49 protein-coding genes and 1 tRNA gene (2 of these 50 only partly in view) are annotated in these 57,671 nt (G+C 68.4%); 33 read left to right on the top strand and 17 right to left on the bottom strand.

What is annotated here, in order from left to right; genetic code table 11:
• On the bottom strand, nt 1-693 hold the 5' portion of the coding sequence (glnA, locus tag E8P82_RS05390) for a type I glutamate--ammonia ligase (RefSeq protein ID WP_136453466.1). It extends 732 nt beyond the left edge of the window; 693 of the gene's 1,425 nt are visible here — the first part of the coding sequence; its start codon is at nt 691-693; the stop codon falls past the left edge of the window.
• A gap of 189 nt (nt 694-882) precedes the next feature.
• On the opposite strand from glnA, the gene E8P82_RS05385 reads away from it, so the two are divergent.
• Complete coding sequence (locus tag E8P82_RS05385; RefSeq protein WP_136453465.1) at nt 883-1,320, top strand: RDD family protein; 438 nt, start codon at nt 883-885, stop codon at nt 1,318-1,320.
• Between the two features lie 142 nt (nt 1,321-1,462).
• Here the strand turns inward: E8P82_RS05385 and E8P82_RS05380 are convergent, their stop codons facing one another.
• The 3 genes from E8P82_RS05380 to lipB all read right to left on the bottom strand — a co-directional run bounded on the left by E8P82_RS05380 (nt 1,463) and on the right by lipB (nt 3,998).
• The gene (locus E8P82_RS05380; protein WP_136453464.1) at nt 1,463-2,215 is read right to left on the bottom strand and encodes a DUF4191 domain-containing protein; all 753 of its coding nucleotides are present in this window, start codon (nt 2,213-2,215) and stop codon (nt 1,463-1,465) included.
• Between the two features lie 65 nt (nt 2,216-2,280).
• A complete protein-coding gene (gene lipA / locus E8P82_RS05375) occupies nt 2,281-3,282 on the bottom strand; it encodes a lipoyl synthase (RefSeq protein ID WP_136453463.1) in 1,002 nt (333 codons plus the stop codon).
• Entirely contained in the window at nt 3,279-3,998 is a 720-nt protein-coding gene (gene lipB / locus E8P82_RS05370; RefSeq protein ID WP_136453462.1) for a lipoyl(octanoyl) transferase LipB, read from the bottom strand. Before lipB ends, lipA begins: the two co-directional genes overlap by 4 nt.
• Before the next feature lie 144 nt (nt 3,999-4,142).
• Here lipB and E8P82_RS05365 point away from each other — a divergent pair, with 144 nt between their 5' ends.
• Nucleotides 4,143-5,954: a serine/threonine-protein kinase gene (locus E8P82_RS05365; RefSeq protein WP_136453461.1), complete on the top strand. Its 1,812-nt coding sequence runs from the start codon at nt 4,143-4,145 to the stop codon at nt 5,952-5,954.
• Between the two features lie 92 nt (nt 5,955-6,046).
• On the opposite strand, the gene E8P82_RS05360 is transcribed toward E8P82_RS05365, so the two are convergent.
• The 4 genes from E8P82_RS05360 to E8P82_RS05345 form a co-directional block, all read right to left on the bottom strand.
• Nucleotides 6,047-6,943 (bottom strand): TIGR01777 family oxidoreductase, encoded by an 897-nt coding sequence (locus E8P82_RS05360; protein ID WP_136453460.1) that lies wholly within the window; start codon nt 6,941-6,943, stop codon nt 6,047-6,049.
• A gap of 71 nt (nt 6,944-7,014) precedes the next feature.
• Nucleotides 7,015-8,865: a 2-oxoglutarate dehydrogenase, E2 component, dihydrolipoamide succinyltransferase gene (gene sucB / locus E8P82_RS05355; RefSeq protein WP_136453459.1), complete on the bottom strand. Its 1,851-nt coding sequence runs from the start codon at nt 8,863-8,865 to the stop codon at nt 7,015-7,017.
• 150 nt (nt 8,866-9,015) lie between these two features.
• Complete coding sequence (gene lpdA / locus E8P82_RS05350; RefSeq protein WP_136453458.1) at nt 9,016-10,398, bottom strand: dihydrolipoyl dehydrogenase; 1,383 nt, start codon at nt 10,396-10,398, stop codon at nt 9,016-9,018.
• Between the two features lie 174 nt (nt 10,399-10,572).
• A complete protein-coding gene (locus tag E8P82_RS05345) occupies nt 10,573-12,123 on the bottom strand; it encodes a leucyl aminopeptidase (protein WP_136453457.1) in 1,551 nt (516 codons plus the stop codon).
• Nucleotides 12,124-12,390: 267 nt separating this feature from the next.
• On the opposite strand from E8P82_RS05345, the gene E8P82_RS05340 reads away from it, so the two are divergent.
• From E8P82_RS05340 to E8P82_RS05325, 4 genes are all read left to right on the top strand, one after another.
• Entirely contained in the window at nt 12,391-13,401 is a 1,011-nt protein-coding gene (locus E8P82_RS05340) for a proteasome assembly chaperone family protein (protein ID WP_136453456.1), read from the top strand.
• Nucleotides 13,402-13,428: 27 nt separating this feature from the next.
• On the top strand, nt 13,429-14,769 hold the full coding sequence (locus tag E8P82_RS05335) for an MFS transporter (protein WP_136453455.1): 1,341 nt from the start codon (nt 13,429-13,431) through the stop codon (nt 14,767-14,769).
• A gap of 64 nt (nt 14,770-14,833) precedes the next feature.
• Nucleotides 14,834-16,144, top strand: a complete 1,311-nt coding sequence (locus E8P82_RS05330) for a DUF4192 domain-containing protein (RefSeq protein WP_136453454.1) — start codon at nt 14,834-14,836, stop codon at nt 16,142-16,144.
• A gap of 250 nt (nt 16,145-16,394) precedes the next feature.
• A complete protein-coding gene (locus E8P82_RS05325; protein ID WP_136453453.1) occupies nt 16,395-17,612 on the top strand; it encodes an RNA polymerase sigma factor in 1,218 nt (405 codons plus the stop codon).
• A gap of 182 nt (nt 17,613-17,794) precedes the next feature.
• On the opposite strand, the gene E8P82_RS05320 is transcribed toward E8P82_RS05325, so the two are convergent.
• On the bottom strand, nt 17,795-18,016 hold the full coding sequence (locus E8P82_RS05320) for a DUF7455 domain-containing protein (RefSeq protein WP_136453452.1): 222 nt from the start codon (nt 18,014-18,016) through the stop codon (nt 17,795-17,797).
• Between the two features lie 232 nt (nt 18,017-18,248).
• On the opposite strand from E8P82_RS05320, the gene E8P82_RS05315 reads away from it, so the two are divergent.
• Nucleotides 18,249-20,354, top strand: coding sequence for a DNA gyrase/topoisomerase IV subunit B (locus tag E8P82_RS05315; RefSeq protein WP_136453451.1), 2,106 nt, complete (start codon nt 18,249-18,251; stop codon nt 20,352-20,354).
• Nucleotides 20,355-20,440: 86 nt separating this feature from the next.
• Here the strand turns inward: E8P82_RS05315 and E8P82_RS05310 are convergent, their stop codons facing one another.
• Nucleotides 20,441-21,457, bottom strand: coding sequence for a M56 family metallopeptidase (locus E8P82_RS05310; protein ID WP_136453450.1), 1,017 nt, complete (start codon nt 21,455-21,457; stop codon nt 20,441-20,443).
• 7 nt (nt 21,458-21,464) lie between these two features.
• Nucleotides 21,465-21,833, bottom strand: a complete 369-nt coding sequence (locus E8P82_RS05305) for a BlaI/MecI/CopY family transcriptional regulator (protein WP_136453449.1) — start codon at nt 21,831-21,833, stop codon at nt 21,465-21,467.
• 219 nt (nt 21,834-22,052) lie between these two features.
• Between E8P82_RS05305 and E8P82_RS05300 the strand changes: the two genes are divergently transcribed.
• Entirely contained in the window at nt 22,053-23,123 is a 1,071-nt protein-coding gene (locus tag E8P82_RS05300) for a GNAT family N-acetyltransferase (protein WP_168796493.1), read from the top strand.
• Nucleotides 23,124-23,154: 31 nt separating this feature from the next.
• Here the strand turns inward: E8P82_RS05300 and E8P82_RS05295 are convergent, their stop codons facing one another.
• Nucleotides 23,155-25,722: a DNA gyrase/topoisomerase IV subunit A gene (locus tag E8P82_RS05295; protein WP_136453448.1), complete on the bottom strand. Its 2,568-nt coding sequence runs from the start codon at nt 25,720-25,722 to the stop codon at nt 23,155-23,157.
• Between the two features lie 123 nt (nt 25,723-25,845).
• Between E8P82_RS05295 and E8P82_RS05290 the strand changes: the two genes are divergently transcribed.
• Genes E8P82_RS05290 through E8P82_RS05275 form a run of 4 tightly spaced genes read left to right on the top strand, consistent with a single transcriptional unit; the run spans nt 25,846 to nt 31,269 of the window.
• Complete coding sequence (locus E8P82_RS05290; RefSeq protein WP_136453447.1) at nt 25,846-28,560, top strand: bifunctional acetate--CoA ligase family protein/GNAT family N-acetyltransferase; 2,715 nt, start codon at nt 25,846-25,848, stop codon at nt 28,558-28,560.
• A gap of 60 nt (nt 28,561-28,620) precedes the next feature.
• On the top strand, nt 28,621-29,298 hold the full coding sequence (locus E8P82_RS05285; RefSeq protein ID WP_136453446.1) for a DUF5998 family protein: 678 nt from the start codon (nt 28,621-28,623) through the stop codon (nt 29,296-29,298).
• Nucleotides 29,299-29,303: 5 nt separating this feature from the next.
• Nucleotides 29,304-30,518, top strand: a complete 1,215-nt coding sequence (locus E8P82_RS05280; RefSeq protein ID WP_136453445.1) for an alkaline phosphatase family protein — start codon at nt 29,304-29,306, stop codon at nt 30,516-30,518.
• Complete coding sequence (locus E8P82_RS05275) at nt 30,511-31,269, top strand: thymidine kinase (RefSeq protein ID WP_136453444.1); 759 nt, start codon at nt 30,511-30,513, stop codon at nt 31,267-31,269. The genes E8P82_RS05280 and E8P82_RS05275 overlap by 8 nt, the downstream gene beginning before the upstream one ends.
• Before the next feature lie 8 nt (nt 31,270-31,277).
• Here the strand turns inward: E8P82_RS05275 and sepH are convergent, their stop codons facing one another.
• Nucleotides 31,278-32,711 (bottom strand): septation protein SepH, encoded by a 1,434-nt coding sequence (sepH, locus tag E8P82_RS05270; protein ID WP_136453443.1) that lies wholly within the window; start codon nt 32,709-32,711, stop codon nt 31,278-31,280.
• Between the two features lie 274 nt (nt 32,712-32,985).
• Here sepH and E8P82_RS05265 point away from each other — a divergent pair, with 274 nt between their 5' ends.
• Complete coding sequence (locus E8P82_RS05265; RefSeq protein ID WP_246020984.1) at nt 32,986-33,228, top strand: DUF4193 family protein; 243 nt, start codon at nt 32,986-32,988, stop codon at nt 33,226-33,228.
• A 19-nt stretch (nt 33,229-33,247) separates the two neighbouring features.
• Here E8P82_RS05265 and E8P82_RS05260 read toward each other — a convergent pair whose 3' ends face one another.
• Entirely contained in the window at nt 33,248-33,724 is a 477-nt protein-coding gene (locus E8P82_RS05260; RefSeq protein ID WP_136453441.1) for a DUF3093 domain-containing protein, read from the bottom strand.
• 103 nt (nt 33,725-33,827) lie between these two features.
• Between E8P82_RS05260 and dut the strand changes: the two genes are divergently transcribed.
• The 4 genes from dut (at nt 33,828) to E8P82_RS05240 (ending at nt 36,487) form a co-directional block, all read left to right on the top strand.
• The gene (dut, locus tag E8P82_RS05255; RefSeq protein WP_246020970.1) at nt 33,828-34,352 is read left to right on the top strand and encodes a dUTP diphosphatase; all 525 of its coding nucleotides are present in this window, start codon (nt 33,828-33,830) and stop codon (nt 34,350-34,352) included.
• An 80-nt stretch (nt 34,353-34,432) separates the two neighbouring features.
• Nucleotides 34,433-35,254: a DUF3710 domain-containing protein gene (locus tag E8P82_RS05250; protein ID WP_136453439.1), complete on the top strand. Its 822-nt coding sequence runs from the start codon at nt 34,433-34,435 to the stop codon at nt 35,252-35,254.
• 2 nt (nt 35,255-35,256) lie between these two features.
• A complete protein-coding gene (locus E8P82_RS05245) occupies nt 35,257-35,655 on the top strand; it encodes a hypothetical protein (RefSeq protein WP_246020969.1) in 399 nt (132 codons plus the stop codon).
• Between the two features lies 1 nt (nt 35,656).
• Entirely contained in the window at nt 35,657-36,487 is an 831-nt protein-coding gene (locus E8P82_RS05240) for a DUF3159 domain-containing protein (protein ID WP_136453438.1), read from the top strand.
• Between the two features lie 12 nt (nt 36,488-36,499).
• Here E8P82_RS05240 and E8P82_RS05235 read toward each other — a convergent pair whose 3' ends face one another.
• The gene (locus tag E8P82_RS05235; protein WP_136453437.1) at nt 36,500-37,171 is read right to left on the bottom strand and encodes a potassium channel family protein; all 672 of its coding nucleotides are present in this window, start codon (nt 37,169-37,171) and stop codon (nt 36,500-36,502) included.
• On the bottom strand, nt 37,168-37,842 hold the full coding sequence (locus tag E8P82_RS05230) for a potassium channel family protein (protein ID WP_136453436.1): 675 nt from the start codon (nt 37,840-37,842) through the stop codon (nt 37,168-37,170). The genes E8P82_RS05235 and E8P82_RS05230 overlap by 4 nt, the downstream gene beginning before the upstream one ends.
• 125 nt (nt 37,843-37,967) lie before the next feature.
• Here E8P82_RS05230 and E8P82_RS05225 point away from each other — a divergent pair, with 125 nt between their 5' ends.
• The 16 genes from E8P82_RS05225 to E8P82_RS05150 all read left to right on the top strand — a co-directional run bounded on the left by E8P82_RS05225 (nt 37,968) and on the right by E8P82_RS05150 (nt 56,718).
• Nucleotides 37,968-39,944, top strand: a complete 1,977-nt coding sequence (locus E8P82_RS05225; protein WP_246020967.1) for an APC family permease — start codon at nt 37,968-37,970, stop codon at nt 39,942-39,944.
• A gap of 9 nt (nt 39,945-39,953) precedes the next feature.
• Entirely contained in the window at nt 39,954-41,294 is a 1,341-nt protein-coding gene (locus E8P82_RS05220) for a class I SAM-dependent RNA methyltransferase (RefSeq protein WP_136453434.1), read from the top strand.
• A 133-nt stretch (nt 41,295-41,427) separates the two neighbouring features.
• The gene (dxs, locus tag E8P82_RS05215) at nt 41,428-43,401 is read left to right on the top strand and encodes a 1-deoxy-D-xylulose-5-phosphate synthase (protein WP_136453433.1); all 1,974 of its coding nucleotides are present in this window, start codon (nt 41,428-41,430) and stop codon (nt 43,399-43,401) included.
• Between the two features lie 392 nt (nt 43,402-43,793).
• On the top strand, nt 43,794-46,970 hold the full coding sequence (locus tag E8P82_RS05210; RefSeq protein ID WP_425455998.1) for an Rne/Rng family ribonuclease: 3,177 nt from the start codon (nt 43,794-43,796) through the stop codon (nt 46,968-46,970).
• Between the two features lie 200 nt (nt 46,971-47,170).
• Nucleotides 47,171-47,479, top strand: a complete 309-nt coding sequence (gene rplU / locus E8P82_RS05205) for a 50S ribosomal protein L21 (protein WP_136453515.1) — start codon at nt 47,171-47,173, stop codon at nt 47,477-47,479.
• 58 nt (nt 47,480-47,537) lie between these two features.
• Entirely contained in the window at nt 47,538-47,798 is a 261-nt protein-coding gene (rpmA, locus tag E8P82_RS05200) for a 50S ribosomal protein L27 (protein ID WP_136453431.1), read from the top strand.
• A 115-nt stretch (nt 47,799-47,913) separates the two neighbouring features.
• Nucleotides 47,914-49,497 (top strand): GTPase ObgE, encoded by a 1,584-nt coding sequence (obgE, locus tag E8P82_RS05195; RefSeq protein WP_136453430.1) that lies wholly within the window; start codon nt 47,914-47,916, stop codon nt 49,495-49,497.
• Between the two features lie 9 nt (nt 49,498-49,506).
• Nucleotides 49,507-50,682: a glutamate 5-kinase gene (gene proB / locus E8P82_RS05190; protein ID WP_211096798.1), complete on the top strand. Its 1,176-nt coding sequence runs from the start codon at nt 49,507-49,509 to the stop codon at nt 50,680-50,682.
• A gap of 9 nt (nt 50,683-50,691) precedes the next feature.
• Entirely contained in the window at nt 50,692-51,981 is a 1,290-nt protein-coding gene (locus E8P82_RS05185) for a glutamate-5-semialdehyde dehydrogenase (protein ID WP_136453428.1), read from the top strand.
• A 97-nt stretch (nt 51,982-52,078) separates the two neighbouring features.
• Nucleotides 52,079-52,315 carry a hypothetical protein gene (locus E8P82_RS05180; RefSeq protein ID WP_136453427.1) on the top strand — a complete coding sequence of 79 codons (237 nt, stop codon included), beginning with the start codon at nt 52,079-52,081 and terminating at the stop codon, nt 52,313-52,315.
• A gap of 89 nt (nt 52,316-52,404) precedes the next feature.
• A complete protein-coding gene (gene nadD / locus E8P82_RS05175; RefSeq protein ID WP_281275771.1) occupies nt 52,405-53,070 on the top strand; it encodes a nicotinate-nucleotide adenylyltransferase in 666 nt (221 codons plus the stop codon).
• A gap of 139 nt (nt 53,071-53,209) precedes the next feature.
• Nucleotides 53,210-53,773: a hypothetical protein gene (locus tag E8P82_RS05170; protein ID WP_136453425.1), complete on the top strand. Its 564-nt coding sequence runs from the start codon at nt 53,210-53,212 to the stop codon at nt 53,771-53,773.
• 27 nt (nt 53,774-53,800) lie between these two features.
• The gene (gene rsfS / locus E8P82_RS05165) at nt 53,801-54,211 is read left to right on the top strand and encodes a ribosome silencing factor (protein WP_136453424.1); all 411 of its coding nucleotides are present in this window, start codon (nt 53,801-53,803) and stop codon (nt 54,209-54,211) included.
• Nucleotides 54,208-54,888, top strand: a complete 681-nt coding sequence (locus E8P82_RS05160) for a histidine phosphatase family protein (protein ID WP_136453423.1) — start codon at nt 54,208-54,210, stop codon at nt 54,886-54,888. Before rsfS ends, E8P82_RS05160 begins: the two co-directional genes overlap by 4 nt.
• A gap of 95 nt (nt 54,889-54,983) precedes the next feature.
• A tRNA-Ala gene (locus E8P82_RS05155) sits at nt 54,984-55,056 on the top strand.
• Nucleotides 55,057-55,371: 315 nt separating this feature from the next.
• Nucleotides 55,372-56,718 carry a hypothetical protein gene (locus tag E8P82_RS05150; RefSeq protein WP_136453422.1) on the top strand — a complete coding sequence of 449 codons (1,347 nt, stop codon included), beginning with the start codon at nt 55,372-55,374 and terminating at the stop codon, nt 56,716-56,718.
• Nucleotides 56,719-57,069: 351 nt separating this feature from the next.
• On the opposite strand, the gene E8P82_RS05145 is transcribed toward E8P82_RS05150, so the two are convergent.
• Nucleotides 57,070-57,671: the 3' end of a heavy metal translocating P-type ATPase gene (locus tag E8P82_RS05145; RefSeq protein ID WP_136453421.1), read on the bottom strand. Its footprint extends 1,399 nt past the window's final position; the window shows 602 of its 2,001 coding nt (coding positions 1,400-2,001); its start codon lies off the right edge, out of view; its stop codon occupies nt 57,070-57,072.

Raw genomic sequence — 57,671 nt, 5'->3', positions numbered from 1 at the left:
CATGGTGGTGAAGCGGTAGTTGATCTCGGCCTGGCCCGCGCCGCCCACCTCGTGATGGGAGCGCTCCACCTCGAGGCCCGCACGGTCCAGCTCCACGCAGATCGCATCGCGCAGATCGGCCTGCTTGTCCACGGGAGCCACGGGGAAGTAGCCGCCCTTGAAGGGCGTCTTGTTGCCGAGGTTCCCGCCGGTCTCCTCGCGCCCGCTGTTCCATGGGGCCTCGACGGAATCCACCTTGTAGAAGCTGCCCTGCGGCGCCGACTCGTACTGGACGTTGTCGAAGATGAAGAACTCCGCCTCGGACGCGAAGAAGGCGGTATCGGCCACACCACTGGAGGTCAGGTAGGCTTCGGCACGCTCGGCGACGCTGCGCGGGTCCCGGTGGTAGGGATCGCCCGTTCGCGGGTTCACGATGGAGAAGTTCAGGGCCAGCGTCTTCTCGATCCGGAACGGGTCCACGTACGCCGTGGTCACATCGGGGATGAGCTGCATGTCCGATTCCGCGATGCCCTGGAAGCCGCGGATGGAGGACGCGTCGAACAGCTGCCCATGGATGAAGAAGTCGGCGTCGACCGACTTCGCCGGAACATTGAAGTGCTGCTGCACCCCGGGAAGATCGGTGAATCGGATATCGACGAATCTGACGTCTTCGTCGGCAATGAACGAGAGGACCTCGTCGGCGTTCTTGAACATCTGGGCAAGCTCCTTACGCAGGGATGGGAAGGGATGGGAAGCGTCCGTTGCAACTGCAGGAGCCGTCAGTTTCCCACCCGTGTCGCCATTGTTTCCGCAACGTCAATTGAGGACAGGTGCGCTTCACAGCCTAGCGCGTCCGGGCCGTCGACTCCTGCCGCAGCAGCTGCGGCAGGTAGGCTGTCAGGCGTGGTGAACAGGAGCGACATCGGATCGTGGATGGAGGGACCCCCGCCGTCGGGCAGCCAGGAATGGCCGGGTCAGCGACTGGGACGACCCGCATCAGGCCCCGGTTCCATTGCTCGTTTCGGCCCGCGCGCTGCCGCCCTCGTGATCGACTGGGCCATCTGCTCGCTGCTCTCGGCGGCCTTCTTCGACTACGACGGCGTCGCCACCCTGCTGATCTTCCTCACGGAGCAGATCCTGCTCGTCGGCTTCTTCGGCTACAGCATCGGTCACCGCGCCCTCCGCATGCAGGTCCAGACCCTGGACGGCAAGCCGGCGGGGTACCTGACGGCGCTGATCCGCAGCGTTCTGTTGTGCCTGGTGGTCCCGCCCCTCATCATCGACATCGACCAGCGCGGTCTTCACGACCGCGTGCGCGCCACGGGCCTGTTCCGGATCTGACGCATCCCGCATCCTCCGGAGCCGGAACAGTCTCCACTCGGCAGCGACGAAGCCCCCTCCAGCCGGAGGGGGCTTCGTCGCTGGACCGTCGGAGTTCCAGGCCCCGGTCGAAAGGATCGTCGGTCGAAAGGATCGTCGCGGGTCAGCGACCGCGCATCGCCTTCCGGTCAGGGCGCGCCCTGAACGGATCCACGCCCTTGGGGATCGGCAGCTTGGTGCCGAGCGCCGTGAGGCGTTTGTCGACGGCATGGACTTCCTGCTTCGTCAGTGTCTTCTTCAACTTCTGCACGGTCCTGGGCACCTTCGCCAGGGACACCTGATTCTCGTTCCGGCCCGATTCGATCACGTGCACCGGGACATTGGGGATGATGCGCGCCATCTTTCGCTTCTCGCCGTCGATCAGCTGCTTGACCCGTGTCGACGGACCCTCCGAGACGAGGATGACGCCGGGGCGCCCGATCACCCGGAACACCGCGTCCTGCGTACGGGGATTGACCGCCACCGGCTGTTCCTTGAGGATCCAGCCGCGACGGAGCACACTCAGTGCCGCCCCTGCCGCTCCGGGCTTCCCCTCGATCTGGGAGAACGCCGCGCGCTCGGCCCGGCGCGACAGGATGAAGATCGCCGCGAGGAACGCGAGCGGTATCGCGATGATGAGCAGGGTGATCACGTTGTCGATCAACAGACCGATCAGCAGACCGAGGGCGATGATGCCGACGACGGCCAGGATCATGAACCAGACCACAGCGGGGTCGTTGCGGCGGGTCATCCTGAAGACTTCGACGATCTGCTTCGTCCGGCCGGTCTTCTTCGGTCCCTTCCCGGCCTTGGGCTTCCTGGAGAAGGGACGGCGCTTGGGCGTGGGGGTTCCGGCTGGATCGATCGCGTGTGACATAGTCCTTCGATTCTACGACATGACCCCGGGTGGACTGCGGCGCGGAGGGTGCCCCGCCGACCGCCCTACCCCGCGAGGAGCGAGGATGCCTCCTGGACGGCTGACCCCGGATCGTCGAGGTGGGCCAGTTCCGCCGGCAGGTCCAGCCCCTTCCTGCGCATGGCCCGCGCCCAGAGCCGCCCGGCGCGGTACGAGGATCGGACGAGGGGGCCGCTCATCACACCCAGGAAACCGATCTTCTCGGCCTCCTCGCTGAGCTCGACGAATTCGCCCGGCTTCACCCAGCGGTCCACCGGGAGGTGTCGCTCGCTCGGGCGCAGGTACTGGGTGATGGTGATGAGATCGCACCCGGCCTCGTGGAGGTCGCGCAGCGCCTCGGAGATCTCCTCGCGGGTCTCACCCATACCGAGGATGAGATTGGACTTCGTCACCATGCCGCGATCACGGCCCTGGGTGATCACGTCGAGCGAGCGCTCGTACCGGAACGCAGGACGGATCCGCTTGAAGATGCGCGGCACCGTCTCGACGTTGTGCGCGAAGACCTCGGGCGCGGAGTCGCAGATCGCCTCGATGTGCTCCGCGCGACCGGAGAAGTCCGGGATCAGGATCTCGACGCCCGTTCCGGGGTTCATGCTGTGGATCTGCCGGATGGTCTCCGCGTACAGCCAGACGCCCTCGTCGGGCAGATCGTCCCGTGCCACACCGGTGACCGTCGCGTACCGGAGGTTCATCGATCGCACGGACTGCGCCACCTTGAACGGTTCACTGCGGTCCAGCGGTTGAGGCTTCCCGGTGTCGATCTGGCAGAAGTCGCATCTCCTGGTGCACTCGGACCCGCCGATCAGGAAGGTGGCTTCCCGGTCCTCCCAGCACTCGAAGATGTTGGGGCACCCGGCTTCCTCGCAGACGGTGTGCAGTCCCTCCTGCTTGACCAGATTCTTCATGGCGATGAACTCGGACCCGATGTTGACCTTCGCCTTCATCCAGTCCGGTTTGCGTTCCACGGGTGTCTGCGCGTTGCGTGCTTCGACACGCAGCAGGCGCCTGCCTTCGGGTGCAAGGCTCACAGGAGAGCTCCTTCTGAGGTCGTGTCGGAGTTGGTACGGGGGAGTGGCCGGGGCTGTGCGGTCTCGTCCGGGCCCAGCAGTACGGACTCGTGGGCTTGCAGCGCGGCCTCGATGAGGGGCAGGGCATCCGAGGGGGTGATGGTGCGCCCGCACTCGGCCGAGACGGTGGTGACGCCGGCGTCCGAGATGCCGCAGGGAACGATCTGCCGGAAGGGCGCGAGGTCGTTGCTGCAGTTCAGGGCGAAGCCGTGCATGGTCACCCGGTTCTTGACCCTGATGCCGATCGCGGCGATCTTGCGGTCCGGAGCGTCGGGGGTCGCCTGCATCCAGACCCCGGACCGGCCCTCGATCCTGGTGCCCTCCAGGCCGAAGTGCCGCAGGGTCGAGATGAGGACCTCCTCGAGGACATGGACGTACTCCGCGACGCGGGCCGGGTCGCGCAGAGCGAGGATCGGGTACCCCACCAGTTGCCCCGGACCGTGCCAGGTGAGTTTGCCCCCGCGGTCGACCGGGACCACGGGGGTGCCGTCGAAGGGACGCTCGTGATCCTCCGTCCGTCGACCGGCCGTGTAGACCGGTGTGTGTTCGAGAAGGAGGACCGTGCTCGGTGCCCGCTGGGCGAGGACTTCATCGTGGAGCGTCTCCTGCATCGCCAGGCCCTGTGTGTACTCGACGTAGTCAGGAGCGAGACCGACACGGGAGAGAACGAGAGTCATAGGGCAAGGGTAATCCTGTCGACGGCCTGAGCGAAGCCAGACTCCGGCTGTGCTGGAGTGCCGTGAGCCGAAGGGTCGCCAGAAAGGCGAGGTGACTGCTGTGGATAACGTCCCACGGGCTGCTTCGTGACCTAGAACTGATGCATGAGCGACGACGAGCGGCCCACCGCGGCCGGGCTGAGCGTAGGGCGGCTGCTGGGTGCGGGGGGCTCGTCGTCGGTGTGGCTGGTGGAGGATCGGGACGGGCAGCGGTTCGCCCTGAAGGTGCTGCGCGTACCACGGGAGGACGGCGTCGCGGTTCACGGCGTTCCGTCGGAGGACGGTGCGACGCGGCGTGGTCGGCGGGCCGCGAGGACCGACTCGCTGTACCCCGGCGGTCCCACGGCACCGGACAGGCCGGAGCGCACCCTCGGCGACGTCGGCGGCGCCTCTTCGGCGGACCGGTCCGCCGCCTCAGCCGTCATGTGGCGCGAGCTACGGCTCCTTCTCCGGTTCAGCCATGATCATCTGCTCCGCGTGCACCGGATCGTCGAGACGGATCTGGGGCCGGGGATGCTGATGGACTTCGCGCCCGGCGGTTCCCTCCTCGGACTCCTCACGAGTCGTGGTCCGCTTCCCGTTGCAGAGGTGGTGACGGCGCTGGTGCCGATAGCGCAGGCGCTCGGATATCTGCATGACCAGGGGGCTCTGCACGGAGATGTCACGCCGGGTAACATCCTCTTCGCCAGCGACGGCCGACCATTGCTGGGCGACTTCGGTACGGGCCGGCTCCTGGGCGGTGACCGTCCTTCGTCCGGGGGGACGCCGGGGTTCCTGGATCCGGCGCATCCCGGTTCCTTCGACCCGGGTGTGGACGTCTTCGCCCTCTCGGCGGTGGCCTGGTTCGCGCTCACGGGACGGATACCCGGTCCCACGGACGAGCGGCCGCCGCTGTCGCTGATGGTCCCGGAGGTCCCGGTGCAGCTCATGCGGCTGATCGAGGACGGCCTCAGCTCGGATCGCGACCGCCGGCCCTCCGCGGGCGATTTCGCCCGTACACTGATGCGCGCCGCGACACCGATTCCGGTGGACCTGGTGCCCGCCGTCCACGCCAGCGTGCTCCCCGAACTGCTCACGCGCAGGGCTGGACCCGACCCCGCACCAACCGCTGCGGGACTTCCGGGCCTGGCCGGGAGAAGCAGGGCCCGCCGGACTCCTGCTCGGGCTCCGGGGCGCGCGCGGCAGCGGCCGGGAGAGGCCCCAGCCGGTCGAAGGGTCAGACGCGGCTCCTCCCCGGCCCGGAGGCAGCGGGGCCGACGACCAGGTCTCTCACGTGGCCTTCCCGCGCTCCTGGGCGGGGGTGTCGCACTGCTCCTGCTCATCGCGGGCCTCACGCTGGCGATCGGAGGACGCGGCGCCCCGGCAACCCTTCCCACGGACGCCGGAGCCGATCACGGCGTGGACCAGGGGACGCCCGGACCGGAGCACGCGATTCAGGAGCAGAATGATCCGCTGACAGCTCTCAGCAGGCTCGTGGCAGCCCGCGCCGCAGCATTCGCAGCCGCCGATCCCGCTCTGCTCGCAGACGTCGACGTCGAAGGCTCTCCCGCCATGTCGGCGGACACGGAGGCAGTCGAAGCCCTCGCCGAGGCCGGCAGGAAGCTCGCCGGTCTGTCGATCACGATCCACGGCGCGGCAGTGCTGAGCGACGAGGACCAGGAATTTGTTCCTGCACTCGGTGAGCTTCCGGCTGCAGCTACCGCTCCGGCCACCCAGGTTCGTCTGGTTCGCGCCACGGCTGTGCTGTCCTCCTACACCACAGTACGAACCGTCGACCCGGGTAGGTCCGCGAACGCGTCTGTCCCGAGTGCCGCATCGGATCCCACCATCGCCCAGGGACAGCAGCAGCTGATCTTCGTCCTGTGGAACTCCGGTGCCGGGTGGCGGATCCACTCGGTCCTGTCCCCACCGCAGTGACCCGGCCGCAGGATCGATCCGCTGTGGACGGCACAGCCGGGTCGGTACACGCGGGTCGATCCGGTGGCGTCGATACAGCTAGGGCGATACAGCTAGGAGGTCATGATCCGGCGTACCCACTGCGCGAGCGCTTCAGGAGTGGGTTCGTCGAAGGCGAAGCCGGCGTCCGTGAGCACCTTCGGCTCCATGCGCGCACTGACCAGCAGGAGCTCGTACGCGAGCTGTCCTACGACGGTGGTGAGAACGACGCCGGGTACGCGGAACCAGACGGGTCGCTTGAAGGCCCTGCCGAGTTGCAGTGCGACGGTGTCCAGCGGTGCCGGTGACGGTGCGCTGAGATTCACCGGTCCGCTCACGGGAGCGGTGAGCAGGAACTCGAGCGCCCGGATCTCGTCGTTCAGACTGATCCATGGCCACCACTGCCGGCCCGACCCGAGGCTGGTACCGGCGAACAGGCGGATGGGGATCAGCAGATTGGGCAACGCCCCGCCACCCTTCGCCATGACGATGCCCGTGCGCGTCAGGACGACCCGGACGGCATCCGGAGCCTGCCGTGCCTCGGCTTCCCACCGACGGCAGATGTCCGCGAGCAAAGTGTCCCCGGAGTCCGCTGCCTCGGTCAGCACCTCGTCCCCGCGGTCCCCGTAGTAGCCCGAGGCCGACTGGCTGATGAACACCTCGGGAGGGTTCTCGGCAGCCCGCATCGCCGTGACCAGGGTCCTGGTCGGCATGATGCGCGACGAGTAGAGCGTCTCCTTGTAGGCGCGGGTCCAGAGTCCTCCGGCGATACCGGCACCGGAGAGATTGATGACGGCGTCCGCCCACTCGACCGCCGATACGTCCAGCCGGCCCGCCGCCGGATCCCAGCGTATCTGCGATGGTCCCTTGGGCGGCCGACGGACGAGCCGGACGACGTCGTGATTCTTCTCGAGTTCGCGGGTCAGAGCTGTTCCGATGGTGCCGGACGCGCCGGCGAGGAGAATACGCATGCCTCCATCGAACCACTACTCACCGCCCGATCGGTACCGTGCCCCACCGATCGTCGGCTACTGCCTGGTGCCTACTGACCGAGGTCCGCCTCGAACGCGCCGCCCTCGAGCCGTGCCTTCAGGGTCTGCAGGAACCGACCGGCATCCGCACCGTCCACGAGCCTGTGATCGTACGTCAGGCTCAGGTACATCATCGACCGGATGGCGATGGTGTCGTCGCCGTCGGGCCCTGTGATGACCACGGGCCGCTTCACGATGATCCCGGTGCCGAGGATGCCAACCTGCGGCTGGTTGATGATCGGCGTGTCGAACAGGGCACCGGCCGAGCCGATGTTCGTGATCGTGAAGGTTCCGCCGGAGAGCTCGTCCGGACCGATCTGGCCGTTGCGCGTACGGGAGCCGATGTCGGCGATCTTCTTCGCGAGCCCACCGAGATTGAGATCACCGGCGTCACGGATGACCGGGACCAGCAGGCCCCTGTCGGTATCCACGGCGATGGCCAGGTGCTCGGCCTCGTGGTACGTGATCTCCTTCTTCTCCTCGTCGAACGAGGCGTTCAGCTTGGGGTGCTGTTTGAGCGCCTCGGTGACGGCCTTCGAGAGGAAGGGCAAAAAGGTGAGCTTGGCCCCGTTCTGGGTGAGGAAGGCATCCTTCGCAGCTGTGCGCAGCTTCGCGATCCGGGTCATGTCGACCTCGATCACCTGCGTCAGCTGAGCCGACACCTCGAGCGACTCCCGCATCCGCTTGGCGATCGTCTGCCGGATCCTCGGAGCCTTCTCGACGGTGCCGCGCAGCGTCGAGGGCTCCACGACCGGAGCCGCCGGCTTTCCGGTGGGAGCCGGAGCGGCAGCCGATGGAGCGGCGCTCGGGGCATCCTGCTGGGCCTTCTGCGCGTCGGCGGCCTCGACGACGTCCTGCTTGCGGATCCGCCCGCCGACGCCGGTGCCCTTGACGGTGGAGAGGTCGACACCGCTCTGGTTCGCCAGGCGACGGACCAGGGGCGTCACGTAGGTGCTCTGCCCGGAGGAGTCGTCCGAGGACGACGCCTGCCCGGCCGGCTTCGTCTCCGCCGGCGCGGCGGAGACGTCTGTGCCGGATCCCGCAGCGTCCGACGACGAATCGCTCGTCGCCTCCTCCGCGGAGGTCGTGCCCGCTTCCTCTTCCGGTTCGGAGGTCGTGCGATCGCCCCCGATCCGGTCAGCGGGGACGTCGGGTCGATCCTCGCCGGGAGCGGCCGTGACCGGTTCGCCGGACGCGGCCTCGACCTTCTTCGGAGCGGCGGCGCCGCTTCCGATCACCGCCAGGACGGCACCCACCTCCGCCGTCTCGTCCTCGTCGACGCGGATCTCCTGCAGTGTCCCGCCGACGGGCGAGGGGATCTCGGTGTCCACCTTGTCGGTGGAGACCTCGAGCAGCGGCTCGTCCACCTCGACGTCGTCGCCGATGGCCTTGAGCCACCGGGTGACGGTGCCCTCGGTGACGCTCTCGCCGAGTGCCGGGAGTGTGACCTCGGTGCCCTCGCCCGGATCTTCGGCAGGAGCGTCGTCCTGGCTGGAGCTCTCCGGCGCCGCGGACTCCTCGGGCTCGGAGGGTGCTGCCTGCTCCTCCGGTTCCGCAGGTGCTGCCTGTTCCTCGGGCTCGGCGGCTGCCGGGGCCTCGTCCGGGTCCCCGCCCGCAGCATCGGAGCCGTCGCCGATGCGGACCAGGGGCGCTCCGACCTCTGCGGTCTCGTCCTCGGCCACCAGGATCTCCTCGATCACCCCGGCGATCGGGGAGGGGATCTCGGTGTCCACCTTGTCGGTGGAGACTTCGAGGAGTGGCTCGTCGACCTCGACGCGGTCGCCGACCTCCTTGAGCCAGCGGGTGACGGTGCCTTCGGTGACGCTTTCACCGAGAGCGGGCAAGTTCACGGATTCACTCATAATGTGCCCGTTCCTCCTGAAGTAGATCGTTCCTGGCGGCTTGACGGCGATGGGCCGGTCCAGCCGGACGTGCTCGGCATTTTCTGGTTCCGAGCTTAGTCCACGACGTCGCGGCATGGACCGGGCCCGGTGGGGCGCTCTGTCCTGGGATCAGCTGTGCAGCGGCTTGCCCGCGAGTGCCAGGTGGGCCTCGCCGAGGGCCTCGTTCTGCGTGGGGTGTGCGTGGACGAGTGGGGCGACGTCCTCGGGGTACGCCTCCCAGTTCACGATCAGCTGCGCTTCACCGATCTGCTCGCCCATGCGGCTGCCCAGCATGTGCATACCGATGATGGGTCCGTCCTTCTCGCGCACGAGTTTGACGAGACCACCCGTGCCGATGATGGTGCTCCTGCCGTTGCCGGCGAGGTTGTACTCCTGTGTCTCCACGCGATCGTCGCCGAACTTCTCCCTGGCAGCCTTCTCGGTGTAGCCGACCGAGGCGATCTCCGGGTCGCTGTAGGTGACCTTCGGGATGTTGATGTCCTGCACCACGATCGGCTTGAGCCCGCCGATCTCCTCGGCCACGAAGATGCCCTGCTGGAAGCCGCGATGTGCGAGCTGGAGTCCCGGGACGATGTCGCCCACGGCGTAGATGTTGCCCACACCGGTGTGCAGGCGCTCGTCGGTGATGACGTACCCGCGGTCCATGGTGAGCCCGGCCTCCTCGTACCCGAGGTCCGAGGTGACGGGTCCGCGTCCCACGGCGACCAGCATGATGTCCGCCTCGAACGTCTTGCCGTCCTCGAGGGTGACCACGACGCCGTCGTCGTTCTGCTCGACGGAGGTGAAGCGCGTGCCCGTGTTGAACGCGATGCCGCGCTTCTTGAAGGCGCGCTCGAACGCCTTGACGATCGTCGCGTCCTCGTTGGGCACGAGGGAGGGCAGCGCCTCGATGATGGTGACGTCGACGCCGAAGGACTTCCAGACCGATGCGAACTCGCAGCCGATGACACCCCCGCCGAGGATGATCGCCGTCTTGGGGACGTAGTCCATGGTCAGGGCCTGGTCGGAGGTCATCACCTTCCCGCCGATCTCGAGACCCGGAAGGCTGCGCGAGTAGGACCCGGTGGCGAGGATGATGTGCTTGCCCGTGTAGACGGTGCCGTCCACGTCCACGGTGCTCTGCGACGCGAGCCTGCCCGAACCCTCGATGGTCGTGATGCCCCTGGACTTGATGAGGCCGAGCAGGCCGCGGTACTTGCCGGCGATCACACCGTCCTTGTACTTGTTCACCGCAGCCATGTCGATCGAGTCGAAGGTCGCCTTCACGCCGTACTTCTCCGACTCTCGTGAGCCGTCGGCGATCTCCGCGGTGTGGAGCAGAGCCTTGGTGGGGATGCAGCCGTTGTGCAGGCAGGTGCCGCCGATCTTGCCCTTGTCGATGAGCCCCACGCTCAAGCCCAGTTGCACTGCCCGGAGTGCTGCCGCGTACCCCGCGCTGCCTCCACCGAGTACCAGGATGTCGAATTCTGTTCCGGTTGCCGATTCGGCCACTTGGACGCTCCTCGCGTGTTCTGTTGACGCGTCTCGCGCGTCGGTTGATGAATCGATGGTCGGTGCGGTCGCGGCGCGGTCGCGGCGCGGTCGCAGCTCTGGGGAAAGACTCCTTTTCAGCCTATCCCCAGAACTATCCCGCATCCACCCGAGGGCGACGCCGTCCCGGACGGGTCAGTCCCGCTCGGTGCGTGCGAGGACGTCCTCGACGTAGGCGAGGAGCGTGCGCACGCCCACGCCGGTGCCGGCCTTGGGCGTGTAGCCGTAGGGCGATCCCTCGTTGAAGGCCGGGCCGGCGATGTCCAGGTGCGCCCAGGGGATCTTCTCGCCGTCGACCTGGCCGACGAATTCGCGCAGGAACACGGCGGCGGTCATCATGCCCCCGTTGCGCTCTCCGATGTTCGCGATGTCGGCCACCTGCGAGTCGAGGCTCGGCCGCAGTTCCTCGGGCAGGGGCATGGGCCAGAACTGCTCGCCCGCGCGGTCGGCGGCGGCCTTGACGGCGTCGCGTACGCCGTCGTCGCCCATCACACCGGAGACCCGGGTGCCGAGCGCGATCAGCTGCGCGCCGGTGAGCGTGGCGATGTCGATGATCGCATCCGGTGCCTCCTCGCTGGCCGCGGCCAGCCCGTCGGCCAGGACCAGGCGGCCCTCGGCGTCGGTGTTGAGGACCTCGACCGTGCGGCCGCCGTAGATCGACATGACGTCCTCGGGCCGCTGCGCGGATCCCGAGGGCATGTTCTCGGCGAGGCACAGCCACGCGGTGATCCTCGCGGGCAGACCCAGCTCGGCGACGGCGAGGAGCGTGCTCAGCACCACGGCAGCCCCGGCCATGTCCAGCTTCATGGTCTGCATGCCGGCGGCGGGCTTGAGCGAGAGTCCGCCGGAGTCGAAGGTGATGCCCTTGCCGACGAGAGCGAGATGCACCGCGGACTTCGCGGGGGAGTACTCCACCTTCACCATGCGCGGCGGCCGCGAGGAACCCTTCCCCACCCCGAGGATGCCACCGTAGCCGTCGCGCTCGAGCCGCTTCTCGTCCATCACGGTGACCTTGACGGGCAGGGAGCGCGTCAGGTCCTTCGCGGCCTGCGCGAAGGTCTCGGGATAGAGGTGGCTCGGTGGCTGGTTCACGAGCGAGCGCGTCGTGTTGACGTTCTTGCCCAGGACCGTGGCGCGCCTGAGAGCAGGAGCAAGAATCGACCCGTCGGCGTCGGTGTGGACGACGACGTTCTTCACCGCACTCCGGTCCTTCCTGGTGGGGACCGAGCCGTCCGCGGCGATGCCCGACTTGTGACCGTCGTAACTGTAGGCACCGAGCGCTGCACCCTCCGCCAGGGCGATGGCCGCGTCCACGGTATCCGCGGGCAGGGCGATCACGACGGTGTCGAGACCGGCGAGCTGACGGACCGCGGCACCGGCTGCACGGCGGAGTGTCTCCGCATCCGGCCGCTGTCCGTCCTCGAGCGGGCCCACGCCGGTGAGGACGAGGGAGTCAGCACCGGTCTCGGGCAGCCCGGGGAGCCGGCGTACCTCGTCGGCCGCGCCGGTGATGCCGAGCACCTCGAGGGAATCGCCGAGGGCTCGGGCCGCCTTGGCCGGCAGGGGGCTCTCGAGCAGGACCGGCCCGTCCGCCCCCTTCGCGACGGCGACCACGAGCGCGTCGCTCGGAATCGTCCTGAGGTCCTTGGCGGAAGCGCTCAGGTGTAGTTCGGTCGTTGTGATCACGAAATCTGTCTCCTCGTAGCCGGATGGTTCGTCCAGGTGCTTCGGTGCCGATCGTCCCTGAGTTCCGACGATGAGTCCCGACGGTGCGGCGGGAATCCGACGGGCATCTGCTGGATCTGGTTGCTCCTCATCGATCGTAGTCCGTGTCCACCCGTCCCCGTCCTCCGGTTGGCGGGCAGCACAGGCGGGGGTGTGGGCCCACGGAATCCGGAATGAAGAGAGGCGCAGCGGCGTTGTGGTGAGCAGGACCCTTTGAAGGAGAGAACCATGCTGGATCCACGAACCCTGTACACCATCAACACCGACGTCTTCGACGATCCGGAGTCCATCGGACTGCCTCTGCTCGTGAGCCTGACCGGCTTCATGGACGCGGGCCAGGTCGTCTCGCAGGTCAGCGCCGAACTGCTGGAAGTACTCGATCATGACCCGGTGGTCAAGTTCGATGCCGATCAGCTGATGGACTACCGCGGACGGCGCCCGCGCATCACGTTCGTGGAGGATCATCTGGAGGACTACCGGCCGCACCGCCTCGAACTCCACCGACTTCACGATGGGCTGGGTGAGCCGTTCCTCCTCCTCACGGGCGCCGAGCCGGACCTGCAATGGGAAAGATTCGCCCGCTCCGTCGTGGGACTGGTCGAGGAGTTGAAGGTTCCGCTGATCTCTTGGATCCACGCCATCCCGATGCCCGTCCCGCACACCCGCCCGATCGGTGTCACGCTGCACGGCAACCGCGCCGATCTCATCGACGGGATGAACGCCTGGCGTCCCACGGCAGAACTCCAGGCCTCCATCGGACACGTACTGGAGCTGCGGCTGATCGAGCGCGGGCACGACGTCATCGGCCACGTCATCCACGTACCCCACTACCTCTCCGAGGCGGAGTACCCCCCGGCAGCGGTGGCCGGACTCGAGTATCTCGGAGCGACGGCCGGTCTGGCTCTTCCCACGGACCGGCTGCGCGAGAGCGGCCGCGACGTGGAGCGCCAGATCGCGCGCCAGGTCGGGAACTCGGCCGAGGTGCAGTCCGTCGTGTCCTCGCTCGAGCAGAGGTACGACGAATACGCGGACGGTGCCGCGCACAAGTCCCTGCTGGTCAAGGACAACAGCGAGCTGGCGAGTGCCGACGAGATCGGGGCGGCGGTGGAGGCGTATCTCGCGAGCCCACAGGCCGAGGAGGAGTCCACCCTCCTGTGGGACGCCGAGTTCCCCGGCGACGAGCCCGGCAACGGAGCGACCGACGGCACGACCGGTCCGGGATCCGGCCCGACGCGCTAACCGGCATCGCCGCGGGATACTGGAGGGGTGGATTCCTCGAGGGCGTGGCTCGTCTGGGCCGCCGGCGTGGTGGCGTACCTGGTCGCCGTGACCCAGCGCACCACCTTCGGCGTGGCCGGGATCGAAGCGACGGACCGCTTCGATGCCTCGGCCTCCCAGTTGTCCGTCTTCACGGTGGTACAGCTGCTGGTGTACGCCGGGCTGCAGGTACCGGTCGGTGTGCTGGTGGACCGCTGGGGACCGCGCATACTCATCGTCGCCGGCGGTGTACTGATGACCGCGGGACAGGTACAGCTGGCGTTCGCCGAGTCGGTCGGAGCCGGGATCGTCGGGCGATTGCTCGTCGGTGCCGGCGACGCCACCACCTTCATCAGCGTCCTGCGCCTTCTTCCGGCGTGGTTCCCGTTCCACCGTATTCCGGTGTTGACGCAATGGACCGGGATCATCGGTCAGCTCGGGCAGATCGTGTCCGTGGTCCCGTTCGTCGCAGTCCTGTCGGCCTTCGGCTGGCAACCCGCCTTTCTGGGCGCGGCCTCGCTGTCCGTGCTTGCCGTCGTGCTTGCGCTGGTCATGATCCGGGACTCCCCCGAAGCGGGCAGTGGCCGCTCCGTGCAGACCCTTCGGCAGACGGGTACCTCGCTCGCCGAGGCCTGGAAGCAGCCGGGCACGCGCCTGGGGCTGTGGACGCACTTCACGATCCAGTTCCCGGGTACGGTCTTCGTCCTGATGTGGGGCTACCCGTACCTGGTGCGGGCGGAGAAGCTGAGCGACGGCGTCGCCTCGGCCCTGCTGAGTCTGTTCGTCGTGGTGGGCATAGCCTGCGGGCCGTTCCTCGGACGCTACGTCGGACGCCATCCGCTCCGACGTTCCACCATGGTGCTGGCCATCGCGGCAGCGATAGGGCTCGCGTGGACCGCGGTGCTGCTCCAGCCGGGGCCGGCTCCGCTGCCGCTGCTGATCCTGCTGGTGACAACGCTGGCCGTCGGCGGCCCCGGATCCATGATCGCGTTCGACTTCGCCCGCACCTTCAATGTCGCGAGCCGACTGGGCACGGCCACCGGCATCGTGAACATCGGCGGCTTCCTGGCATCGCTGCTGTCGATGTTCGTCATCGGTGTCATCCTGGACCTGCTGCTGGGAAGCGGCTTCTCGGGCGGTGACCTGTACGCCCTGGCCTCCTTCCGGATCGCGATGGCCGCACAGCTCGTGGTCCTCGCGGTGGGCACGGTCAACGTCGTGATCATCAGGGGTCGGGTACGACGGCGCATGGCCGAGCAGGGGGCTCCGGTTCCTCCGATCCGGGAGGTGATCGCGCGCGAGCGCGCACGTCGTCGCGGGCGGAGAGGAACTCCGGGCGAGGCACCCTGAGCAGGTTGTCCACATACCCTCCGGCGCTGCAGCGCACGAAGCGACGCATGGGCAGGCTCGCATCATGTCATCCTCGACGAGCCCGTCACAGGGCAGCCCGGCGCCTCGACTGTCGATCACCTCTCCTGCCGACATCCTCGCCTATGTACCGCACGCGCTCGGCTTCGTGCCGCGGGAAAGTCTCGTGGTCCTCACGACGGCCGCCAGGCGGCTCGGAGCCACGCTCAGGGTCGATCTTCCGGACGAGCAGACCGATGCGCTCAGCTTCGCCCGTGGCGTGCTGGGTTTCGTACAGGGCGACACGGGGGCGGACGGGACGCTCGTGATCGTCTACACGCAGCGGGCCTGGCCGCGACGGGCGTTCCCACCCTTCCACGACATCGTGCTGAGGCTCGACGCTGTTCTCACGGCAGCCGGTATGCCCGTCCGCGCCGGATGGCTCGCCTCGGACTCCGTCTGGCGGGACTACTTCTGCGCTGACGAGCAGTGTTGCCCCTGGCCCGGGAACCCGCTCGATTCCGTCGTGCACAGCGTGCTGAACGCGGAACTGGTCTTCGGTGGCAGCTCCTTCGAGCGCTCCGCCCCGGAAGCGGCGCTACGTGGCGCACCGGCTCTGTCCGGAACCGGGACGAACCTGCCCGAAACGGTACGCATCATGGTGGAGGACGCCCGGGAGCGGTATGCAGCATCGTGCCGGGGGCAGTGGCAGAGCCCTGTCCAGTTCGAGGCGACGTCGAACGTGTGGGACGCCGTCGTCGACGGGCCGCCGCTGGAGCTCGAGACGGAGGCAGGACTTGCCGGGTACCTGCTGGCCAGTATCGAGTCCCGGACCGTCCGGGACTTCCTCCTCGTGAGCGCGTGTCTCGGATCACCCGCAGCGCTCGCGGGCTGCGGGGCGTGGGCTTTGCAGGGCCGTGAGGATGCGGACGAGGGCCTCACGGGTGTCGTACCGGTCGATACGCTGCGCGCGGTGACGGGCTCGGGCATGCCTGCCGCCGGGGCTTCGCCGCTGGGGCCGGAGTCGGGCTGCGGGGCAGCCATGGTCTGTGCAGACGTCCTTGCCGGGCGTTATGGAGGACCCATCGCCTGGGCGCGCGTCGACGCCATGTCCGCGCTGCTGGCCCGACTTGCCGAGGTGTCCTCGGGGCAGGCCCGCGCCTCGGCCCTGACGATGTCCGCGTGGTTCGAGTACGCGCGCGGACGTGGTTCGAGAGCCACCGTCTTCCTCGAAGCAGCCGATGCGGCCGTTCCGGGGTATCGGCTCGCGCGACTACTGCACGAACTCGTGCGCCGTGGCGGGCTGCCGGCGTGGGCGCGGAGCCGTGCGACCGCATGGACGGCGGGGGAGGGTGCCTCCGGGACCACGCGTGATTAGCCGACCGACGCCCGATCGTGAGAGAATCAGGGTTGAGACCCGGTCGGGTCCGCGCATCAGAAGACCTCCGGGTAGTCCGGGACGATCACCGCTCAGCGGAGACGGATCCGGGAATACCCCGGGCAACAGGACGGTTCCAGATAGAACAGGTCCTGTTGGATTCCTCTGGTAGCCAGCGCGGATTTGACAGGGTCATAGTGGTGTTGTCCCTCGTGGCGGCGCCACACCTCGCGCGTTCGAAAGGTTCTCTGTGACGGTCAAGAAGACAGCAGCACCGGCGTCGGCAGACCCCGGCACCACCACTACCAAGCGACGTCCAGCAGCGAAGAAGCCGGCCGCGAAGTCCGCTTCCGCGACTGCGAAGGCGACGGCCGCCGACGCACGGAGTGCCGTCGACACGATCGAGGCGACGGAGCCGGTCGGTGGTGTCGCAGTCGATGCAGCTGTCGACACGGAGGAGCCCAGGCCCGAGACGGCCGAGGTCGGCACGACCAACGGTTTCGTGTACTCGGACGCCGACGACGACGACGCCCCTGCCCAGCAGGTCGTCTCCGCAGGGGCCACGGCCGATCCCGTCAAGGACTACCTGAAGCAGATCGGCAAGGTCGCGCTGCTCAATGCCGAGCAGGAGGTGGACCTCGCCCTGCGTATCGAGGCCGGATTGTTCGCCGAGGCGAAGATGAACGCCGGTACGGACATCGACCCCAAGCTCAGGCGCGAGTACGAGTTCGTCATCCACGACGGCAAGCGCGCGAAGAATCATCTGCTCGAGGCCAACCTGCGCCTCGTCGTCTCCCTTGCCAAGCGGTACACGGGCCGCGGGATGCTCTTCCTGGACCTCATCCAGGAAGGCAACCTCGGTCTCATCCGTGCGGTCGAGAAGTTCGACTACACCAAGGGCTTCAAGTTCTCCACCTACGCGACGTGGTGGATCCGGCAGGCCATCACACGCGCCATGGCCGATCAGGCCCGCACCATCCGCATCCCCGTCCACATGGTCGAGGTCATCAACAAGCTCGCGCGCGTGCAGCGTCAGATGCTGCAGGATCTCGGGCGGGAGCCGACACCCGAAGAGCTCGCCCTGGAACTCGACATGACGCCGGAGAAGGTCGTCGAGGTCCAGAAGTACGGCCGGGAACCCATCTCGCTGCACACCCCGCTCGGCGAGGACGGCGATTCGGAGTTCGGTGACCTGATCGAGGACTCCGAGGCAGTAGTGCCCGCCGACGCGGTGAGCTTCACACTCCTGCAGGAACAGCTCCACTCCGTCCTGGACACGCTCTCCGAACGGGAGGCAGGAGTGGTCGCCATGCGATTCGGGCTGACCGACGGGCAGCCGAAGACGCTGGACGAGATCGGGAAGGTGTACGGGGTGACGCGAGAGCGGATTCGTCAGATCGAGTCCAAGACGATGTCGAAGCTGCGCCATCCGTCCCGGTCGCAGGTCCTCAGGGACTACCTGGACTGACCGGCAGTGTGATCATCTGGACAGTGCCGGAACTGGACAGTGCCGGAAAGGGCCCCCTCCGAGTGGAGGGGGCCCTTTCCGGCACTGTCGGGTCGTTCCAGAGCCTGTCCGGCGCCTGTACACGGGGCACCTTGTCGATCGTCAGGGCCATCCTGACGGCGAGGGCTCTCACAACTCCTTCGTCAGTCGGCCAGAACGGCTGACTTCTCGTGCAGGCGTTGCGTCTCGTCCTGCCACTCGGATGTGAGCGGCTTCAGATTCGCCTCTACTGCGCGCGCATGGTGGGCGCAGAACAGAAGTTCGCCACCGGAGGACTGAAGGACCGCCCGCACGTATGCCTGGGCGCCGCATCGGTCGCAGCGGTCCAGTGCCGTGAGTTCGCGAGTTGCTACTGCAGTGGTCATGAATGCCTCCTCATGTGGATCGTGTACTCATATAACCATCATTCGTCACCGGTTCATCCCAGGGTGCGTCGTCTTTCGCTTCGGGCGTAGGAGGGGTAAGCGGCCTGCAGGCCGGTGGTGGCCGCCGGTGAGCAGCCTTCGGCGGTCGTCGGTGCCGGGCCGTAAACTGGGACGACCCGCACCCCTCCTGACGCCTGTCCTGGATCGTGCCTGTTCTGCCTAGGAGACCTCCATGACCATCGCCGCGGACTACACCGCCCGTCACCTGTCCGTCCTGGAGGGCCTCGAGGCCGTCCGGAAGCGTCCCGGGATGTACATCGGATCCACGGACTCCCGGGGGCTCATGCACTGCCTGTGGGAGATCATCGACAACTCCGTCGACGAGGCACTGGCAGGGTACGGCCAGAACATCAGGGTGATCCTGCACGCAGACGGTTCCGTGGAGATCCACGACGACGGCCGCGGCATCCCGGTGGACCTGGAACCGCGGACCGGGCTGAGCGGCGTCGAGGTCGTCTTCACCAAGCTCCATGCCGGCGGGAAGTTCGGCGGCGGGTCCTACACGGCCTCGGGCGGACTGCACGGCGTCGGAGCCAGCGTCGTCAATGCCCTGTCCTCGCGGCTGGACGTCTTCGTCGACCGGGGTGGCAAGACCTACGCGATGTCCTTCCGGCGCGGTGAACCGGGCGTCTTCAGGGACGGTAGGCTGCCCTCGCCCGAGGCTCCCTTCGACCCCTTCGTCGACGACTCCCGACTCGAGGTCGTCGGGAACGCCAAGCGGGGCGTGACCGGCACACGGCTGAGATACTGGGCCGACCGCCAGATCTTCACCCCCGACGCCAGATTCTCCTACGAGGAGCTGCAGACGAGGGCGCGCCAGACCTCCTTCCTCGTCCCCGGCCTGCGCATCACGCTGCGCGACGAACGCGGCCTGGCGGGGACACCCGGGGAGTCCGGACCGGTGGAGGAGGTCTTCCAGCACGACGGCGGCATCTCCGAGTACGCCGAGTTCCTGGCCGTCGACACCGCTGTCACGGACGTCTGGCGCCTGAATGGTTCGGGCCGCTTCAAGGAGTCGGTCCCGGTGCTCGACGCGAGCGGACACAGCAGGATGGCGGAGGTGGAGCGGGACTGCGAGGTCGACATCGCCCTGCGCTGGGGCATCGGCTACGAGACGACGCTGCGCAGTTACGTCAACATCATCGCGACCCCCAAGGGCGGCACCCACCAGAGCGGGTTCGAGCAGGCGCTCCTGAAGACGTTCCGCAAGGTGATCGGCGACAACGCCCGCAGGTTGAAGGCCGGCAGCGACAAGATCGAGAAGGACGACGTCTTCGCCGGTCTGACCGCCGTGCTGACCGTACGGCTCGCCGAACCGCAGTTCGAGGGCCAGACCAAGGAGATCCTGGGCACCTCCGCCGTCAAGGGCATCGTCATGAAGGTCGTCGAGAAGGACCTGCAGCAGAAGCTGTCCTCCTCCGCACGCAATGACAAGGCGCAGTCCGCCCTCCTGCTGGAGAAGGTCGTCGCCGAGATGAAGTCGCGCATCTCCGCGCGCGTGCACAAGGAGACCCAGCGCCGCAAGAACGCGCTCGAGACCTCCACGATGCCGGCCAAGCTCGCCGACTGCCGGATCGACGACCCGGAGCGCTCGGAGCTGTTCATCGTCGAGGGTGACAGCGCGCTGGGAACCGCGAAGAACGCCCGATCGTCGGACTACCAGGCGCTGCTGCCCATTCGGGGGAAGATCCTGAACGTGCAGAAGGCCTCCGTGGGGGACATGCTCTCCAACGCGGAGTGCGCCGCCCTCATCCAGGTGGTCGGGGCGGGCTCGGGGCGGAGCTTCCAGTTGGACGCACGGCGCTACGGCAAGGTCATCCTGATGACGGACGCGGACGTGGACGGCGCGCACATCCGCACCCTCCTGCTCACGCTGTTCTTCCGGTACATGCGCCCCCTGGTGGAGGCGGGGCGGGTGTACGCGGCGGTGCCACCCCTGCACCGCGTCGAGGTGATCACCAGCGGATCGAAGGCCAACGAGATGATCTACACCTACTCGGAGGCGGAACTCACGCGTCTCCTGGCGGCCCTGGAACAGCAGGGTCGGCGGTACAAGTCACCGATCCAGCGCTACAAGGGTCTCGGTGAGATGGACGCCGACCAGCTGGCGGAGACCACGATGGACCCGCGGCACCGGACGCTACGCCGCGTGCGCATCCAGGAGGCGGAATCGGCCGAGCGTGTCTTCGGTCTGCTGATGGGCAGCGATGTCGCCCCGCGCAAGGACTTCATCATCGCCGGCGCCTCCACCCTCGATCGCGACCGGATCGACGCGTAGGAGCGGTGCCATCCCAGCCCGGGTCTCCCGGGATGCACCGGATCCTCGACCGGCCGGAGGAAGCTCGGGCCGGAAGTGAGCGGAACTCAGCCGAGGAACTCCGGAGCGAGCAGGAGGACCGGGGGTACGACCAGGAGGAGTCCGGCGGTGGCGAGAACCGAGGCCTGCTGGACACGCCCCAGGGGAGGCAGCGGGGACAGGAGCCGCCGTATCCGTGCCGCGGACGGGCTCCCCGCACCCCGACCGTCCTGACCGGCGAGGGGCACATCCACGTCGCCCTGCGCATCGGCGGTCCCCGGAGGTTCCTCCTGCTGCGACGACTGCGGCGTCGACTCCTGCCGCATCGAGGTGGGCGTTCCCGATCCGACGATCACGATGGCCCGCATCAGGGTCGCCCGGTCGACGTGGCGCAGTGCCTCGTCATCGGCGAGCATCTCGATCAGCTCGCTGACGGCGCCCTGCGCCAGGCGCGAGGTCGGTAGCCACGGCAGCGCCGATCGCCATGCGGCGAAGGCCCAGAGCAGCAGATGGTGCCGCTGGTGCAGGTGGGCGTTCTCGTGCGTGAGGACGGCGTCCAGTTCGGGGCGCGTGAGCAGTTCCATGAGCCCGTCCGACATCACGGTGACCGAGCGCGCCCCGCCCGGGAGGCAGTAGGCCACCGGTGCCGGATGGCGGATGACGACGGTGTCGGGCTGGTCGGTCGACGGTGAGCTCAGCAGCCTCAGCATGTTCCGATGCCGGGCTCGCTGTCGCCGCACCCGGACGAAGGTCAGGGCCAGAGTGAAGACCAGATGGGCGAACAGCAGGACACCGGCACTGATCGCGAAGACGTGGATCACGCCCAGGTCCGGCGCGGAAGCGTCGTCGGACAGGAGATCGAGAAAGGCGCCGGACGCGGCGAGAAGGTCGTCCCCGAGCGGTGCGAGGCCCCAGACGAGCATGGCGCCGATCATCGACAGTCCCCCCGCGAGCGCTATCGACTGCCACAGCACCATGGCGGTGAACGGCGCCCGAGCGGGCCAGGCGGCCCGTGAGAGGATGATCGGCGCGGGCCATGCGAGGACGATCGCGAGGGCCGCGAGCAGCCAGGAGGCCCAGAACACCGACGGGTCAGCTGCCGCCGAGCAGAGTGCGCAGTGTCTGGGCCTCGGCCTCGGACACGCTGCCGATGAAGCGGGCGAGGACGGCGTCGCGATCCGGCGCGGTGACCAGCACCTCATGCATCAGTTCGGCGGTATGGTCCTCACGGGACGTCACGGCGCGGTAGCGGTGAGGGCGGCTGTCGCGCTCCCGTTCCACGAGACCCTTCTTCTCCAGCCGCGAGAGCACGGTGAGCACCGTGGTCACGGCGAGTTCGCGTCCTGCCTCCGGCGCCGGTGCCTCGGCGATGGCATCGCGCAGCTCGTTCGCGGTCGTCGCCTCCGTCGTGGCCCACAGCAGATCCATTACCGTGCGTTCGAGGTCTCCGAGCGTTGCCATGGTCTTCCTTCGATTCCTCTGTGATGCGATCGGTACCGGGACCGGCGACGCTCCACGCGCGGAAAACGGTGGAGACCCGGACTACAAAGATACAGCGTCGGAGGACGGGTTTCTACTCCCTGTAGAAGAGTCGGGTACGGGCGAGGACCGCCTCGGAGCGCGCCCGAGGCGCGGGCGCGCTGGACGCGCTGGAATAGCGCGCTGGAATAGGATGGAACCATGAGAACGACCGACCCCGGCCCGGACGGGGCCGGACACGACGAATCCGACGCCGCCCCGGTGCTACCCGGGATCCTCCGGTGGCGGCCCCTGACCCACGCCGACATCGATGCCTGGCTCGGGCTGATCCAGCGCATCGCCGCCGTGGACGAGCCGGACTGGGTGGAACAGCGGGCCGATCTCGAGCAGGCGCTCCACGCATCGAAGAACGACCCCCGCCGGGACACCGTCGCGGGATTCGACGACGACGGCGTGCCACGCGCCTTCGGCCGGCTCTCGATGAACCCGGGATCCTCCCTCGTGCACGGCGCAGGCGGCGTCGATCCGCAGTGGCGCCGACGGGGCCTCGGGCGCGCAGTGTTCGCCTGGCAGGCATGGCGGGCCATTGAGCGCCTGCGCGAGACCGGCCGGACAGTAGGTATCCTGCGCAACTACGTCGAGGAGAACAACCGGTCGCACCTGGGCCTGCTCGCGGCGTCGGGCAGTGAGATCGTGCGCTACTTCACCGAGATGACCAGGCCGCTCGATCAGCCCATCCGTGACCTGCCGTTCCCCGGGGAGCTGGAACTGGTGAGTTTCGCCGACGGAGCAGACCGGAACATCGCCGAGCTCGTGCGGCTCGCCCACAACGACGCGTTCCGGGACCATTGGGGGAGCGAGCCACGGGACCGCGAGTCATGGCAGTTCACCATCGCCCATCCCGAGTTCCGCAGCGACTGGAGCCTGGCTCTGCTGGACCCGGGGAAGGACGAGGTGGTCGCGTACCAGCTGGCCAGTCACGATCCGGAGTCCGAGCGACTTCTCGGCCATTCCGAGGGGTACACGGATCTCCTCGGCGTGCGGAGGTCCTGGCGCGGGAAGGGGCTCGCGGCGTCGCTGCTCACCGAGGCGATGAAGCGCTATCGCGCCGCGGGCATGGCCAACGCCGGACTGGGCGTGGACACCGAGAACCCCTCGGGCGCGCTGGGTCTCTACGAGCGCATGGGGTACGAGCCGACACAGCGCTCGATCGTCTTCGATCTGCCGCTCGTTGCGGACACCTCGCCGAGACCCACCGAGGGCGTGCAGTAGCGCGGCAGCCGGCCGGCACTGTCAGCACCGACTACAGCAGGGTGCCCTGTCCGTCGTCCGGCGCAGCAGCCCGCGGCGGGACCGAGGGTGCGGTGGAGACGGCCGAGCCCGCATCAGGTGCTTCCACGAGCCCGGACAGGCTCGGCCCGACGGCGTCGATGCGTTGGGTGAGGGGAACCCCTGAGCCGTCGCGTCGACCGTGCTCGGTGGGCAGTGCACGCGCAACGCCGTTGGCGGATGCTGCACGGGCGGGGCCGTGGCCCGCCCAGGCCAGGGCCAGGGCGTCCTCTCCGCGCAGGAACCGATGTGCCCGTACCCCGGCGGTGGCCCGGCCCTTGACCGGGTACTCCTCGAGCTCGGTCACTTTCGCCGATCCCTGCGCCGCGTCGGGTGCGCCGGCGCTCGCCGCGGTGACGGTGACCACCACGGCCCGGTCGTCCCCGCCCGCGACCGAACCGAAGTGGAGCACCCTGTCACCGGCGGACAGCTTCATGCCCGTCATCCCGGCGGCCATCCGGCCCTGCGCCCGCACGGCCGCCGCGGGGAGCCGGAGCAATTGCGCGTGAGCGGTGATGAACACCAGCTGGTCCTGGTCCGAGGCTGTCGCGACACCCACCACGGCGTCCTTGGGCCTGAGCGAGATGATCTCCCAGTCGTCCCGGTTCAACGGATACTCGGGCTGGACCCGTTTCACCACGCCCTGCACGGTGCCGAGAGCCACCACCTCGGTCAGTGCTGCCAGCCCGACAAGCCTCTCGCCCCGTTCCAGCGTGATGAACTCCTTGGACGACACCCCGCCCGCGAGGTTCGGCGTGCCGTTGAACGGAGGCAGTGCGGGCAGGTCCACCACCTGGAGGCGGATCATCCGTCCGGCGCTCGTCACGGCGCACACCTCACCGCGGGCGGTCGAGGCGACCACGGAGGTGAGAACATCGTGTCTGCTCCGCTGACCGTCCGCGAGGGGCTCACGCGTGGAGGTGCGGGCCAGCTGTCCGGAGGTCGAGAGCAGGACCCAGCAGGGATCGTCCGGAACCTCCAGCGGCAGAACCGCCTTCGCCGTCCGACCGGGAGCCGGAAGGTGGTCCTTGAGCGGCGCGGCGGCCTCGGACTCGAGCAGCACCGTGCGACGCGGTGTGGCGAACGTCCCGGACAGTTCGGCGAGCTCGGTCGAGACCAGCGTGCGCAGGCGTTCCTCCGATCCGAGAACGGCTTCCAGCTCCGCGATCTCGAGGCGCAGCTGGTGCTGCTCCTTCTCGAGCTCGACGCGCGAGTACTTCGTCAGCTGGCGCAGGCGCAGCTCCAGGATGTAGTCGGCCTGCACCTCGGACAGATCGTAGATCGCCCTGAGCCTGGTTCGCGCGGCGGCGGCCTCGTCCGAGGACCGGATGATCTGGATGACCTCGTCGATGTCGACGATGGCGATGAGCAGGCCCTCGACGAGATGCAGCCGCTCGCGCTTGCGTCGCAGTCGATAGGAGGTCCGGCGGCGGACCACCAGGATCCTGTGGTCGAGATACACCTGCAGCAGCTCGACGAGCCCCAGCGTGCGGGGCTGGCCGTCCACGAGCGCCACGTTGTTGATGCCGAAGGAATCCTCCATCGGCGTGAAGCGGTAGAGCTGATCCAGCACCGCGGCGGGATTGAAGCCGTTCTTCAGCTCGATCACCAGGCGCAGCCCGTGGGTGCGGTCCGAGAGATCCACGATGTCCGAGATGCCCTGGAGCTTCTTCGCCGTCACGGCGTCCTTGATCCGCTCGATCACCTTCTCCGGACCCACCGTGTACGGCAGTTCGGTGACGACGAGCCCGGTACGACGGGCTGAGAGTTGCTCCACGCTCACCGAAGCCCTGGTCCTGAAGGATCCCCGACCGCTCGCATAGGCGTCCCTGATCCCGCCGAGCCCCACGATCCTGCCGCCGCTGGGAAGATCCGGACCGGGCACGATCCGCATCAGGTCCTCAAGAGACGCATCGGGGTGCTGGATCAGGTGGCGGGCCGCAGCGATGATCTCGCCCAGATTGTGCGGTGCCATGTTCGTGGCCATGCCGACGGCGATCCCGCTGGCGCCGTTCACGAGCAGATTGGGGAAGGCGGCCGGTAGTACCTCGGGCTGGGTGAGCTGATTGTCGTAGTTCGGGACGAAATCGACGACGTCCTCGTCGAGGTGGTCCGTCATGGTCAATGCCGGTGCGGCGAGGCGGGCCTCGGTGTAGCGGGCGGCAGCCGGACCGTCGTCGAGCGAGCCGAAGTTGCCGTGGCCGTCGATGAGCGGGAGCCTGAGGGAGAAGTCCTGGGCCATGCGCACCATGGCGTCGTAGATGGCGCTGTCCCCGTGGGGGTGCAGCTTGCCCATGACCTCGCCGACCACACGGGCGGACTTCACGTGGCCGCGATCCGGTCGCAGGCCCATGTCGGTCATCATGTACAGGATGCGCCGCTGGACGGGTTTGAGCCCGTCGCGGGCGTCGGGGAGTGCGCGCGAGTAGATCACCGAGTAGGCGTACTCGAGGAACGACTCCTCCATCTCCGTCTCGACGTCGATCTCGATGATGTTCTCGGTGTAATCCTCCGGCGGTGCGGACTTCTGGCGCCTGGCCATGTGCGTGGCGGTTCCTCAACAACTCGATGGACGGAAGCAGGTTCGCGGCGTGTGCCCGCGATCCGCGGGCCGCCCCGGACGCGGTGCGACGCATGATCAGGGGATGCCGACTACCCTGAGTCTATGGCGGACGGACAGTACCCCTCCTACTGGGAGGCCGATGTCATCCTCCGCGATGGCGGAACAGCCCACCTCCGGCCGATCCTGCCATCGGACGCCGATGCCGTGCAGGACTTCCACGTCCGGCAGTCCCAGAACTCGATCTACCTCCGATTCTTCACCTACAAGGCGAAGCTGAGTGCGAAGGAACTCAGGCGCTTCACCGAGGTGGACCATCATGACCGGGTCGCGTTCGTGATCACCCGGGGAGACCGGATCATCGGCATCGGTCGTTACGACAGGCTCGACGACCCGTTCGAGGCGGAGGTCGCGTTCAACGTCTCGGACTCCTACCAGGGCCGCGGACTCGGTTCCATCCTGCTCGAGCACCTCGCCGCCGCCGCCCTCGAGAACGGGATCGGGCGCTTCACGGCCGAGGTGCTGCCCGAGAACCGGAAGATGATCACCGTCTTCGCCGAAGCAGGGTACGAGGTGAGCCGGAATTTCGACGACGGCGTCGTCATGCTCGGCTTCGACATCGATCCCACCCGGAAGTCCCGCGCCGTCATGGAGGCGCGGGAGCACCGCGCCGAGGCCCGCAGCATGTCCGAACTGCTCACGCCGTCGTCGGTCGCGGTCATCGGAGCGAGCCGCGAGCCCGGGAGCGTGGGTCAGGCGTTCCTGGAGCATCTGATCGAGGGCGGATTCACGGGTCGCGTGGTCGCGGTCAACCATGAGGCGTTCGAACTGCAGGGCATGATCTCGTACGCATCGATCGTGGATGTACCGGAGCCGGTCGACCTGGCCGTGATCGCCGTCCCGCAGGATTCCGTCGACACGGTCGTGGACGAGTGTGCCCGGGCCGGCGTGAAGGGACTGCTGATCGCGACGGCCGGCTACGACGGCGGCGACGGACCGGTGCGCCAGCGGGCGCTCGTGCGCAGGGCCAGGGCCTCCGGGATGCGCGTGGTCGGGCCCGCCTCGCTCGGACTCGTGAACACGGACCCGGCGATCCGGCTCAATGCCTCGATGGCACCGGAGCTGCCCGAGGCAGGCGCCCTGTCGCTGTTCAGCCAGTCCGCGGGCCTCGGTGTGCTGTTGTACGCCAGCGCTCACCGGCGCGGTCTCGGTGTCTCCTCCGTGATCTCGGCCGGCAATCGTGCCGATGTGTCGGGCAACGACGCCATGCAGTTCTGGGAGGACGACCCCTCCACGCGCGCGGTGGGCCTGTACTTCGAGTCGATCGGCAATCCGAGGAAGTTCTCCCGGATCGCCCGACGTCTGGCCCGGACGAAACCGGTCATCGTCGCCAAGTCCGATGTCACCGGCCTGCAGCTGCCACCCGGTCATGCCGTCCGGACCTCGCAGGCACCGTCGGGTGCCCTCGACGCGATGCTCCGCCAGTCCGGTGTCATGCGGGTGGAGACGACGGAGCAGCTGATGGACATCGCGCAGATCGTGGCGAGTCAGCCGTTGCCCCGGGGGTCCGGAGTGGCCGTGCTCAGCAACTCCCCGGCCCTCGGCAAGGTGGTTGCCGACGCCGTCGAGGCCCAGGGCATGACCGTGGCGCTGCTCGAGAGCTCGCTGCAGCTCGACACCGGGCAGTCCGTGGCCCTGCCGGCCCTGACCTCGGCGGTGCGGAAGGCACTCGAGGACGACGCCGTTCACGCCCTGATCGTCACGACGCTGCCGGCGCGGGGACTGAGCGCCGAGTCCATCGCTGGCCGCCTGCAGCAGTGCGGCGAGCTCGCAGGCAAGCCCGTCATCGCCTCCTTCACCGGCATCCTCCAGGCCGGTCTCCAGCTGGACGGGCTCGTGGCCGCGCCGGCGTCGTCCGACCGGCGCACCGCGGACCAGGAGACCACACCGCCCCTGCAGCGCGGTCTGCCGTGCTTCCGCAGCCCCGGCGCGGCCCTGGCCGCACTCGGAGCCGTGGTGCGCTACTCGCTCTGGCGCACGCGGGACCACGGGGAGTTCCTGGACCCGGACGGCATCGATGCCGACGACGCCGCGCGTCTTCTGGCCCGGGTGCGCACCCGGGTGACCGACGTCGAACTGACCCGCCTCACGGCGGAGGAGAGTACGTCCCTGCTGGACGCCTACGGCATCGCCCTGCTGCCCTCGGCGCGCTTCTCCTCGGCGGACGAGGCCGTCCGGGAGGCCTCGCGTCTCGGGTGGCCGGTCGCGCTGAAGACCATGGACGAGCACCTGCGGCATCGCCTCGATCTGGGCGGTGTCCGGCTGAGCATCGAGGACGCGCAGTCCCTGCGGGAGAACATCACCCGGATGGAGAAGGCCCTGGCTCCGTTCGGCAGCTTCGGCATGGAGGTCCAGTCCATGGCACCGTCGGGCCAGGCGTGCAGCATCCAGGCGATCGAGGATCCCCTGATGGGCCCCGTGGTGTCCTTCGGCCTCGCCGGGGACGCCGTCAATCTCCTCGACGACTGGGCACACGCCGTACCTCCCCTGAGTACGGGCGACGTCGCGGATCTGGTCCGCGCACCACGGGCGGCGCGCAAGCTCTTCGGGTACCAGGGCCTGCCGCCGGCGGACGTTACGGCCCTGGAGGACCTCGTGGCGCGGGTGGCACTGCTCAAGGACAACCACCCCGAGATCGCCCGGATCGATCTCACGCCGGTCCTCGCGGCGACCTCCGGTGTCCGAGTCCTCGCCGCAGCGATCGACGTCGGCAACCCGCAGCGGCGTACGGACAGTGCGCGACGTGCCATGCGCGACTGATCCACCGGCCAGGGACGGGCAGTTAGGCACTGGGGCGCCCGGTGGGGGAAACTGGGGCACATGACCCCATCGCTCTCCGCCCAGCGGCGCGACCTCGATGCGTCCCTCGAGCGCACAGGCTTCTACCCCCGTCTCGTCGCCGACGTCGTCCATGATGCCCTCGACGGCCGCGAGCCACTGTCCCACGTGGCCCATCTCGAGACACACTTCGAGCGCACCGAGGTGCACCGTCACATCACCGTGCTCGTGCTCACCGAGGACATGCTCGTCATCACGCACGTGGACGATCAGGAGCTCGACGAGGCCGGCGAGCAGGTGATGGCGCAGATCTCCACCGAATCGGTACCCGTCAGCCAGATCCGTTCCGTGGTGCTGAGCTATCTGTACGCCCAGCCGCAGGACTACAAGCCCAGTGACCAGGTCAGGGAGCTGACCCTCGCGATCGCCTGGTCGGGCGGCCAGCGGCTCGACCTGGGACCGGCGACCTGCGGTGATCCCCAGTGCGAGGCCGACCACGGCTACACCGGCACCGTGGCGCAGGAGGACATCGTGCTGCGGGTCAGTGCCGAGGCGGACGGCGCACAGGCGGTGCAGAACGCCAAGGCCTTCGCGCGGGCACTGCGTAAGGTCAACACCGCCAGCCCCAGCTCCAGTGGCTACGCAGGTCCCGGCGACGTCTCCACGCGCCGCCAGCCCGGGTTCGGTGGACGGTTCACCCGGGCCCACCACCAGCGGTAGCCTGCATGAGTACTCCGCACCGCGAGCCTCCTCCGGCAGCGCCGGCCTACGGGGTGTCCACCGTGGCCGAGGTGATGACCAGTTCGGCGGCCGCGCTGGGCGTCCCGGGATTCACCAATGCCCTCGGGCTGCCGGGCGCACGGCGTGTGGTCGTCGTGATGGTCGACGGTCTCGGGCTGCTCCTGCTCACCAAGCATGCCGCCCACGCCCCGTTCCTGCGGCAGCACCTCGATTCGGTGCAGAAGCTCACCGCTGCCTTCCCCTCGACGACGGCCGCGTCGCTGGCCAGCTTCGGCACGGGCCTGCCGCCGGGCAGACACGGGCTGGTCGGGTACGACGTGCTGGATCCCGCCCAGGACCGCGTGGTGAACATGCTCGGACGCTGGGACAGCGGCGTCGACCCGCTCGGCTGGCAGCCGCACCCCACGGTCTTCGAACGTGCGGCGGAGCACCTGCCGGTCATCACCGTGGGTGAGCCCCGCTTCGCCGATTCACCGATGACCAGGGCGGCACTGCGCGGCGGCCGCTTCGTCGGGGCCGCCACGATCCACGCCCGGATCGATGCCGCGGCCGAGCACCTGGCCGCCGATCCGAGGGCCCTGATGTACTTCTACCTCAACGACCTCGACAAGGCCGGCCACCGGTACGGGGTCGCGTCCACGGAGTGGATCCGGGTCCTCGAGGACCTCGACGCGGCGGTGAGGCTCCTCGCCCGGCGGCTACCGCCCGACACGCTCCTGCTCCTGAGCGCGGACCACGGCATGGTGGATGTGCCGGTCTCCGGGCGTATCGACTACTCGGAGCAGGCCGGACTGATCGAGGGCGTCGCGCACACCGCCGGTGAGCCGCGCATGCTCCACCTCCACCTCGAACCGGACCTCGACGACGCCGCACGGGCCGCACTGGCAACGCGCTGGCACGAGGCCTTCGGATCGCGCGCATGGATCCTCTCTCGGGACGACGCCGTCCGGCGGGGGTACTTCGGCGACGTGAGCGAAACCGTACTGCCCCGGATCGGCGATCTGCTCGTCCTGGCCAGGGAGCCCGTCGCCCTCTTCGACGGGCGACGGACCGAACCCGCAGCCTTCGCCATGATCGGGCACCACGGCTCCCTGACACGCGTGGAGCGGGAGATCCCGCTGCTGAGGATCGGATCGGAGAGCGTGCAGTCCTCGTCCCGGCGGAGCAGGACTGGCCGGAGGGGAGGCGGTCGTGGCTGAGCTCGTCTTCTTCTCGGGCACCATGGACAGCGGCAAGTCCACCCTGGCGCTGCAGATGGACCACAACCACAGGGCCCGCGGACGGCGCGGGGTCCTCTTCAGTTCCCACGACCGGGGCGGGGAGTCCACCATCTCGAGCCGTCTCGGACTGCGCGCGGCGGCGGTGGAGGTCTCCACCGGAACCGACTTCTGGGTGGAGCTGACCGTTCGACGGACCATGGGAGCCCGGATCGACTACCTCGTCTGCGACGAAGCCCAGTTCTACACGACGCACCAGATAGACCAGCTGGCCCGGGTCGTGGACGAGATGGGGATCGACGTCTTCTGCTTCGGCATCACCTCCGATTTCCGTACCCGTCTGTTCCCCGGCTCACAGCGGCTGATCGAGCTCGCCGATCGCGTCCAGGTCCTGCAGGTCGAGGCCCTGTGCTGGTGCGGCAAGCGTGCCACGCACAATGCGCGCACGCTCGACGGCGTCATGGTCGTCGAGGGGGACCAGATGGTGGTCGGTGACGTGGATGCTTCCATGGCGACCGCAGCTGACCAGGACCGGGGACAGGAGGGTCCCTCCGCCGAGCCGGTCGTCGGCTACGAGACCCTGTGCCGGGCCCATCACATGGGCAGGCACACCTCGAGATCGTCCCTGTCCCGGTACGCGAACGAGGTGCCGCTCCCGTTCGACGCCGAGCAGTCACGGAGATCCGCCGCCCCGGTGCAGCCCGACGCGGCACTCGATCGCAGCGCGCGCTGAGAGCGCCGCTAGTCGCTCTTCCGGCCGAACACGATGTCGTCCCAGCTCGGCACGCTTGAGCGCTTGGGCTTGGGCCGGCGGTCCGAGGTCGGCTCGGCCGGTTCCTTGCGCTCCTCGCCGGCCTCGGTGTTCCTGCCCTCGGTCCTGCCTGTGTTCCGCCTGCCCTCCCGCGCGGTCCGTTCGCCGGTCTCCTGCGCGGACGGGTCCTTCGACCGATCTCCCGCCCCCCGATCCGTGCCCGTTCCCGTCCCCGTTCCCGTCGAAGACTGTGACTGCGGGCGGGGTCCGCGGGCAGGGTGCGCGAAGAAGCTGATCTCGCGGGTCTCGACGCTCACCCCCTCGTAGAGCCTGGGGGTCCCGTCCGCGTTGAACGCGCTCTCCTGCCCGGTGGCGTCATCGTCGGGCCCATCGGTCGGCGGAGCCAGGCTCAGGCCGGGGACGGTGACGCCGGGGCCGGCGGAACCGGACTCACCCTGGTCCTCCGCGGCAGGGACGTCTCCGGTGCGGGGGTGTGCAGCGGGGATACTGCCTCGGGTCAGCAGCTCGGCGAGCGCGTCGTCGCCGTCCTCGTCGGCACCCAACCGCTGGCCCCTGCGCGAGCGGAGCACATCGAGCAGTCCGTCCTGGTCGGTGTCGGTGGAGCCCTCCGCGTCACCGGTGCCGGCGTCGGCCGTGTCCGCCTCGAAATCGAAGACCCGGTCGACGACGGCGCTCAGGCGCCGGGAGGGCAGGGGGCCGTCGAGCGGCTCGAGTTCGCTGAGCACCTGCGCCCACCTGTTGGCATTCGTGACGGTCTTCCGGGTCGGATTGTACGTCCACTGGGCCGGTGGCTGTTCTCCCAGGTCCACCCGGGAATCGTCGGGTAGCTCGAACGCCACCTCCACGTGCCACGCTCCGTCCGCGCGGCGCCACGAGTCCCACTCGAGGTCGGACTGGTCCACGCCGAACTCCTGGGCACGGTGGGCGACCATGTCCCCGAGCAGCGCCGGGCTGTCCCCGAACGCCGAGCGATAGCCGTCATGGCTGGGCAGCGGTGATGCCACTTCCACGCGCTGCGCCAGATACGCCACGTACTCGCGTTCGGCGCGGACGGGTCCCTCGTAGCGCTGCACGTGCGCGAGTTCCAGGCCCGAGTCGTCGGCGACCTGTTCGGCCGACGCGCCGGCGCGGATGCGTGCCTGGATGTCCCGCGGAGTCAGCGGGATCGGAGCCCGGTTCGCTCTGGCGCGCGGAGCGACGGGCCTCGCCGGAGCCGGTGGCGGCTCCGGCGGCGCGGACTCGGAGGCAGCGGACATCGAGGCGGCGGACATCGAGGCGGCGGACATCGAGGCGGCGCGACGCAGCGCATCGTCGACGGGCAGGCGGAAGGACACTCCCTGCTCACTGCTCAACAGCAGATGGTTGCCGTCCTCCTGGACGCCCACCAGGCGTAACTCCTGCATCAATTCCTCCAGCCGACGGTGATCCTGGACAGACCCAGATGACTCTGGGTGGACCTAGATGAAACTGTGCCACTGAATCGCGGTCATTCCTACTATGCACCGGGTGCGGCGTCCCGGCGCCCGACCGGCGCCGGGCACAAATGCACCGCGTCCGGCGTTGTGGGAGCCGAGTGGAGTCCACCCGGACAGGGCAGGACCGGATCCGACGGAAGGCACCGTGAGGGACATGGAGACACCAGTGCGCTGGACATCGGCGGGCACGACAGCACGGGCAGTGACATCAGCGGTCACTGCGACGGACCGGGCCCTGCAGCCCGCGATCGACGACGAGGAGATCGCCGCGGCCGATGCGTTCGATCTTCCGGGAGCTGATCTCTCCGGCGAGGAGGTCGCGGTGCAGATCCTGCCCGCGCAGGCGGACGAGTTCACCTGCGCCTCGTGCTTCCTGGTGCGCCATCGATCGCAGATCGCACTGGAGAACGACGGCGTGCTCCACTGCGTCGACTGCAGGGGCTGACCCGGGCGGAGAGGGCCGTTCAGCCGCCCAGTGCGGCGACGAGGCGCTCCGGGTTGCGGGAGGACGTGAGCCAGTAGGGCGTGCGGTCCTCGGGGTCGACGACCTCGATCCGCACCACCGGCGAGATCCAGCCCCTGATACACAGGTACGCCAGACCGTTGAGCCCCCGCCCGCGCTGATAGGTGGCGTCCTCACCGGCGAACCACGACACTTCCCCGACGTACGTGCGCTCGATGCTCGCGCGGCCCACCTGCAGGGAGTCCCGCGTGACTTCGATGAGCGGTGTGGACAGGATGAGCAGGATGAGGATCACCACCGCCACAACGGCAGCGACGGTGTAGCCCACCCACAGGGAGATCGGCGCGAACATCACGATGGTCGCAGCGGAGAAGCCGGCCGCGATCACCCAGACCCAGAAGGAGGGCCACAGACGCTCCTGGTAGAGGACGGCCTTCTCGGGTGCGTTCGGGGGTACTTTTCCTGGCGAGCTGGACATGACTCCAGCATTCCACTCTTTCGGCGGGGACAGGTTCCGTCCGGGCGAAGGGGCTAAAGTAGGGGGCTGGGTCACCGGACAGGTTGCGTTGGAGATGCGGTCAATGGGTTTACAGCAGGGCCTTCCGGTCCAGATCATGATGCTCGACGACGGCCTCGAGCCGCCCTCGTACGCCACCGAGGGTGACGCCGGGGCCGACCTCCGTACCGCTGTCGACGTCGTGCTGGAACCGGGTGCACGAGAGCTCGTCCCGACAGGTGTGGCGCTCGCACTGCCGCTCGGGTACGTGGGCCTGGTGCATCCGAGGTCCGGTCTGGCCTCGCGGCACGGCGTCACGATCGTCAATGCTCCGGGCACCGTCGACTCCGGCTACCGCGGCGAGATCAGGGTCTGCCTGCTCAACACCGATCGATCGCAGACGGTGCGTCTGGACCGGGGCGACCGCATCGCCCAACTGGTGATCCAACGGGTGGAGCATGCGGTCTTCACCGCGGTGGACCGCCTGCCCCCCAGTGCCCGGGGCACCGGCGGCTTCGGATCCACGGGCGGCTTCGGAAGGGCCGACCCTGATCAGAACCAGGGTCCGGACCAGGACAAGAACGCCGTGGACGCGCCAGTCGACGGCTGAGTGGTGCGCCACCGCCGGAGAACCGCAGGCTTCCTCGGCCCACCCGCATCCGAACCGACACAGCAGGAAAGGACTACGCCATGGCTTTCGGGCGTTCCAGGAAGAACAAGCAGAAGGACACAGTCGACGCAGCCGATACAGCTGATGCACCCGACACCGGTGCATCCGGCACCGCTGAGTCGGCCGACGACGTCGTCGCGACGCCCGTTGCCCAGGCGACGTCGCTCGACGGACCGGCACCAGCGCAGGACCGGGTGTCCAGTGAGGACTACGCTCGAGCCTCGCTCGGGCCCTTCGACGCCTCCGAGCAGGACACCGAGGCCGGGTACATCGATCTCGGTGCACTGAGGATCGGAGCGGCCCAGGGACTGCAGTTGCGGCTGGAGGTCGAGGAGCGCAGCAAGCGGGTCATCGCGGTGACCCTGGATCTGGGCGGCTCGACACTCCAGCTGCAGGCCTTCGCTGCTCCGAAGACGGAGGGTCTGTGGGACGAGATCCGCGAGCAGATCGGGGTCTCGATCGGCTCCCAGGGTGGAACCGTCGAGGAGCGTCCGGGGGTACTCGGCACCGAACTTCTCGCCAAGGTCCCCGCGCAGACCCCCGACGGCCAGGCAGGGGTGCGCGTGGCACGCTTCGTCGGCGTGAACGGCCCGCGCTGGTTCCTCAGGGGCGTCATCGGCGGCCCGGCCGCGCTTCAGTCCCGGGCCGCGGCACCCATGGAACAGCTCTTCCGCAGCGTCGTCGTGGTACGCGGTGATCACCCCCTGCCGCCTCGCGAACTGCTGCAGCTCAAGGTGCCGAGCAACGCTGCTGCCGCACCCACCGCTCCAGGAGCCGGGACGACCCGGAAGAACGACCTCGATCCGCTGGAGCGCGGACCGGAGATCACCGAGACCCGTTAGCAGTGCCGTCCCACCGCTACGCGCCACGTTCGGCCCACCTCCAGGGGCCGTCCGACGTCCTCGGTCTGGAGCCGGAGCACGGCTCGCCGACCGCGCCCGAGCTGCCCGAACGTGGCAGGATCAGGGTACGGGGCGTCATCGACCGGGTGACCATCGCCCCTGCCTCGTCGTCGCCGTCGTTCTCCGCCCTGGCGCGGCTCGACGGGACGGGCCGCAGCGAGCAGACCGACGTCAGCGGCGTGGGCGGGAGCGTCCGGATCATCTGGATGGGTCAGCGCCAGGTTCCCGGCATCCAGGCAGGAGTGGCGCTCCGCTTCGAGGGGATGCTCAGCCGGGTCGGTGGAATCCCCACGGTGTACAACCCGCGCTACGAGATCATCGGCCGACCCCAGGAGTACTGACATGAGCCACCCGACCAGCGAGCCGGGGGACCTCCCCGATCCCCCTGCCCACGACGAGCTTCCGCAGCCCGACGCCGTGCAGCCCGACGCCGTGCAGTCCGACGCCACCGAGGCCCCGGTGGACCGGCAGGCGGGCCCCACCGCCGCCGACGTCGCCTCCCAGTACGCGGCGAGGTCCGGCGTGCGACGCGGCGCGTCGGGACAGATCGATGTCCTGGCCTCCATCGGCGGTGCGCAGGGTCTGTCCGAGAGCATTGCTCCCGGCCTGGTCTTCACCGTCCTGTTCACCATCACCCGGGACCTGACGGTCTCGCTCGTGGCGGCGCTGGCCGTCTCCGGGGTCTTCGCCCTCCTGCGGCTCGTTTCGAGAACCCCGCTCACGCAGGCCATCGCCGGCCTGGTCGGTGTGGCGTTCTGCGCCTTCGTGGCACAGCGGACGGGCAACGCCACCGACTTCTTCCTTCCCGGCTTCTTCATCAACGGCGCCTACATCATCGCCATGAGTGCCTCCGTGATCCTCCGGTGGCCGTTCGCCGGTCTGCTCTTCGGGTTCATCCGCAACGAGGGCATCGAGTGGCGGAAGGACCCGGTGCGGGTCCGGGCCTACTCCATCGCGACATGGATCATCGTGTCGGTGCTCGCCCTGCGACTGGTGGTCCAGGTACCGCTCTACCTCGCGGACAACGTGGCCGCTCTCGGTTCCTCCCGCGTCGCCATGGGTCTGCCGCTCTATGCACTCGGCATCTGGCTCGCCTGGCTGGTCTCCCGGGGACGCCCGATCCCGGGCAGCGCGGACGGATCCTCCGAGGCGGACGGGATCCGGCCTCGCTGAACATAGCCGTTGCTAGCTGTCCTCACTGTGCGCGGCAAGGACCGCACGCAGCTGATCCTCCGCTGCGATGGCGGCCAGCAGGAAGATCTCGTCCCCGTCCTCGATCACGTCGTCCGTGCTGGGGCTGAAGGGCGAGTCGTCGCGCAGGATCGCCACGACGGCGCAGTCCTCGGGCAGGGGGACCGATCCCAGGGTCTCGCCGATGAGCGGGGAATCCTGCGGAACCGTGAACTCCACGATGGAGGAGACACCGGTCTGCAACGTGAGCAGGCGTACGAGGTCGCCGATCTCCACCGCCTCCTCCACGAGGGCCGTCATGAGCCGCGGGGTGTTCACCGCGACGTCCACGCCCCACGAGTCGTCGAACATCCAGTCGTTCTTCGGATTGTTGACCCGGCCCACGGTGCGGCCGACTCCGAACTCGCTCTTGGCCAGCAGTGAGACCACGAGATTGACCTTGTCGTCCCCGGTCGCCGACACCACGACATCGGCGTCCTCGAGGTGGGCGTCCTTGAGCGTCGTCAGTTCGCAGGCGTCGCCGATCAGCCACTTCGCTCCCTTGAGGCCGCTGCGGCCGATGACCTCGGGTTTCTCGTCGATGAGCAGGATCTCGTGCTTGTTGCCGAGCAGCTCGCGCGCGATCGACGAGCCCACGCTGCCGGCACCCGCGATGACGACCCTCACTGGAGATCCTCCCTGGGTGCTGCAGCAAGGATCCGGCCGATCTCGTCCGTCGCGGTGGTCCTCATCATGGCGTGGAGAACATCCCCCTGCTGGTAGCTGGTCTCCGTCGTGGGCAGCATGCCCTCGCCGAAACGGGTGAGATAGGCGATGCGGACACCGCTGGCCGCCTCGATGGAGTGCAGCGATCGTCCGAGCCACGCCTCACTGAGCGCCAGTTCGGCCAGGATCAGCCGGCCGGAGGTCTCCCGGAAGTCCCCGTTGATGGTCTGCTCGGGCAGGATGCGGCGCAGGACCTGGTCCGCGCTCCAGCGCACGGCAGCGACGGTCGGTATCCCCAGGCGCTGGTAGATCTCGGCGCGCCCCGGATCGTAGATGCGCGCGACCACGTGGGGCACGTGGAAGGTCTCCCTCGCCACGCGGGTGGCGAGGATGTTCGAGTTGTCCCCGCTGGAGACCGCCGCGAAGGCGTAGGCTTCCTCGATCTCGGCGGACTTCAGGGTGTCGCGGTCGAAGCCCACCCCGGTCACCTTGCGGCCGCCGAAGGAGGCGCGCAGCCTGCGGAAGGCGCGGTCGTCCTGGTCGATGATCGCCACCGAGTGGCCGGATTCGTCCAGTGTGTGAGCGAGGCTGACACCCACTCTCCCGCATCCCATGATCACAAAATGAGCCACGCGTGGCGCTCCTGATTCCTGGCTGATTCCCGGCATGATTCCCGGCACGGACCATGCTCCTGCGTGCCGTACCGGCCTCAAGCCTAGTGGCTGACCCGGTGGACGGACGCGCTAGTCTGTGGGCTGTGCTGACTTTTCTCGAGGCCGTCAAGCGGGTGCTGGTGGGGAGGCCCTTCGCCAGCGACAGGCTGAGGAACAAGGCGCTGCCCAAACGTCTGGCCATGCCCGTCTTCTCCGCGAGCGCGCTCTCCTCCGTGGCCTACGCGCCCGACGAGATCCTGCTGACCCTGGCCCTCGCGGGCGTGGCATCGGTGGCGATCTCGCCGTGGGTCGGACTTGCGGTGATTGTCGTCCTGCTCGTCATCGTCGCCTCCTACCGCCAGGGGATCCACGCCTACCCTTCCGGCGGCGGGGACTACGAGATCGCCAGGCAGAACATCGGTCCACGGGCCGGGGCCACGGTGGCGGCGGCGCTGATGATCGACTACGTGCTCACTGTCGCAGTGTCGGTCTCGGCCGCGGCGCAGTACATCGTCTCGCTGGCACCCGCGCTGGCGGACGTCCGGCTCGCACTGGCCGTCGTCGGGGTGGGGATCCTGGTCGTGCTGAACCTGCGCGGCGTCACCCGGGGAGTCCGGGTCCGCGCTGTGGTGACCTACACGTTCCTCGCCGGCATCTTCGCCCTGTGCATCACGGGAATCGTCCAGGCCGTCGCGGGGACGCTCGCCGAGGCGCCGAGTTCGCGTTTCGAGGTCGTTCCCGACGCAGCGCTCGACGCCGGACTGGTGGGGCTGGCCGGGGCGCTGCTGATCCTGCGCGCGTTCTCGGCCGGCGCGGCCGCCCTGACCGGCCTGGAGGCACCCGGCGCGAACGTGCCCCGGTTCCAGGAACCGAGGAGCCGCAACGCCGCGACCACACTGCTGATCCTCGGTCTCGTGTCCGCCGCGATGCTTGCCGGGGTCATCTACCTCGCCAATGCGACGCGCGTCCACGTGGTCCAGGACCCGGCTGCGCAGCTGCTGCTCGACGGACGTCCCGTGCCCGCCGACTACGTCCAGTCGCCCGTGGTGAGTCAGCTGGCCCGGACGATCCTCACGGACGGCTCGCCGGCGTTCTACCTGGTCGTGGGGGCGACGGCGCTCATCCTGCTGCTCGCCGCCCATGCGGCGTTCAACGCCTTTCCTGTCCTGGCGTCCATCCTGGCCACGGACGGTTACCTCCCGCGGCAGCTGCGCACGAGGGGGGACCGGCTCACGTTCAGCAACGGGATCATCGCGCTCGGTCTGGGCGCTGCGCTGCTGATCCTGCTCTTCCAGGCCGACGTCACGGCCCTGGTCCAGCTGTACATCGTCGGGGTGTTCGTCTCCTTCACCGGAGGTCAGCTCGGCCTGATCCGGCACTGGAACAGGGAACTGCGCAGTACCGTGGGCAAGCAGAACCGATGGCGGATGCACAAGTCCCGCGCCATCAACACCCTGGGCTTCGGGCTGACCTCCGCGGTGCTGGTGGTCATCGTCATCACCAAGTTCGAGTACGGTGCCTGGATCGCGCTGCTCGCGATGGCCGTCCTGTTCGTGCTGATGCGCAGCATCAAGAGACATTACGACTCCGTGGCCAGCGAGCTGGCGATCGACGACGACGTCAGGCTGCGGGCACTGCCCTCACGCGTGCACGCCGTGATCCTGGTCTCCCACGTCCGCAAGCCGGTGCTGCGTGCCCTCGCGTTCGCCCGGGCCTCCCGACCCTCGCGCCTGGACGCGATCACGGTCGACGTCGATCCCGACCAGACGCGTGCCACACTCGCCGACTGGCAGAGATACGAGATCCCGGTGCCCATCACCGTGCTCGCCTCGCCGTACCGCGACACCATCGCACCGATCCTCGAATACATCAGGACCATGCGCCGGGATTCGCCGCGGGACCTGATCGTGGTCTACATCCCCGAGTACGTGGTGGGAAAATGGTGGGAGCAACTCGTCCACAACCAGACCGCACTGCGCATCAAGGCACGTCTGCACTTCGTGCCCGGGGTGATGGTCGCCAGCGTCCCGTGGCAGCTCGCGTCCTCGGACGCGACGCGCATCTATCAGGACCTGAAGTAGGAAGACACCATGACAGAAGCCCTGCCCGTCACCGCCGCCTCCTCCCGGCGCCAGCCCGACGCGGAGCTCACCGTCGGGAAACCTGCGCACGGCGGCCACTTCGTCGCCAGGCATGAGGGCCGGGTGGTCTTCGTCCGCCACGCCCTGGAGGGCGAGCGGGTCAGGGTGCGCTTCACCGAGGCCGAGGAGAACGCCAGTTTCTGGAGAGCCGACGTCGTGGAGGTCCTCGAGGCATCACCACAGCGCACGGTGCACCCCTGGCCGCACGCCGATGCACTGAAAGCCGCTGCGGCCGGACGCACCGCAGTCGGCGGAGCCGAGTTCGGGCACGTCCTCCTGCCGGAGCAGCGGCGGCTGAAGACCGTCGTCTTCCAGGAGCAGCTCGAGCGCCTCGCCGGGACCGAGCGCGCGGTGAGCGTGGAACCTGTGCCCGGAGAGACCGAGGACGGCCTCGGGTGGCGCACCCGCGCGGCCTTCTCCGTCGATCCGGCAGGCCGCCTGGCCATGCACCCGCATCGTTCGCACGAGATGGTTCCCGTCCATGAGATGCCCCTGGCGGTCCCGGCGATCAACCGGCTCCGTCTGTGGGGCATCGATCTCACCGGTATCAGCAGGGTCGACGCGGCCGTCGGCTCCGGCGCGGGAGAGCCGCTGGTCCTGCTCGTGCCCTCGAAAGGTACGCACCCCCGCCGCGCCGCCGCCGTCGCAGCGGCCATCAGGGACGCCTCCGTCGCGGTGCTCGAGCCGGAGACGGGGCGCGTGCAGCGGATCACGGGCCGCACCTGGCTGCAGGAGTCCGTGCGCGGCGTGGACTACCGGGTCACCGGGCCCGGCTTCTGGCAGATCCACCGCGGGGCACCGGAGGCCCTCGTGGGCGCCGTACTCGAGGGACTCCAGCCCGCAGCAGGGGACCGGGTGGCCGATCTCTACGCGGGCGCGGGTCTGTTCACGGTCCCGCTCGCGCACGCCGTCGGCCCTACCGGTGCGGTGCTGTCGGTCGAGGGCTCGGCAGGGACGGTGCGCGACGCCCGACGCAATCTCCACGGGCAGGAACAGGCCGCGATCGTGCAGGGACGCGTGGATGCTGCACTGGGCCGGTGGAACGAACCGCTCGACGCCGTCCTGCTCGATCCGCCACGTACCGGCGCCGGGAAGAAGGTGGTCCAGCAGATCATCGCCAGGAGGCCGCGGACGGTGGGCTACGTCTCGTGCGATCCCGCCTCGTTCGCCCGCGATCTGGGGTACTTCCGACGCGCCGGCTGGTCGCTCGATACCCTGCGCGTGTTCGATCTCTATCCGCACACGCACCACATGGAGTCGTTCGCGCGGCTCCTGCCACCCTCGGCATGAGACCGGGACGCACCGCGCACGCTCGAGTGGATCGCCCTGACGGCGGCACCCCGCGCGCCGGCCGAACGTTAGAGTTATGGTCAGTCACAGGCGGTACCGCCGCCGCCACGCCCAACGAACCGAGGAGGCGCCGATGGGACTCTTGGAGACGATCAGCGGCCCACAGGACCTGAGCAAGCTCAGCGCATCGCAGCTGGGCGATCTCGCCCGGGAGATCCGGGGTTTCCTGGTCAGCAATGTCTCGCGGACCGGGGGGCATCTCGGCCCGAATCTCGGTGTGGTCGAGCTGACGCTGGGCATCCACCGGGTCTTCGATTCACCGCGAGACAGCATCATCTTCGACACCGGGCACCAGTCCTACGTCCACAAGCTCGTCACCGGGCGGCAGGACTTCAGCAGACTGCGCCAGCAGGGGGGCCTGTCCGGGTATCCCTCACGCGCCGAATCGGTGCACGACGTCGTCGAGAGTTCCCACGCGTCGTCCTCGCTCTCCTGGGCCGACGGGATCTCCCGCGCCCGCGTGCTCACCCATGAGGGTGAGCGCTACACCGTCGTCCTGGTCGGGGACGGTGCCCTCACCGGCGGTATGGCCTGGGAAGCGCTCAACAACATCGCGGCCGACAAGCGGCGTCGCGTGGTGATCGTGGTCAACGACAACGGCAGGTCCTACGCACCGACGATCGGAGGTGTCGCCGATTACCTGGCGTCGCTGCGGCCGGCGCTGGATTCCGTGCGGACCCATCGGATCTACGAACGCACGCTCGACTGGGTGAAGACCCGGATGCAGAACGGTGGTCCGGCCGGGGAGCTCAGCTACAAGAGCCTGCACGCCATGAAGAAGGGCATCAAGGACTGGTGGGCGCCGCAGGGGCTCTTCGAGGATCTGGGCATGAAGTACGTGGGGCCGGTGGACGGCCACGACCAGTCCGCCGTCGAGCAGGCCCTGCACCTCGCGAAGAACTACGGGGGGCCCGTGATAGTGCACGCCATCACGGAGAAGGGCCACGGTTATGCGCCGGCCCGGGCCCACGAGGCGGACCAGTTCCACGCCGTGGGTGTGATCGACCCGGAGACGGGTGATTCGATGGACTCCGTGGGCCAGCAGTCGTGGACCTCCGTCTTCGCCACCGAGATCGCCGAGATCGCCGACGAGCGCCCCGACGTCGTCGGGATCACCGGTGCCATGCTCATCCCCGTGGGGCTCCACCGCTTCGCGGCACGCTATCCGGAGCGTGTCTTCGATGTGGGGATCGCCGAGCAGCACGCCCTCACCAGCGCCGCGGGCATGGCCTACGGCGGGCTCCACCCCGTGATCGCGCTCTACGCCACCTTCCTGAATCGCGCCTTCGATCAGCTGTTGATGGACGTCGCCCTGCACCGGGCCGGGGTCACCGTGGTGCTCGACCGCTCGGGCGTCACCGGCCCCGACGGCGCCAGCCACCACGGCATGTGGGACCTGGCGATGCTGCAGGCGGTCCCGGGACTGTGTCTGGCAGCGCCGAGGGACGCCTCCCGGCTCAGGGAGGAACTGCGCGAGGCCGTTGCCATCTCGGACGCCCCGAGCGTGATCCGCTATTCCAAAGGCTCCGTCGGCGACGAGATCGAGGCCCTCGAACGGCTCGACGACGGCGTCGACGTCCTTGCCCGGCGTCCTGCGGGCTCACACCGGAACGATGTCCTGATCGTCAGCGTCGGCGCCATGAGCGAACTGGCGCTCGACGTCTCCGACAGGGTCGGGGCGCAGGGAATCAGCTCCACCGTGATCGACCCGCGCTGGCTCCTGCCGGTTCCGCGATCGGTGATCGCGCTGGCCGCCGAACACCGCATCGTGATCGTCATCGAGGACGGCGTGCGTGCCGGAGGCGTCGGTTCGCGGATACGGCAGGAGATGCGCGCGGCGGGCGTGGACACGGCCCTGAACGAGGTCGGCCTGCCCGTCGAGTTCCTCGACCACGGCACCCGGGCGCAGATCCTCGAGCGCGTCGGACTCACTGCCCAGAAGATCACCCACGACGTCGTCGCCCAGGTGCTCGGGACGAAGGTGCCGGTCGCGCGGCCGCTGGCGGAGGAGCACGCGCCGGTCACGGGGGAATTGCCCAAGCACTGAGCGGACCCCGGCCTGGACGCTCCTCGCGGGCGGTGACGAAGAGGTGATGTGAGAGAATGATGCTGGCTGGTGGGGGAACCACATTCCCGCGCCGGCCCAGTGACAGGCTTCCGTTCCGCAAGCGATGCTTCAGCCCTACCGACCCCGCCCCCGCGGCGGAGCCGGGCAGAATCCGCTCACGGAGCCCACCATTCGGATGGGCGGTCGAGGAAGACCGTCACTGGTCTCTCGAGTGATTCCGCACCCCACTGACGGTGCGACCCGGGAGAACACGACGACGACTTCCGGTCAGCCGCCGGGCGAAGGGCCCGCGGCGGTCCGACATACCGCCCTGGAAGGCGCCGGGATGTGGCCGGTACCGCAGGGCTTGGAGCGAGTACCCGATGAACGAGATGGATCAGCAGGAGAACGAACGCAACACCGCGGAGGAGACAGCGGCGACGCCGCAGAGGGCGCCGCGGACCCGGCGGACCGCCAGTGCACCGGCAGGAGCACCGCCGGCAGCGGAACCGGCGGGCCAGGAAGCAGCAGGGCCCGGTGCCGGCACGTCGCCGCGGCAGCGGGCGAGCAGGCCACAGGAGCCGGTAGTGGTCACCGGTGACGGAAGCACCGCTGACGGGGAGACCACGGCCTCCGACGACGCGTCGCCCGACAAGGCGCCCGCCCGCGCGTCCCGGCCGCGCCGCCGTGCGGCAACCTCCGCTGCAGGCCCGGCGCGCGTCCAGGAATCGGCTCCGACCGCGACTGACGCGATGACCGCTCCGGAATCGCCGGTCGGTTCCGAGGCGCCCGTGGATCAGGCCGATGCTGCGGACCACACCGGGCCGACGGAGCACACCGAGCCGGTTCAATCTGCGGATTCAGGCACAGCCGACGAGAGCGCACCAGAACCGACGGAGAGCGCACCGAGGAAACCGACCCGCTCCCGCCGCACCTCCACGAGGAACCGCAAGGCATCCGAGGAGGGTGCAGCGTCCACGGATACCTCCCCCACGGATGGTGCCGGAGCAGGAACTGCTGCTGCACCGGATGCCCGGACCGAGGAGGAGCCGGCGGAGGAGAACGACCTCGATCTCTTCCGTCCGCCCGAATCGCCGCTCTCGCTCCTGTTCCACGCTCCTGACCTGAGCGTCACGACGGTGCCCTCCGTCAAGGTGGCGCCTCCCCGCGAGGAGGAGCCCGAGGACGACGACGCCGAGGAGACCGCCCCGCGTTCCAGGCGGAGCAGGCGCGGCAGGAACCGCAGTCGCGGCAGTGGATCGGCTTCGAGTGACGAGGCAGCGGATGGCGACGCCGAGGAGACCGCTGACAGTGCCTCGGGCCGGCAGGACGACGGCGCCGGCGTCACGTCCAGGCGTCGCCGCCGGCGCCGCCGCGGGGACCAGGATCTCGAGCTCACCGGCGGCGAGGACGACGACCCGCCGAACACCGTCACACGCGTGCGCGCACCCCGGCAGTCGAGCGAACCCGTATCCGATCGCGTGACCAGCGTCCGCGGCTCGACCCGGCTCGAAGCCAAGAAGCAGCGCAGGCGGGACTCACGTGACACGGGCCGCCGTCGTCAGGTCATCACCGAGGCCGAGTTCCTCGCCCGTCGCGAGTCGGTCGACCGCCAGATGATCGTGCGGCAGCGCGACGACAGGATCCAGATCGGCGTCCTCGAGGACGGGATGCTCGCGGAGCACTTCGTCTCCCGGACGCAGCAGGACTCGCTGATCGGCAATGTCTATGTCGGCAAGGTGCAGAACGTGCTGCCGAGCATGGAGGCAGCCTTCGTCGACATCGGACGTGGCCGCAATGCGGTACTGTACGCCGGCGAGGTCAACTGGGACGCCGCCGGCCTGGACGGCCAGCCGCGACGGATCGAACTCGCCCTGAAGTCCGGCGACCCCGTTCTCGTGCAGGTCACGAAGGATCCGGTGGGTCACAAGGGAGCGCGCCTGACGAGCCAGATCTCGCTGCCCGGCCGCTACCTCGTCTACGTGCCCGGGGGATCCATGACGGGCATCTCCCGCAAGCTGCCCGACGTCGAGCGCACCCGCCTCAAACGCATCCTGAAGGACCGGCTGCCCGAGCACGCCGGTGTCATCGTCCGCACCGCAGCCGAGGGCGCCAGCGAGGAGGAGCTGACCCACGACATCAACCGCCTGCGCGCCCAGTGGGAGGAGATCGAGCGCAAGGCCGGTTCCACGAAGACCCTCGCACCGGACCTGCTCTACGGCGAACCGGATCTCACCATCAAGGTGGTCCGCGACGTCTTCAACGAGGACTTCTCGAAGCTCGTGGTCTCCGGCGAGGAGGCCTGGGACACCATCGAGGCCTACGTCATGTACGTGGCGCCCGATCTCGTGGGCCGACTCGAGAAATGGACCGGCGAGGAGGACATCTTCGCGGCCTCCAGGATCGACGAGCAGATCTCGAAGGCGCTCGAGCGCAAGGTGTTCCTGCCCTCGGGCGGATCACTGGTGATCGACCGCACCGAGGCCATGACGGTGGTCGACGTGAATACCGGGAAATTCACCGGCAGCGGTGGAAATCTCGAGGAGACCGTCACGAAGAACAACCTGGAGGCAGCCGAGGAGGTCGTCCGCCAGCTCAGGCTCCGGGACATCGGTGGGATCATCGTGATCGACTTCATCGACATGGTGCTCGAGGCCAATCGCGATCTCGTCCTCCGCCGTCTCGTCGAATGCCTCGGCAGGGACAGGACCAAGCATCAGGTCGCCGAGGTCACCTCCCTCGGACTCGTCCAGATGACGCGCAAGCGCATGGGTACCGGCCTGCTCGAGGTCTTCGGCGAGGAATGCGAGCGCTGCGGGGGCCTCGGTGTGATCACCCACTCCGAACCGGTGGAGCACCGCGGGCATGCACCTGCGCCGGACACCCAGCAGCAGGGGCGCCAAGACAGGATGTCGCGCAGCGAGCGCAAACGGAACCGCAGCCGGACGCAACAGGAGGAGAGTTCCACGCAGCCCGCTCCATCCGGTGCCGAGGACCCCGATCCCGATCGCGTCGCGAAGGCGGAGGCCGCACGGGCCGCCCTGGCGAGCATCGCGGCGGCGACCCACCACGCCCAGGAGGAGTCTGCACCACGACGTGCCGATCAGGCCGACACCGGCCCGGCCGACATCCAGGTCACCGAGGCGGTTCTGACCATCAACGGGGAGACCGTGACCCTGCCGCGATCCGACGACCGATCCCAGGCAGAGCCCGAGCAGGCTCCGACCTCATCGACCTCACTGACGCTGGACAGCCTCAGTGAGGCCTTCAGGGAGAAGGCTCCGGGGACTGCGCGGGATGAGACCCCCGACCGGTCCGGGGCGGATCAGCAGACCGGGTCGTCGCCGGGTACCTCCGCAGCGGCGCCGGGCAGCAGGCGCCCTCGTGGCCGCCGTGTCGCACGGAGTGCACAGGGCGAGAAGGAGCGCATCGACACCGCCGGCGGCCCTGCCGGCGACTCCGGAGGATCCAGGCACGTCGCGGCCGCGCCGTCGGGGACGGGCGCACCGGAGAGCGACGGCGAGGAGCCGCTGATCTTCGGCGTAGGGGTTCCCGCCTCGAAGCTGTAGAGGCCGAATCCGGACAGGAGCACAGCTTCCCGCTGATTTGCGGGAAGCTGTGCTCCTGCCGTAATCTTGACCCTTGGTGCATCTACCGCTGAGCGGTGTGCCGGCAGTTCACGGACGGGCAGCGTCCCCCTGAATCGGCACCAGGATCCACCCATGAATTTTCAGCACACGTCAGATCGTCGAGAGAAGTGAGTGTCCCAGTGGTGTACGCGATTGTCCGCGCAGGCGGCCGCCAGGAAAAGGTCTCCGTAGGAGACCTCGTTACCCTTGACCGCGTCACCGGCCAGGCGGGGAGCACCTTCAAGCTCCCGGCCCTCCTGCTGGTCGACGGCGACAAGATCACCTCCGCCGCCGAGGAGCTCGAGCGCGTGTCCGTCACCGCCGAGATCGTCGGGAATCTCCGGGGGCCGAAGATCGTCATCCAGAAGTTCAAGAACAAGACCGGCTACAAGAAGCGTCAGGGTCACCGTTCGGAACTGACTCGCGTCAAGATCACAGGCATCGCGTAGCCCCATCGGGCTCCGCTCGGCCAGGCACACGACACTTCAGCGAAGGCAGGAATAACCCATGGCACACAAAAAGGGCGCAAGCTCAACCCGGAACGGCCGCGACTCGAACGCCCAGTACCTCGGCGTCAAGCGCTTCGGCGGTCAGGTCGTGAAGGCCGGCGAGATCATCGTCCGCCAGCGCGGGACCCACTTCCACCCCGGTGTGAAGGTCGGCCGGGGAGGGGACGACACCCTGTTCGCTCTCGAAGCGGGAGCGGTCGAGTTCGGAACCCGTCGCGGTCGCAAGGTCGTCAACATCGTCGGAGCCGCAGCGGAGTAGTTCCGCCGGACTGGACGAACCAGTTGTTCGGGTGGGGTGGGCCGCTACGGCTCGCCCCATCTGCTTTTAAGCCGGCTCGGACCGGCACAGAGACGTATTCGAAGAAGGAGACCCCGTGGCGAGTTTTGTCGACCGCGTAGTCCTGCACGTATCAGGAGGCACCGGAGGTCACGGCTGCGTCTCGGTCCACCGGGAGAAGTTCAAGCCACTGGGCGGACCGGACGGCGGGAACGGTGGTGACGGTGGTGACGTGATCCTCCGCGTGGACCACCAGAACACCACGCTGCTCGACTACCATCACGCGCCCCATCGCCACGCCACGAACGGTGGCAGCGGAATGGGCGACTGGCGGGGCGGCAGGAGCGGTGAGACGCTGGTCCTGCCCGTACCGGACGGGACGGTGGTCAAGACGAAGGACGGCGAGGTGCTGGCCGATCTGGTGGGCGAGGGCACGGAGTTCGTCGCTGCAGCAGGCGGTCAGGGCGGGCTCGGCAATGCAGCGCTGTCCTCGCAGAAGCGCAAGGCCCCCGGCTTCGCGCTGCTCGGTATCCCCGGCGAGGAGCGCGACATCGTGCTCGAGCTCAAATCCATTGCCGACGTAGCACTGGTGGGGTTCCCCTCCGCGGGGAAATCGAGCCTGATCGCAGCCATGTCCGCGGCCCGCCCGAAGATCGCGGACTACCCGTTCACCACCCTGGTCCCCAATCTCGGCGTGGTCCAGGCAGGCTCGACCCGGTTCACCATCGCCGACGTGCCCGGTCTCATCGAGGGCGCGAGCGAGGGCAAGGGCCTCGGACACCATTTCCTGCGTCACGTGGAGCGGTGCGCAGCGATCGTGCACGTCCTGGACTGCGCGGCCCTGGAGACGGACCGTGATCCGCTGGGCGATCTCGCGGTCATCGAGGCGGAGCTCGAGAAGTACTCGGTCGACATGAGCTTCGCGGGCCCGGACGGCGACGTCGTCCCGCTCAACGAGCGGCCACGCCTGGTGGCACTCAACAAGGTCGACGTGCCCGACGGGCGTGACATGGCCGGTTTCGTCCGTCCCGAACTCGAGGCACGCGGCTATCGCGTGTTCGAGGTGTCGGCGTCGAGCCACGAGGGTCTGCGCCAACTCGGCTTCGCCATGGCGGAGATCGTCGAGAACGAGCGCCGGGCTGTCGCCTCGGCACCACCGACCGTGGTGCCGCCGGTCCTGCGTCCGCGCGGTGTCAACGCTGCCTCCTTCCGGATCCGCAACGAGGAGAAGGATGCGCTGCCCCTGTACCGGGTCCTGGGGGACAAGCCCGAGCGATGGGTCAAGCAGACCGATTTCACGAACGACGAAGCGGTGGGTTATCTGGCGGATCGGCTCGCCAAGCTCGGTGTCGAGGAGCAGTTGTTCAAGTCCGGCGCGAAGCCCGGGGACACCGTGGTGATCGGCGAGGGCGACGGCGTGATCTTCGACTGGGAGCCCACCATGATGGGCGGTGCGGAGCTGCTGGCCGGTCCGCGCGGCAGCGATCTCCGCCTCGCGGAGTACATCCGGCCCACGCGCGAGCAGAAGCGCGAGGAGTACCAGGAACGCAAGGATGCCAGGGCTGCGGCCCGCGCGGAGCTGGAGGCCGACCGCAAGGCCGGTATCTGGACCGAGTCCGTGGACGAGCGCCGGGCGGCCGCTCCTGCGCAGCAGGAAGTGGACGCCGAGTCCGGAGGTTAGGTGTCCCGCGTGTCGGAGGGATCCGCTGAGCCGGGGCCGGGCCGTGCCGGGCTGGCAACAGCCCGGCGCATCGTCGTCAAGGTGGGCTCGTCGTCCCTGACCTCCGTGTCCGGGGGCATCTCGGATACGGCCCTCGTGGGACTGGCCGACGTCCTCGCCGAGCGCCGTCTCGCGGGTACGGAGGTGATCCTGGTGTCCTCGGGTGCCATTGCAGCAGGCCTGGCCCCCCTGGGTCTTGCGCGGCGCCCTGCCAACCTGTCCACACAGCAGGCGGCAGCGAGCGTCGGTCAGGGTCTGCTCATGGCGCGGTACTCGCGCGCGTTCGCCGTCCACGGCATCACGGTCAGCCAGATCCTGCTGACCGCCGACGACCTGGTCCGCCGCTCGCACTACGCCAACGCGCACCGGGCCATGGAGCGGCTGCTGAACTTCGGCGTCGTGCCCATCGTGAACGAGAACGACACGGTGGCCAGCCATGAGATCCGCTTCGGCGACAACGACCGCCTCGCGGCCCTGGTGGCGCACCTCGTGAAGGCGGAGGCGCTGGTCCTGCTCTCCGACGTCGATTCACTGTACGACGGCCCGCCGAGCGCCGGGGCCAGCCGGCTTCCACTGATCACCTCCGCCGCAGACCTCGAAGGCGTCACGATCGGCCGCGCAGGGGCGTCCGGGGTGGGCACCGGGGGCATGCAGACGAAGGTCGAGGCGGCCATGATCGCCTCGTCGTCGGGCATCCCGGCCCTCGTCACCTCGACCGCCAACGCCTCCGCAGCGCTGCGCGGTGACGACGTCGGGACCTGGTTCACCGCGACGGGCAAGCGGCAGCCGATCCGCCTGCTGTGGCTCGCGCACCTCGCCAGGGTCCTCGGCACCCTCGTGCTCGACGACGGAGCCGTACAGGCCGTGGGGGAGCGGCGCCGGTCGCTGCTGCCCGCCGGTGTCCTCGGGATCTCCGGTGCCTTCGAGGCCGGAGACCCCGTCCAGCTCGTGAGCCGTGACGGGGTCGTCGTCGCCCGCGGCCTCGTGAACTACGGCTCCACGGAGCTGCCGCCCATGCTGGGCAGATCCACGCACGATCTCGCTGCGGAACTCGGGGCGGGGTACGAGCGGTCGGTGGTGCACGTCAACGACCTGGTGGTCCTCCGCCCAGGTCCTGCCCCCGAAGGGCACCACGGTGATCGCTAGACTGCTGGCATGACCGACCAGCAGGAAGATCTCTCCGCCGAGGAACTCACCGAGGCCGTCCACAGCATCGCCGACCGCGGGCGCGTTGCGTCGCGTTCCCTCGGCAGCGTGACGCGGGACCGCAAGGACCGTCTCCTCCTCGACGTGGCAGCAGCCCTCGAGCAGCGGCGGGACCTGATCCTCGCCGCCAACCGCACCGACGTCGAGCGTGGCCGGGCAGCCGGTACTGCCGCCGGGCTGCTCGACAGGCTGAGCCTGGATCCCGAGCGTATCGCGGGCCTGGCGGAGGCTCTGGTGCAGCTCGCGGCGCTTCCCGATCCGATCGGCACCGCCGTACGCGCCGAGACCCTCCCCAACGGGCTGCGGATGCGCCAGGTGCGCGTGCCCCTCGGCGTCATCGCCGCGATCTACGAGGCCCGTCCCAACGTGACCGTCGACATCGCGGGGCTGGCACTCAAGAGCGGCAACGCGGTGGTGCTGCGCGGCGGGAGTGCGGCTGCCGCCACCAATGCAGCGCTGATCGGCATCATCCGCGACACCCTCGGGGACCACGGGCTGCCCCGGGACGCCGTGCTGAGCATCGACGACTTCGGCCGCGACGGTGCTCGGGTCCTCATGGCGGCCCGGGGCCGCATCGACGTGCTGATCCCGCGTGGGGGGCGGGAGCTGATCCAGTCCGTCGTGAACACCGCGCGCGTCCCGGTGATCGAGACGGGCGAGGGGAACGTGCACATCTTCCTCGACGAGAGCGCCGACGAGGAGATGGCGATCGACCTCGTGCTCAATGCCAAGACGCAGCGGCCCAGTGTCTGCAACACGATGGAGACGCTCCTGGTCCACAGCGGTGCCGGTGCGGCGCCCGGTGTCCTCGCCGCGCTTTCCAGGGCAGGGGTCACCCTCCACGTCGACGACCGCGCCGGTTCCTGGCTGGCGGACGATACCGCCACGGTCCCGGCCACGGACGCCGACTGGGGCCGGGAGTACCTGCAGCTGGATCTCGCGGTGCGCACGGTCGACAGTGTGCAGGAGGCGCTGGAGCACATCCGGCGATGGAGTACCGGCCACAGCGAGGCGATCATCACGAACAGTCTCGCGGCGTCGGAGGAATTCGTCGCGGGCGTCGATTCGGCCGCGGTCCTCGTCAACGCATCCACGCGCTTCATCGACGGCGGAGAACTCGGGCTCGGCGCCGAGGTGGGAATCTCCACCCAGAAGATGCATGCCAGGGGACCGATGGGACTCCTCGAGCTCACCACGACCAAATGGATCGTGCACGGCGAGGGCCAGGTCCGGCGCTGACGCCATCGCCGTCGTGGCGCCGTCCACCGCGTACCATGGGGGTTGAACACCTACCGGGCGGCCCATCGGCGGCCCCTGAATCCACAGAGGACCCACGATGCTCTACTCTCTCGGCAGCGTCCTGCTGACGACCGAAGTCATGGAAACCCACACCGAGCTGCCCATGCCGGCTCTCGCCTACGGTCTGATCGTCATGGGCCTGCTCCTGCTGATGATGCTCGTCACCATCTCCTTCGCCAATGTCCGCAACAGGCACGAAGCGGTGCAGGAGCACACCGACCCGCACAAGCAGCACAGCAACAAGCACGACCACGGCGAAGCGAGCAGGCAATAGCCGGACCCATGTCGACCGAGCGCAGCGGACCGGAAGCAACGAGAGGCCCACGACAGCATCGTCCTGACGGTTCGCCGTGGCGACTGGGCGTGATGGGTGGAACCTTCGACCCCATCCACCACGGTCACCTGGTGGCCGCGAGCGAGGTCGCGTCGGTCTTCGACCTCGACGAGGTCGTCTTCGTGCCCACCGGTCAGCCGTGGCAGAAGGTCGACCGGGACGTCTCCGAGGCGGAGCACCGCTACCTGATGACCGTCATCGCGACGGCGTCGAACCCCAGCTTCACGGTAAGCCGCGTGGACATCGAGCGCCCGGGGCCCACCTTCACGATCGACACACTGCGGGACCTGAAGAAGCAGCGGCCCGACGCGCAGCTGTTCTTCATCACCGGAGCGGACGCGATGGCGCAGATCCTCACCTGGAAGGATGCCGAGGAGCTGTGGACACTGGCAGAGTTCATCGGAGTGACCCGGCCCGGTCATGAACTCGACGGGCGCGGCAGGGATGTGCGCCTGCTGGAGGTGCCGGCCATGGCCATCTCCAGTACGGACTGCAGACGGCGGGTCGGCGAGGGCAAACCCGTGTGGTATCTCGTACCCGACGGTGTGGTGCAGTACATCTCCAAGTACCGGCTGTACCGCGGCGCCGACCAGCTCGATGCCGGCACCTCGCCGACTCTCGTTGCCGCAGAGGTCTTCCCCACGGACGGATCCTCCGGCATCCGAGCGAACCCCGAACGCCAACCCACCGGATGACTGCGACATGACCGACGACACTGATCTGGACCCAGCGCCACGATCGGATACAGCCCAACGATCGGATACAGCCCAACCGTTGACGCGAAGGCAGCTGCGGCTCCGAATGGTCGACGGCAGGGCCGTGGAACCCGACAGGGTGACCGATACGCTGCGCGAACCCGTACCCGGAGGCCGACGTGACCGCCGTCGTCGGCAGGGCGGAGCGACGACGACGGCTCCGGACCCGGCCGTGCTGGCGCAGCAGCAGGCGCTGGCGGCCCGTGCCGCAGATCTCGCTGCCCGTGCACAGCGGGCGCGTGAGAGTCCCTCCCGGCCCGCCGTGGCCTTCGAGGATCCCACGACGACGCACAACCTCGCAGCGCTGGCCTCACCGGAGTTCCTCCTGCGCACAGGTGGCACGGAATCCCCTGCGGGAACAGCAGCTGACGCGTCGGCGCCCGTCACCCCAGCCTCCTCGGGGTCGACGGCGACCGAGCCTTCCCAGCCCACGAGTGGGAATGCGACTGCGCCGTTCCGGTCCGAGGACGACGCCCGGCCGGTCGAAGCCCGCAGCGCGTTCGGACTGGAGCCGCTCGACGCGGTGACGGCCGGTCTCGGCCGGCTGCGTCGAGTCCGGTACCTCCTGTTCTCGCTGGCGGCAGTGGGCGCGGCAGCACTGGGTACCGTAGTAGTAATGATCGTCAGCTCCCTCAATGGGTGAAACAGCTGACCGCACCCAAGGAGACCAGTGAGCGCTACCGAACAATCCATCAGCATTGCACGCACCGCTGCGCACGCCGCAGCGGACAAGATCGCCCAGGACATCGTCGCCCTCGACGTCAGTGAGCGCCTGGCCATCACGGATGTCTTCCTCATCGCTTCCGCGCCCACCGAGCGCCAGGTCAATGCCATCGTCGATGGCATCGAGGAGGAGTTGTCCAAGCAGGGTCTCAAACCGGTCCGACGTGAGGGCCGCAGCGAAGGACGCTGGGTTCTCCTCGACTACGTCGAGGTGATCGTCCATGTGCAGCACGAGGAAGACCGAGTGTTCTACGCACTGGAGCGGCTCTGGAAGGATTCCCCCGTCGTCGACCTCCAGCTCGAGGGCGCCCTGCAGGGTGCAGCACAGCAGAGCCCATCCGGCGACACCGCGGAGTGACGCGGTACGTCCACGCCCACTCGGAGGCCCGCCGGATCATCTTCTGGCGTCATGGCCGCACGGAGTGGAACCGCTCCGGCAGATTCCAGGGCCAGGAGGACATCGATCTCGACCAGACGGGCCGTGACCAGGCAGCCCGCGCGGCCGAGGTTCTGCTGACCCGGGAGCCGTCCGTCATCGTCTCGTCCGACCTGCGGCGCGCGGCGGACACGGCGGGAGCCCTCGCGGCGCTGACCGGGCTGAGCGTGTCCTTCGACGAGCGCCTGCGGGAGACCGATGCCGGTCGATGGCAGGGACTGACCTTCGCCGAGATCGAGGAGCAGTTCCCCCTCGACAACGCGGCCTGGCGCGGAGGTGATCCCGAAGTGCGCGCCGGGGGCAGGGAGAACCGCCTCGAGGTGGGCCGGCGCATGCTGGCGGCAGTGGCGGATGCCATGGAGCCCGTGGAGCCCGCCGCAACTCTCGTGATCGTGAGCCACGGTGGCGCCATCAGGGCAGCTCTGGCTGCGCTGATGGGTCTGCCTCCGCGGCGCTGGGGTGCCCTGGCGGGGCTGTCCAACTGCCACTGGTCCGAAGTGCACGAGGTGGTCGGGCGGACCGAGGCACTGTTCTCCTGGCAGCTGACCGAGCACAATCTGGGGCTCGGGTCCCTGCCGACCGAGCCTCTGGAGGGGTGATGTGCCGCTGCACCAATTTGGCGAAGTGTGGCGGATTCACTAGACTGGCACAGTTGCTTGGACGGGGTCGAAGCCTTGGACGAGCGGCTCAGTGAGGGGCTATGGCGCAGCTGGTAGCGCACCTGCATGGCATGCAGGGGGTCAGGGGTTCGAATCCCCTTAGCTCCACAATTTCAGACATAACCAAAGCCCAAAGGCGAGTATCGGTAGTCTTCATAGCTCAGGGGTTGCACCGAGGGCACAGTTGGTGGGCTCCTTTTGCAATGCCTATCATTCGTTAGCCGTACCGTGGCTCATCAAACCCTCACCAAGCTCCAGTGAGTTTCCAGCCAGCAACCGTGCTACGCACTGGGCGGACTCGGCTCGGACAAGTTGCACCAGACACCGCCCCGATTGTCATTCACCGTCCGTTGTGGAGTTCTGCCGCAGCGTGACGGGCGTATGAGACGCTGGGGACAAAAGGAGGACTGGAGAGGACGCGGAATGGCTGAGCATACAGCGAACCTCATCGATGATCGCGAGGTCACTGTCCTGCTCTTGGCCGACCCTCTCTCATGGAGGATACGCGCTGTCGAAGAACTCGTCGTTGATTCCGCAACATCCTGCATCCGCCGTCGTTCTCTTCAAGTCGCGCCCCTCCGGCCGCTACTGCGAGGGCGCGTCAAGAGACGTGACACGCATGCGCTGGTTGCCATCAACGTTGCGCCGATGCCTCGCGGCCCGCTTCTGGATTTCGATGTCAGCGGACCGCTCGGTGACGCGTGGCTCTTGCCCCGGACAGAGATCGCCACGCGTCAACGGGACTATCTGCTCTGCCTCGCCTCGAACTGCGGCGAGCACCCTTCCGCCCATGTTCGTGAACTCTTGACAGCAATTCTCGGGTTCTCCGGAGAGTGGTTCGTTGCCGGAGTACCACGAGACCTCGGCGGCTACTTTCGAGATGGGTTGGGACGACCGGTTCCCTTCGCGACTCAACAGGTATGGCAGGAGATCGGCGAGCAGTGCCGGTCCATCCTGCGTCCACGCCTCGATGAGTTCAAGGGCTATTCCGCACCCGAAAATCCTGCACTTGTCTTGCCGAGTCTGTTCATCAACGGGATCGTGTCATCGGACGAGGAAGCGACCGCGGTTCTACGGGAGTACGGCGCTCTCTTGAACCATATTGACGCGAGCTCGAGAACGTCGGCCGCTCCGAACGACGCTGAGGAGTTCCTCGTCGCCCTCGCCGACTACGCCAACTCGTACGACTTGATCGTTGCGATGAGCGTCCCGCTTGACGAGCCGTTCCTCGTAAAGTTCTCCGAGCGACGGGATCTGCAACTCTCGTCGTTTCGCGGCTCAGGTCGGCAGGACTTGGTGGTCGCTGATGCGCAGACGAACCATGTCACCTTCAAGGTCTCCGACCCAAATGTGCGCATCGCGAGCTTCATGGCTCTAGAACCCGGTTCGGAGCAGTTTTCCTACGGTGCCTTCCAGTCCAGGAAGGATCAGCAGAGCCGCGCGTTCTACGCTCATGACCCAGATCGTGATTACCGCTTGCGACTCGAGTTCCGACTAGCGTTGCTTCGAAGACTCCAAGCTGTTCCATATATCGTTGCATTACTCTTGGCGCTACTCTCAGTTGCTCTTTGGAACAGTTCTCCCACGGAGTTGGGTGCGCTTGCCCTCATCGTGGGACCTTCGGCGATCGCGGCGTCGGTGCTGCTTACCCGTGAGCCCTCGACCCTTGGCTCGCGATTGCGTCTCGCCTCGTCGATTCTTGTTGCTCTCACACTCGTTGCCCTGGTTTCGACTGCAACACTGCTCTATGTGCTGGGGTCGGTGTCATGAATGTCAGGTAGCATCTGGCCCAGGAGGTAAACAATGGCGAAGAATTCCGGCAGGGGCTCCCGTACGGGGGCCGTCAAGGGGCGCTCCCAAGTGCGCACGTCCTCAGGAACCTGGGTGAAGCGTAATGCCTCAACAGGTCGGTTCCTCGATGCGAAGAAGTCCGGTGGCAGTTTCAAGGGAATCCGGAAGGAGTCCTGAGATCCATGCCAGAGCCGCCGGGGGTGTCAGAACCGACCAACCACAGCTACCCTCGGCGGATGGATGGGGGTCAGGACCGAGGGAGTTCGACCTCCCTGGCGGCGTCAGCTTCGAGAGCGCGTACAGCGCCAGCGGCTCGTCCGTGATGTTCTTTTAGGCGCCCACCTCCTGCACCTCCCTCCCCATGATCCTCTCGCTCTGCGGCGCGGCGGTCGAGCTCGACGTGTTGTGCAGCAGCCGCATCGCGTTGGCGATGACCACCAGCACGGAGGCCTCATGGACGAGCATGCCGAGCGACATGGTCACTCCGCCGGCGAAGACGCCGGCCACCAGCAGGACCACGGTGATCAGGGCGATCGCGATGTTCTGCCACATCACGGCCACGGTCCGCTTGGCCAGGCCGATCGCCTCAGGCAGCTTGAGCAGGTCATCGCCCATCAGGGCGATGTCCGCGGTCTCCACGGCCACGGCCGACCCGGCCGCCCCCATGGCCACTCCGATATCCGCAGTGGCCAGGGCCGGAGCGTCGTTGACGCCGTCGCCGACCATCGCGATGATGTGACCTTCCTGCTGCAGCCGCACGACCGCGTCCAGCTTGTCCTCGGGGAGAAGGGAGGCGTGGATCTCGTCTATACCGGTAGCCGTCCCGATGGCTTCGGCCACCAGCCGGTTGTCACCGGTGAGCATGACCACCTTCTTCACGCCGGCCCGGTGCAGGTGGGCGACCATCTCGGGTGCGTCCCGCCGGAGCCTGT

The sequence above is a fragment of the Arthrobacter echini genome (assembly GCF_004803505.1).
In the GTDB taxonomy this organism is placed as follows: domain Bacteria; phylum Actinomycetota; class Actinomycetes; order Actinomycetales; family Micrococcaceae; genus Arthrobacter_D; species Arthrobacter_D echini.
Note: the sequence above shows the minus strand (reverse complement) of the source record. Positions and strands in the feature narration are given on the sequence as shown.

What these genes read in the sequence shown, in the direction of transcription:
- E8P82_RS05380 (WP_136453464.1), bottom strand. Translation starts at nt 2,215, where the DNA reads ATGTCACACGCGATCGATCCAGCCGGAACCCCCACGCCCAAGCGCCGT.
- lipB (WP_136453462.1), bottom strand. Translation starts at nt 3,998, where the DNA reads ATGACTCTCGTTCTCTCCCGTGTCGGTCTCGCTCCTGACTACGTCGAG.
- E8P82_RS05365 (WP_136453461.1), top strand. Translation starts at nt 4,143, where the DNA reads ATGAGCGACGACGAGCGGCCCACCGCGGCCGGGCTGAGCGTAGGGCGG.
- E8P82_RS05360 (WP_136453460.1), bottom strand. Translation starts at nt 6,943, where the DNA reads ATGCGTATTCTCCTCGCCGGCGCGTCCGGCACCATCGGAACAGCTCTG.
- sucB (WP_136453459.1), bottom strand. Translation starts at nt 8,865, where the DNA reads ATGAGTGAATCCGTGAACTTGCCCGCTCTCGGTGAAAGCGTCACCGAA.
- E8P82_RS05340 (WP_136453456.1), top strand. Translation starts at nt 12,391, where the DNA reads ATGCTGGATCCACGAACCCTGTACACCATCAACACCGACGTCTTCGAC.
- E8P82_RS05330 (WP_136453454.1), top strand. Translation starts at nt 14,834, where the DNA reads ATGTCATCCTCGACGAGCCCGTCACAGGGCAGCCCGGCGCCTCGACTG.
- E8P82_RS05320 (WP_136453452.1), bottom strand. Translation starts at nt 18,016, where the DNA reads ATGACCACTGCAGTAGCAACTCGCGAACTCACGGCACTGGACCGCTGC.
- E8P82_RS05315 (WP_136453451.1), top strand. Translation starts at nt 18,249, where the DNA reads ATGACCATCGCCGCGGACTACACCGCCCGTCACCTGTCCGTCCTGGAG.
- E8P82_RS05305 (WP_136453449.1), bottom strand. Translation starts at nt 21,833, where the DNA reads ATGGCAACGCTCGGAGACCTCGAACGCACGGTAATGGATCTGCTGTGG.
- E8P82_RS05300 (WP_168796493.1), top strand. Translation starts at nt 22,053, where the DNA reads ATGAGAACGACCGACCCCGGCCCGGACGGGGCCGGACACGACGAATCC.
- E8P82_RS05295 (WP_136453448.1), bottom strand. Translation starts at nt 25,722, where the DNA reads ATGGCCAGGCGCCAGAAGTCCGCACCGCCGGAGGATTACACCGAGAAC.
- E8P82_RS05290 (WP_136453447.1), top strand. Translation starts at nt 25,846, where the DNA reads ATGGCGGACGGACAGTACCCCTCCTACTGGGAGGCCGATGTCATCCTC.
- E8P82_RS05285 (WP_136453446.1), top strand. Translation starts at nt 28,621, where the DNA reads ATGACCCCATCGCTCTCCGCCCAGCGGCGCGACCTCGATGCGTCCCTC.
- E8P82_RS05280 (WP_136453445.1), top strand. Translation starts at nt 29,304, where the DNA reads ATGAGTACTCCGCACCGCGAGCCTCCTCCGGCAGCGCCGGCCTACGGG.
- sepH (WP_136453443.1), bottom strand. Translation starts at nt 32,711, where the DNA reads ATGCAGGAGTTACGCCTGGTGGGCGTCCAGGAGGACGGCAACCATCTG.
- E8P82_RS05260 (WP_136453441.1), bottom strand. Translation starts at nt 33,724, where the DNA reads ATGTCCAGCTCGCCAGGAAAAGTACCCCCGAACGCACCCGAGAAGGCC.
- dut (WP_246020970.1), top strand. Translation starts at nt 33,828, where the DNA reads ATGGGTTTACAGCAGGGCCTTCCGGTCCAGATCATGATGCTCGACGAC.
- E8P82_RS05250 (WP_136453439.1), top strand. Translation starts at nt 34,433, where the DNA reads ATGGCTTTCGGGCGTTCCAGGAAGAACAAGCAGAAGGACACAGTCGAC.
- E8P82_RS05240 (WP_136453438.1), top strand. Translation starts at nt 35,657, where the DNA reads ATGAGCCACCCGACCAGCGAGCCGGGGGACCTCCCCGATCCCCCTGCC.
- E8P82_RS05220 (WP_136453434.1), top strand. Translation starts at nt 39,954, where the DNA reads ATGACAGAAGCCCTGCCCGTCACCGCCGCCTCCTCCCGGCGCCAGCCC.
- dxs (WP_136453433.1), top strand. Translation starts at nt 41,428, where the DNA reads ATGGGACTCTTGGAGACGATCAGCGGCCCACAGGACCTGAGCAAGCTC.
- E8P82_RS05210 (WP_425455998.1), top strand. Translation starts at nt 43,794, where the DNA reads ATGGATCAGCAGGAGAACGAACGCAACACCGCGGAGGAGACAGCGGCG.
- rpmA (WP_136453431.1), top strand. Translation starts at nt 47,538, where the DNA reads ATGGCACACAAAAAGGGCGCAAGCTCAACCCGGAACGGCCGCGACTCG.
- E8P82_RS05185 (WP_136453428.1), top strand. Translation starts at nt 50,692, where the DNA reads ATGACCGACCAGCAGGAAGATCTCTCCGCCGAGGAACTCACCGAGGCC.
- E8P82_RS05180 (WP_136453427.1), top strand. Translation starts at nt 52,079, where the DNA reads ATGCTCTACTCTCTCGGCAGCGTCCTGCTGACGACCGAAGTCATGGAA.
- E8P82_RS05150 (WP_136453422.1), top strand. Translation starts at nt 55,372, where the DNA reads ATGGCTGAGCATACAGCGAACCTCATCGATGATCGCGAGGTCACTGTC.